Origin of the sequence: Zooshikella ganghwensis DSM 15267 (assembly GCF_000428585.1) — a bacterium.
Lineage (GTDB): Bacteria > Pseudomonadota > Gammaproteobacteria > Pseudomonadales > Zooshikellaceae > Zooshikella > Zooshikella ganghwensis.
Genome location: NZ_AUAF01000023.1, coordinates 1 through 49,492 on the forward strand (window position 1 = coordinate 1; position 49,492 = coordinate 49,492).

The window sequence follows — 49,492 nt, forward strand, 5'->3', positions numbered from 1 at the left end:
TTCTGATTTTACCGTAAAGTATTTTTCTTCTTCCTTTTGGCACAAAAACCAAATGGTACTTACAATCCCATTTAGAATGACTTAAGCTTTGATATGACATGTGCATTGTTTCCTTTTATGTGGGCCGCAAAGCCACTGGAAACTTTACACATGTCTTCTTTCTCCATAAAACTGAATCTAGAGGCCAAGCCTTGAGAGTCACACTAGTCAAACTAGTGGCTTACCTGTCAACGAGTTAATTGTGTCAGGTTGATGTTTAGTAAGGTTACAGTTACAATCTTGTCACATTTTATATATACCCTTCGCTAAGGGTATATACCACTTTAGCAGTGGCCCAATTAAACTCTGGCTTAGTGTTTTGCCTTCATTATGAGTGGCTTATCGCAAGGAAAGGGTTATACCGTAAATATGATTCATCGAGCAATGGATAGCATTCTTTCCTTAACTGTTTATTTACTTCAAGGAGCATAAGCATAACCGTTGCTTACACAGAAGAGAAAAAAATGGGTTTGTTTAGATTTAGCCGACTAGTGCTTGCACAACACGTTTCTCTTGCAGTATGTACTTTCATTATTATTGTGTTATTTATCCAGGTATCATCTCCTGTATTACTTTTAACGTTATCTCTCCTTATAGTTGCACAGACACTCGGTATTATTGATCAATTACGTTCAGGTCAACACCACCCCATTCATACATCATTGAAAAATAAAGCGAAGACAGCACCATTTATATCCCGCTTTTTTTCTTTTAAAAAGCAAGAGCCTGATCAGCCTAAGCTTAAAAATTTTACTACCGCTATTTTCGCTATAAACGACAATAATACATTAACACCACTCAATAGATACGCGAATTTTCTTCTTCATCATACCAGTCTTATTAACCAGCAATCGTCAATAAGCCAAGTGGCCACTGCCATAAAACCGGGTGACAATACCTTAGTATCCTTAACCAATAGCCAAACCACATTACCATTACAGGCTATACTAGAGCCTTCGAATTCTCATATTGCTCAACCTGCGCCTAATAAGCACCAGACTTTATCAATAACCCCTATTCCTCCTCAACTACAAAAAATACAACAGGAAACGTCTCTACAGCTACTTCGCTTTATTAAACATGAGCTTATCAATATCACAACCCCTATCAGTTCTCTCAGTGAAGTACTCGTGATACTCATTCAAAAGCTAACTACACCTGGCACGGTAACTGATCATGAAGTAGCCAAGAATAAACCGGCAATACATGATATCCTTCTTGCCGTAGATACTATTCAAAAAAGTGCAATTCAGCTTAAGACATTTACTAAAAACCTAAACAGCCAGGATTTTTTAGACAAGTTTATGAATACTATACCCAAAAATTGATTCATGAAGAGTATACTAAACATGTTTAAATCTCATCAAAATAAAAAATAGTTATCGTATACAAGGGATACTATTTACAGGATAATAAAAAGGATAAAAGTATGATGAGACGCTTAATGTCATTCATAACCAAGTTAACCACGCAACAACAATCAACGGCAGTCCATAACAAGAATAAGAGCTTAACTAAAAAGCATAGCGTATTATCGTTGCAGGCTTTTACCCTATTACTTGCTAACCTGATAAATACTCCACAATCAATTGCGATTACTGATCCTCTTTCAAACACTGAAGCTTCACGTTCTGCACCCAAAAAACTATGCCTGACAGGTACCTCAGTAAAAACCAGCCCTGCTTATGGTGAAGCATTTATAAATGGCGCTAAACTAGGGCTTATGCAAGAAAAAGACAACCGTACAGCCCTAGAGGTCCATTTTTTTAATCCATCCCCCTTGGGAAGCATTAAAGCTACAAAGAAAATGATTTCTTCTGATTGTGACGGAATTATTGGCTTTGACAGCGCCAACGATATTATCCCAGTAAGAGATTTATTCGAAAAACACAAAATTCCACTTATCTCTCTTTATACCCCCATCACTACAGAAATAAACAAACCTTATATTTTCTCAATGCAGCGCCCCATTGTAGACAACGTCCAGCACATTCTTAATAATCTTAATAGCCAACATGCATTTAACAACATATTACTCATCACCTCTATTGACAAATCGAGGATGAGAGATTATCAAAAAGCCTTTAAAGCCCAGCTCATTGCAAATAAACAGTCATTTACAGACATTAGTATTACTGAAATTAATCCCACGATTGAAAATATTATCCCATTATTTGAAAAAGAGCATAAACCCGATTTAGTCATTCTACTGACAAGATCCAGCTTATCCGCAAAAATTGTAAATTATATTCAGCAGAATTACCCAAAGCACCAAACAACCTACATTGGCACTGTCAGCTGGGGATCCAGCAAGTTTCAGCCATTCTTTGATCGTCTTAAAGATAAAAGCATTACAGCCTACTTTACCCGCCAAAACACTTACTTCGATCCAGACCCTAAATTCCAAGCAGTCATTGATCAGTATCGTTTGACCTATCGCAAAGAGCCAATGGTTATTTCTCTGTTGGCTTACGACGCAGCACGTATTTTTAATCGTTATTTTATCAACAAGACTCCCTCCTCCCAAAGTAACCCATTCACGGGAATCAATTATCAAGGAGTAACAGGTGTTGAATTCAGCACAGAGGGTAATTTAACCTATCACAAGCTATTTACCATGAAAGTGACACCAGGTGGGTACAGACTCAGTGAGTAAGTCGTCACAAAAAAAATCTATCGTTTGGATCAGTGTTGTTTTTTTCTTATCATTAATTATTATTCAAACAGCACTGATTACCTTTGCTATTATTATAGGGTTAAAACTGCAAAAGCAGGAAGTTATCAATCGGGCTGCCAACTTTGTTAATTTTCTTGACAATAACACTAAAGAAGAAATTATTCTCCAAGTCATCTCCAATAATTATCAGGCACTTGAATTTATAAAATTCAATATTCTTGCTCACTCCAACTTAACAGGTTTAGCGATTGGCAATAAAAAAGTCGTCGAAAACTGGCTTATAGACAGAGCGCACTGTCAAATCAATCCTCATCAACCTACGACTTGTCACAACGAAAAAACCAATACGTTTATTGGCATCAACCCTATTGTATACGACCAGAAAACAATTTCTTATGTTGCAAAAGAAATCGCTTTACCTTTAGAAATTGGCTCAAATAGTGTATTTTGGCTTTGCATTACGATCATCATTACTTTCCTGGTTAATATTAACGGCATTCTATTTTTTTATAAAAAATACGTCATTCATGATATAAACAAACTGGTAAATACTTTTGACGGTTTGCATATAAAAAAAACAACAACATTTAATGTACTGGAGTACAACATTGTTTACGACAAACTTCTTGAGTTTCAAGCCAACTTAAATAAAGCCAATAGAAAAATTGCAAAAGCCAGAAGCTACCATACCATGGTACAAACCACTCAAATGCTTGCCCATGATGTTCGTAAACCTTTTACATTACTCAATACAGTGATTGAGCTGATATCCAGTATCGATAATATTTATGAAATCAAGTCTATTTTAAAAAAGAGCATTACTCCCATACATGCAGCGCTTGATAACGTAAATAGTATGATTCAGGATATTATGGAGATTGGCAATCCACAATCACCACTGACCCAGAAGAAAACTGATCTCAAAAAAATATTACATCAAACACTCATTGAACAATTTCGATACAATAATAATTTAAATATTGAGCTTACCTATAATTTACAGCATTCACACAAGCTGAATATAGACCCCAACCGAATTATTCGAGTCCTTAGCAATATTATTTCTAACGCATGTGAGCATATGAAGGGAACAGGACATATATGGTTTTTATCAAAAGAAATCGATAAAGGTTGGGTCGAAATCACCATTGGCAATAGTAATAGCTACGTCCCCAGAGAGTTTTTTTCAAAAATATTTGATCCTTTTTTCTCTCTCAATAAAAACAATGGCACTGGGTTAGGACTAGCCATTACTAAAAAAATCGTTGAAGCCCATGGCGGGCAGATTAATGTACATTCAACAGAAGAAACAGGTACTGAATTTACCTTTACCTTACCTGCAAGTGATGAGCTTGCGATACAAACCATGGAAAAACTACTTTGTTCAAGCAAAGATTACTATTCCCATCATGCGATTAAGCTTTCAGAAAACATTCAAACTCATACGCCTAACCAACATGATGATAAATACATTGAACAAGAATTATGCAAAAAATTAAACCAGAACCATTCTATTCGTATCGTCATTATTGATGATGAGCCAGTCTATCGAGACTATATTAAAGAATATATCAGCTCCTCACGTAATCTTAGTCAACATATCACTATTGATGTATTTGATACTACAGAGCAAGCTCTACGCCATGAGTCCATCCTTCACCAATGCGATATCATTATTCTGGATATTGACTTTGGCAAAAATTACATGAGCGGCCTTAACGCTGCACCTATTTTAAAAACACGTTATCCCGCGACTATACTTTGTATTCACTCAAATCGTTATGCCCTTGAGCTGCAAAAAAAGATATCAGAAACAGGGGCAGATTTATCCATACCCAAACCCATGACACGCACCCACCTTCTCAAGCTACTTGATACCATTTACCAGTCTAAAACTACCAATACAACACCTGTTATTAACTCATCTCTCACAACGATACCGGTACCTGATACCAGGAGTCCAATAGCACAAGGCGCAGAACAGCAGCCACACACTATTCCGCTTTATTTTCACCCTGATTTTGTACAGATTGAGGATGACTCTTTAATTCGGACCTGTTGGGAAATTAATGCCAGCCAATATAACCTGAAAGGTGTTGCTTATGCTTCCTATCAACAACTGCAAAACACAATAGCCAACATCCCTCCAGATACACCTGTTTTTATTGATGTGCACTTATTAAATAGTGATAAGAATGGATTGGAAATTGCCGAAGAGCTCCATGAACGAGGATTTACAGAACTATATTTAGCAACCGGTAACAGTGAACATGAATTATCTGTCCCTCACTGGATCAAACGCGTTATTGGCAAAGAATTTCCCATTGACTTTCTTCGTTATGGACAAAAATCACCAGGCAAACTAGCTAATCAACAAGGATATTAAAAGTGCCGAACAACCACTAATAATAATGCCCCATACCGCAAGTGACTTCTTGTATTGATGCTTTGTTAAACCAATGATACCTAATACCAGTGCGACTAAATTTAGCAGTATACCTGCCAGTATTACGGCTCCCAGATAGTTAGCCTCTCGTATTTCAGAGCCAAGATCTGTACTTGATGCCCCCACCCAACCAAGAAAAACAACACCACTCACAATCACTAAAATTGCAAGCGCAAAAGATAATATTCCAAAAATAGATTGTTTAGTGGCCATTACCATCAATGCCTTAGATTAGTTGTCGATTTCCATGCGCACTAAAAAAATTCCTAAGCTTCTACTACAACTTTTGGAGGGAAAACGTCGCGCGCTCCCCCCCCACTATCCTGAGCTGTTTACACCATATCGGGATATGGGTTTTGCAGGTTTAAGTCAACTGTTTTTTCATAACCTGGAACACTGACAGCAGTAGCTGTATAGCCAAGCTCATTACCCTCAATAACTCCTTCACCAAAACGGTATATTGGTGATCGGTTACCTGAAATACACGCATTATCATAGTCTGAAGTAGCCGCTTGTACCTGCTCATTTCGTTGCCAATATGCCGTCATTGTAGACTGTCCATGTTTCTTTTCGAGCATATTAGTGACCACATGAGGTGCTAATACGGCTGCCGATGCATTATTACCGCCAAACCCTTTTGCATTGATAAAGGCAACATCCAGATCATCAACTGGCACTTGCAAATGATTTAATAAAATCTGTAGATTATCCTGATAAACATCATCTGCAACCTGATTAATCGTAGTAATACCAGGAATAATACCTTCAGCCCAAACCCCAAGTGCTACAGCCAGCTGGTCACCTGCAGCCACACCCAAAGAGTGCCCAACATACGACTTAATCGCGGTAACTGGCCACTGTGTAATACCAAAGGTTTTTGCTGTTTCACTTAATATATGAGACTCAGTGATGCGGTTTTGCGGTGTGCCTGTTCCATGTGCTAACACATAGCTTTTAGGTAGCGCAGATTCACCCAAAATAGACCGCGCACAAGCCACAGCTTTTGCCATAGTTAAATAGTTACCTGCACCGGGACCCGAAATTGATTTTTTATAACCATCGGCATTTACAAAAATATCACCAATTGCACCATAAATAGTCGCGCCTAATTCAACGGCTAACTCATCATCACATAACACAAAAAACTGTGCTGATTCTGCCAATGTAAAACCACAGTTATGACCAAAAGGGCGACACGCACGACGATGATTAACAGGCACATCGGTTGCCTGCCCGTCCAACTGATTTAAACCTTGATCAGTCGCCAGCGCCCCCATCGTAGAGTAACCATCAAATACTTCTGGCAGCAATGGCGCTTCAGCGTTACCCACTATCACTAACCGATGCTTACCACTACGAATGGCATCAATACCCTGGCTGAGGTTGTACAGCAGCGTCGCACAAGCCCCCATGTTGGTTCCAGTCCCCCCCAAACTCCCGACTACATAGGCATTAATAAAGTCAGCTGGCATTTCTGCAAAACCCAGTGGGCACTGTTTTGAAGTCACTCGTTTGCCCAATAACCGAGCCTGTATCATCCCGCCATTACCATTGTAATCTAGCTGGCTCATACTACTGCCCGCATAGACTGCAATTTGGTCTGGCGCTAAAAAACGGCCAATGTTTTCCCAGTCAAAACCCAACGAATGAATAGCATCAGAAGCCCCATAGATAGAAAGCTGCAAGCCTCGGGGATGATTCCTGGAAGGGTAAAGGTTTGCTGGGTCAAAACCCATCGGCAACTGTCCAGCACTATTGACTACAGCTTGCCGGAAAGCAGGTTGTAAAAGTGTTTCCGCAGACACTAACGCGACATGACTGACTCCACCCTCTTCTTTAACTACTCGCCAATGGCTGGGTAAAGGGTTAGGTAACTGACGCGTTTTGACTTGAATAATACTACCTGCCAGCAAGCCTAGCTTTTGATGGTGCAATATCGAGCTAGGATCGAATAAGTTTGACTCCAGCTTACGTATAAGAGTGTGAGACTCTATAAACTGACGATCTAACGCATCTGCTGATAAATTCATCAGCTGAGCAAGACTGGCAAGAGTCGTTTGTTGTGAATCAGCAGACAGCGCATCCAGAACCAAACGACGATAGCCATGATGCATAGACGTGCGGCCAGCGGGGTTTATCCCCCCCATGCCAATAATCACTGGAAGTCTGGACAAAGCACTCTCCTTAAATCAACAGCTCATCACTAAGGGGGTACCTCTTTAAATAGTAATATTTTCGTGATAGCTAGACAGTATTTGGTCTAAAACCAAAATGCATAAAACACACATGATGACCTGAGCTTACGGGGTATCACAGCTATCACGGAAAGAGAACATTTTAGAGGTGCCCAAGGTATAAAACTCAATGTACAACTTAGCATTAGTGTAAAAGCAGTTACCTAAAGCGATCTGGATTTTTTGGCCAAATTATCGGACTATATCGCCAGCCACATACAGTACTTTATCAAAGCCTATTGTCCACCACTGCATTATGCGTCAGGTTCAACCATGTCAACCCACATTACCGTATTAGCGCTGCCTCATATGCTGGGGACAAGTATTACGCTACCGATGGAAATACTTCATGCAGCTAACGCTAATCTTGTTGCCAGCCATCATCGACAAAACCTGTTCAAAGTCACTTTGGCTGGCCAGGCAGTTGCTCCTATTACCATCACTGGCGGCTTAACCATCACCCCTCAAACCAGTATTGAACTTATTGATAAAACAGATTGCATAGTTATTCCCGGTCTTTGGAGAAATCCACAGCGAAGCCTAAGAAAACTACAACCACTGATCCAATGGCTCACCAAGCAGTATCACCAAGGAGCAACGCTGTGTGCAGCGGGTACTGGCGTAAGCCTTATTGCAGAAGCTGGACTACTTGATAACAAACCTGCTACTACTCACTGGTTTTACTTTGACAGTTTTCAAAAGCACTACCCCAAAGTTCAATTACAGCAACATCACCTCATCACCCAGGCGGGACGGATCTACTGTGCTGGCAGTGTGAACTCTATGGCTGACCTCATGATCCACTTTGTCGGGGTCGTTTGTGGACAATCCATTGCAACCCGGGTTGAGCAGCAGTTTTCTCAGGAAATTCGACGCTCTTTTGAGTCGGTTCACTACTCATTTACAGATAACCGAAACTACTCTGATGAAACAGTACTGCAAGCACAGCTATGGCTTCAGCAACACTATCAGCAAGACGTAATATGGTCAGTGCTAGCCAGCCAGTTACAAGTCAGTCTACGCACCTTTAACCGACGTTTTCGGCAAGCCACTAATCAGACACCCACAGGCTATCTACGAAAGCTGCGCTTATCAGCAGCAAAAGAACTCCTTCAGCAATCTAATTTAACCATCGCTGAAATTAGTGATTTGGTAGGGTTTAAAGATGAAAGCTATTTCGCCCGCTGTTTTAAACAGCAATTTTTATTAAGTCCCTCAGATTTTAAACGTTCTGTACGGGGCAAGCTTTTTTCACTGTCAACGATCGCTGATTCTACCTCATCTCCAGGTACCGGATCATAACCTCCGGGATGCCAGGGATGGCAACGGAGCAAACGGCGAAGTGTCAACCAGAGACCATAGCCAAGGCCATGTTGAAGTAATGCCTGCTCAGCATAGTGGGAACAACTTGGGTAAAACCGACAGTTATTACCAAGCAGTGGACTAATCAACCAACGATAAATTTTTAATAAACCGAGTAGAAGATACTTCATTAAGCCAGCTTTTATTTATTTAGCGACATGCCACCAAGTATAACGCAGGCTCAAAAGTAAACCCAGCGCATAGAATATCAATAAGCTATTAACGTTGATGAAGGGGTTGCAGATACTGCCACAGTTGCTCCTTGGTGGATGCATTAAATGTATGAACATACAACTCGCTGCCAGGTCCACTTGCAACGATCTGCTGAGACTCTTTTAGGTCAAATGCTCCCTGCAATTTAGCCTTCAAAACCATTCCCCTATTTTTAGTGGATAGCCAATAAGGTAATGTTTGTTTAGGGTGGTCCGATGCGATTTTCATCGCGTCACTATGTGCTTCAGTTGGTGCCTCGTCCTGGGTATAGCCAATTATTTTTTCATTACTGTCAATGGCTGTATTTAATGTAAGCGCAGTGACATCAGCACTACTAAACATCAACTGCAGATCGACTTGTTGTCGATTAATGGCCTTAAACAGCAAGTTATAGTCATAGTACTGGCCATTTGGACAAAACACTTTACCCATCACCTGTAGTTGTTTTTTCCGCCGAGCAAACCCGTAAATAAACTGCTGCTGACATGTCTGAGCAACAACGGGCAGCTGATTTTCCTGAAGCATTTTTGGAATGGCTTTGAGTGTCACAAACCCCAATCCAGGCTGATTCTGCCATAATACTTTTTTATGCTTAGGATCAAAGACAGACAGTCCCCCACCTTGTGCCGTATTCCACTCAATCACAAAGTCACCTAATGGAAATTGCTGTGCTGCAAAAAGGACAGGTGAATAGTGCAGTTGCCGCTGCTTAAACAATTGTTCTGCAACCCTTGCCTGGTACCAAAGCCCGGCAGCTGCCAACATACCTAATACACCAACAACTAAAATAGCCCCATAGACGATAGGTTGGTGAAACCCGCTACGACTCAACATGTATCACCTGTAAGCCGTTGATAGGTAGCGAGTAAACCTGCAGGAAAGCGGCGCGGCTTACCTTGAAGTGTTACACAGTTATAGGTACTGACAGCACGTAGAATTGTTTCCTTATCTTTGGTGCGCACTAATTGAAATGTTCGCTGCAATGCCCAACGCTCGTCACAACGAGTAATCCACGTCGCAAGTTGTAGATGATCCCCAAGATAAGCGGGCAGTAAATAATCCAAACAGTGCTGCTTAACAACCATTGCACACTGCCACTGTTGATAGTCATGAAGGCTAATCCCTTCTGCAGCAATTTGACGCCATGCAACTTCCTGCAACCAGTTAACATATACAGCATTATTGACATGTCCATAGTGATCAATTGCATCGGCTTGCACTAAAATTGACATGACAAAAGGTTTGGGAAAGTCCCAAATTTCAGTCTCACCCATGATTCACTTCGCTAATACTTCGTGATAATACAGGCCATTTTTCTACAATTTGTCCCCGCCTGACAATCAGCAAGTCCTCAAATTCCAACATTACTGCTTCACTTTGTTGAGGACGAAAAAAAACAAAATCATCCATGGTCAAAGCAGTTCGAGAAGAACTTGTCAGAATTTCCTGATTAGAGCTTCGTCCATAAAGACGATTCAGGCTCAACCCTCCTGGTGCTTCAGGTATCGCTTTCCAAAATCCCCCATAAATAAACAGCGCCTGTCGCCAGTTAGGGTTCCACCAGCCAATGGTTTTAGACAGCTTCTCTAAAAAGGGTAGCTCAAACTGATTCAGTTTTTTTAATACCGGTGTTGCAATAAAGTAGGCAGCCTGATGGCCACGCAACCAGGGCCGCTCAAAGTCCTTAGGCATGAGCAAGGCTGAACCAACACTGATATCATTAAATAACGATATATTTTGGTACAGCATATAAGTTTGACTACCCGCACCATTTAACGTCAGCTGGTCATGCCATAAGTTAGGAAACTGCTGCTGTATAAAGCTAACGAGTTGCGTAAAACGCTTAGCGACTTCATCCCTTGCTCTTAATAGCTGTTGCTGTTTTCGCCAAGGTAATGAGGGCAACTTCGCTATGTGGGCCTCATATCCCATTAAACCACTGAAGTTAAGATAACGTGGGTGATCAGCAATAAGCCCCAGCAATACTGAAAGCTCAGCAGCAGAACTTACGCCACCGCGGTGCAAGCCAATATCCACTTCCACATTTATGTTTAACTTGATGTTTTGCTGCCGTGCAAAACGCAGGTATTGCCTTAGTCGCTCAGGACTATCGATTAACCACTGAATTTGGTGGAGACGATGCTTTTGGTCATCATCACAGGTATGCCAAAACTTCATGATAGCCGCAATGGGTAATGGCTTACCCAATAAAAAATCTACATCATGATAATACCGATGCAAAAAAGACAAAAAAGGCCGATGGAAAACCATCAATCGACGACTACCTGTTCGCTCCATCAGGTAATTAATCAGAGATAAACAAGGAATAGACTTTACGACTAAACGGAGTTTGGTTTTCCCATTTAGCCGCTGTTGAACAGACTCAAGATTACTATCGACGGTATCCAAGTCGACCAGCTGAGAAGGTTGTCCTCCTGCTTTCTTTTGGAGCTGCTGATTTAGTAAAGAAAAATATTGATTATAAGGTTTTCCCCTGTCTTTGGGGCGAAGCAAAAATGACAAAATAATTAACAGTAGAATCCATTCCATTAGGGTGCTCCTCGAATTAATAATGCTGGAAAAGTGCAAACTAAATGAGGGATTACTTAATATACCCAAAACGAAGGTTTTTTAGGGGCGGCTGTCAAGCGATGAATCCCCTGGGCAAGTTTACTGCTGTGAAACTTGCGGTAGCCACTTTAATTGATATAACAGCGCTGCTGGGCGGTTATATTAATAAGTGACTGGGGTGACAGTTAAATGCTCCTCGGCAATTGCTCCTGCATTGCTCTACTACATGACATCCATGTCATTATGCATAAACTGGATTCGCACCATCCTTGGCGGTCAAGAGCGCTGACAACAAACCCTAAAAACAATTCGTGAAGGGTATAATTAACCCTTTGTTGCACTTACTGTAGTAAGCACATAACCTGTTGAGTATCATCCGTAATAATCAACGTTAAAAACTGGTTTCAGAATACGTGAGTTCTTGCTTAATTCAACCTGAAAAAAACTTCCCCCACTGAAAAAGGTTGGCTTAATATACAAAAAGCGCTGGCAAAATGCTCAGCGCTTTTTTTGATATTTATAAAGCAGTTCTATGCTAGATCAACTCTAGTACCACTCAATCATTGAATCATCTAAAGCAAGCCCAAACACAGACCTAAAACACAATGTTACTGATCACCAAAGCTGGTACCCACTAAGCGAGCGGTTTCAACCCAAGCATGGTCAACAGGCACACGGTTTGTCGTATTTGCAACTTCTTCAATTGCCACAGGTACAATTTCTTGCCCTTTCACTGCAACCATGTTGCCGAACTTTTCTTCATGAATCATTCTGGCACAAGCTGTTCCTAAACGAGTTGCCAATAAACGGTCGAAAGAAGAAGGCGTTCCACCACGCTGCAAGTGACCTAAAATCGTTAAGCGAGATTCTTGGCCCGTAATTTCCTCGATTTCTTGAGTCAGTTTCACGCTATGACCAACTCGCGCACCTTCTAAGCGGCGAATCTTTTCTTCCAGTTGATCTCGCTCTTGCTCACCTTCTGTCGCAGCCAGCTGCTTTTTAAGCTCTGCTACAACTTTTGCGTCTTCTTTAGTAATCGCACCTTCAGCAACAGCGACGATACTAAAACGCTTACCAGCGCGAGCACGGCGTTTAATAGCCGCAGAGATCATGTTCACATCATAGGGTATTTCTGGCAGTAGAATAACATCCGCACCACCCGCAATACCTGCACCCAAGGTCAACCAGCCCGCAGAGTTACCCATGATTTCTACAACCATTACCCGGTGGTGACTGGTTGCAGTAGAGTGCAAACGGTCAATAGCTTCAGTGGCAATACCCAGGGCTGTATTAAAACCAAATGTTACGTCTGTGCATGCAATGTCATTGTCGATCGTTTTAGGCATGGTGACCACATTCAAGCCAGCCTCTTTTAAACGCATTGCATTTTTATGAGTACCATCGCCACCCAGGCAAACCAATGCATCAAGGTGGTGACGATTATAGGTAGCAACAATTTCATCGGTCATTTCTCTGGTACGCGCAGGTGTATCACGACTTGTACCCAAGATAGTTCCGCCATCAACGAGAATGCCAGAAAGTGTTTTTCTGTTTAACTCTAAAGTCCGGTCTTGTGCCATACCACGAAAACCGTCCAGAAAACCGACAAATTGCATGTCATATTGATTTTGGCCCGCCCGAACCAAACCACGAATAGCCGCATTTAATCCAGGACAGTCACCGCCACTGGTGAGAACGCCAATAAATTTAGACATACGTAAAGGACCTCCAAACACTTATATAACTAATACTTATGAAACGGTAGTCTGATTGGCACGAAAGAACTTGATAGTCTTTTTTTAATGATAATTGTCTTTTTAGCATCAGACGGAAAAAACTTCTAACGGACTCTAAGGAACAATGGTTCAAGTTTTCGATACGTATGTGGCTGATTTCTGTCGATAGCCGCAATTATATCTATCGCATCGTTAGCGACAACTTTAAAACTCATTAATACTGAGCTAAAGCAACATATTGCATATCAGAAAAATATTTTTATCTATTGCAAACACTCAAAATAAAGGGAAATACAACAGTTGGATAACATTAAATAGATAATATTACATAGTGTATTGTTCATTAACAAAACGTATCAGGCACTAAATACCCAAGCAAATACCCATTTCTTTTGCTGTTTGTACCCAGGAGTGATTTTCAGGTACACGTTTCTTTTCCAAAACAACCTGCTCGAGAGGAACAGGTACTAATGACTCTCCATTAACCGCAACCATTACACCAAACTGGTTTTGTTGAATTAATTGAGCAGCCGTTGCACCTAAATGTGTTGCCAGTAAACGGTCACCGGCAGAAGGTGTTCCGCCCCGTTGCAAATGGCCTAATATGGTCAACCTTGATTCTTGTCCTGTGAGCTTTTCTACCTGCTCTGTCAGCCACAGACTATGATCGGCATGTTGATTGGCAATGGCTTTAATTTGCTGCTTTAGCGCTTTTCTCTCAGCCTTATCCTCGATAGTACTGCGCTGCTGCTCCAAAGCCGTTAAACGCTGAGCTTCTTCAACAGTTAATGCCCCCTCAGCATAGGCAATAATACTAAACCGTTTACTGGAACGAACCCGACGCTTAATGGCTTCCGCCACTACTTCTAGTCGATAAGGTAACTCGGGTAATAAGATGACATCAGCCCCTCCGGCAATGCCCGCACCTAACGCTAACCAGCCAGCATTATGCCCCATAATTTCGACAACAATAACCCGGTGGTGACTGGTAGCGGTGGTATGTAAACGATCTATGGCCTGCGTAGCAATACCTAACGCCGTATCAAAACCAAAGGTCACATCGGTTATTGCGACATCATTATCAATGGTTTTTGGCAGTGTAATCACATTGAGTCCAGCTTGTTTTAAGCGCAGAGCATTTTTTTGGGTTCCTCCACCACCGATACAAACTAGTCCATCTAAGTGATTTCGATGGTAGTTTTCAACAATGGTCTCTGTCATATCGATGACTTTGTTACCAATGGGCATCTTATGTGGTTTATCGCGGCTGGTACCTAAAATAGTCCCTCCATCCGTCAAAATCCCTGAGAGGACTTGATCATTCAGCTCAATGGTTCTATCCAGTGCTATACCTCGAAAACCATCTTTAAACCCGATAAACTCCATGCCATAGCCATACTGGCCCGCCTTAACCACTCCACGAATTGCAGCGTTTAGACCAGGACAATCTCCACCACTTGTTAAAATGCCAATGTGTTTGGTCATTTACAGCCCCTGCGTTTGCGTGTTGTTTATACCCTTGGCGAAGGGTATGCCTCAAACAAAGAAAACAATTACTGATAATTAAAGTACAAAGTTAAGCTTTTGCTGGTGAAAAAACAAAAAACCATGTTCAACGCCTGCTGAACATGGTTTGACATTACCTATCGTATAAAAAGCACTAAGGTGATGACAAGTCAGTCATACCACAAGTTAGCGAATAAATATTCATTCACTTAATAATGAACAAAACCTGATAAAGATATTTAGAAGCGTTAGCAAAGCCTATGGCAGTAATTTCAGTATTTTCGCAACACCACCAAAATCAACTACATTAGAAAAACATAATTTGTAGTATGATGTTCAGTGACTGGAAAAAATACCTTTTGCTAAATAAAAGCATTTAGGCATAAAAATCTACCCCCCCTATTCGGCCACCAATAATTGGCTGAGTAACTCCTTGCAGCTCCATATTTTCTTCAGCTGTCGATAACCTTGACCAGTCGCCGTCCACTTCACCGTCATGCTGCTTCATTGCTTCTCGACGATCTTGATGATTTTGCCCTGATACATCCACATTAACATCCGTAAACCCTTGTTGCATAAGCTGTTCACGAAGGCGTGCCAGTTGCTGTTCAATCGCATCTCTGACTGGTGCATGATGGCTGGTAAAACTGATATTCGCCTGGTCATGCTGAATATTGACTTTGACTTCTACCGGCCCAAGATCGGGAGGATCTAATTGCAGGTGGGCCATTTGAACACCTTGTCCTGTCAACCAACTGACCTGTTCTCGAAATGCTTGCCCCCATTCAGGTGCTCTTAATGAAGGGGCTACCAATGTACTTAGTAACATATCCTGGCTACTGCCCGTTCCAGATAAAACAGCTTGCCCTGTTCCTGTGCCACTCGATAAAGAGCTTACAGGACTTTGATTTAGTATGGACAGACCAGTTGCTCCTGCACTGGACGATGCGCTGAGGGCTTTTGCTTCACCATGATTTGCCATCAAACCATCCGACAATCCTTGAACTAGCTGAGAAAAATCCGCTGTTGAACTGATACCTACTCGATTAAACATTGCCTGCTGAAGCGGGTTAAGGGAATGTTTTGCTAAACCATCATCTTTAGTGTGTTGCTGCTCCAGGCCTGCAAACGGTTTTAAATTAGTCGAGTCCCAGCCTTGTTCTAAACTTAGCGAACCTTGACCCAAGGCTGGCGGTCTTCCATTCATTTTGTCTCTTAGCTGCATAAGCAGCTGCTTTTCCTCTGCCATCAGAGGCATCTGTTGTAACGTAGGCGAAGCAAAACCCTGACCTACCGAAGATAAATTAAAGGAACTTGGTGTTGAAGGTAGAACTGTCGTCTGATGATTAGCACCGGCAGTCACTTGCCGACCGGCAGCTGCTTGCATAGCGAGGGGAATGAATAACAGGCTTGAGTCAATAGCCTCTCCGAGGATATCACTCTCTAGCGTTGGACTATGTTCACCAGTCTGAGACGTATCTTTTTTCTGGTACTCGAGTTGATTATGAAGCGTTTTTTCTTCAGAACTACCCTGCGCAGTACTGCTTTTATCATGATAAACCTGCTTAAATTTATCTTGTTCTGATTCACTCGTATTTTTATTTTCCTGAACTTTCTGGGGTCCTTGCGAGGCTTTACTCTTAGATTCAGAGTCCCCCAGCTTAAAAATACTTATTTGCTCACTCATAGCTATGTCTCAACCCAAATTAATGTAGGGATCCTGACTGCACTTAGCCATAAAGTGAGCAAACTTTATGCCCAGCAGCATTAATCTGTGAGCGTTTCTTTTAAGAGTCTTGAGACGGTTTTAAATTCTTGCTGCAACCCTAAAATGAGTGGCGAAATAGGCTCGAGCTGACGCTCTCTTGCGAGGTTTTCAATCTCCCTGGCCAGATGTGCAAGCGGGGTAATGAACATATTTAAGCAACTACCTTTTAGGCTATGAGCCAATTCCCTCATCTGCTCCGCATCATGTTCAGCTAGTGCTTCATCCATTGCCGCTATTCGTTGCTCACTATCACGAATAAATGTTTCCACCAACTGATTATATTCATCTTCCATGACTTCTTGTAATTCTTGCAGTGCAGCCAAATCAATATGTTCCATAGTGTTTCCTTACGTCATATGCTTTAGTGATGCCCTTTGTGAGCACTATCCAACTCATTATTCCAAGCATATTCAATGGTGACTTGATTACCTACCTCAGAGTATTCCACTCGCCGACAAAAAGAGCGCAATAAATTTACCCCTCGGCCATGGTAGTTAGTGTCTTCAGTGATTCGATTCATCATTTTCTGATAATTAAATCCTGGCCCACTATCAGCCACAGTAATGACTAATACACCACCCTGAGGCTCAATTTTATGTTCCAACCAAAAACGAATAAAACCTTCTTTCAACTGCTGAAGTCGATGCTCACGCTCTGCATAATATTGGGTAAAGCCATGAAGCGACGCTTTTAGCGATGAGTCCATACCCAGCACACCATGCTCAAGGGCATTGGAGTAAAGCTCCGCCAAAATGGTATACAACCGACCACTGTGCAAATTTACCCCTGGCACTTGCATTAGGCAGTGCAGAATTAACGGTATTGGGTTATAGCTTTGCAGTGTTTCAGGACGAAACTCAAAAGAGGCAGACCAGTTCCTTGCCCCACGAATGGTGCTTGCTTCAACGGGAACAGGCTTGTCACTAAAGCTATCCCGAGGGACCATACTGATCTCAATCATGGACAGGTCATCTGTCGGCTCACCAATAAAGCTAAAAACAGACTCTTTAATCTCATTAAAAAGCTGATCAGGCTCTTCATTATTGGTAAAAACGGCTTTCAGACGCTCTTCACCGAAAAAGTGTTGCTGATCATCCTGAGCCTCAATCACCCCATCCGACCACAAATAAAGCCGATCATCATAATCAACCTCAATGATTTCATAACCTGTATCAAATTTATCTGCAGATAAAATTCCTAAAGGCAACCATTTTGAAGTTAATACATCTAGCGTTTTAGTTTTAGTACGATACAAATAGCAGTCAGGAAGCCCCCCAATCCACACCTTCATCACTTTACTGTCAAAGTCTATATCCACCATACCACCACAGCAAAACCCACTGACAGGCAACACCTGTTTCATTTTGCTGTTTACTTCACTGAGTATTTCAGGCATTGAAAAACCTTTGGCAACCATATGGTAAAAAATTTCAGCCAACGGCATAGCACCAATCGCAGCAGGTAAGCCATGACCTGCAAAATCACCCAGAAATACCAGCATCCCACCTGAAGGTTTGCGCGCGGCAATTAACACATCGCCATTGAACATGGCATACGGTGACTGTAAATGCTGCAAGTTGTGTGCATTTAAACACCCAGAATGAGCGACTTTATCAAAAATTTCTTTAGCAAAAGCTTGCTCCTGCAATAAGCGTTTATTGTGGCCAGCAATTTTATCCCGCTGCACCTGAAGCGTATGATGCATCATACGCATCCGATTAAACGCATTGATTTTTGCCTGTAAAATAAGGGGGCTATAAGGCTTAGATAAAAAATCATCACCCCCTGCATCCAAACATTCTGCAAGGGATTGAGCATCTTTTAATGAAGTAAGAAAGATGACAGGAACCAGCTCTTCTCCCGCCAGCTGCTTGATTTGCCGGGCAGCTTCGTAGCCACTCATAACAGGCATTAACACATCAAGCAAAACCAGCTGAGGGCGCTCTAGAATGAATAGCTCAACCGCCTGCTGACCATCTTCTGCAGTAACAACCCGATGACCCTGCTTTAGCACCAGTGATCGTAAAATCATCCGATCAGTTTCTGAGTCATCAGCAACCAGAATTTTGATAGAACCCTCAGCCAACTCCATAATGCATCACATCATTTTTTACTGAATGGTGAATAGCTGTTCGAAGTTCGAGATGAGCAAGATCTTTTTTACATCCGGTTTGCAGTTAACAATACGGATATTAGCAGTGTCACCTCCGGCATGATCACGCAACAAGAGCAGCATACCTAAGGCAGAACTATCCAGGTAAGTGGTTTCATTAAGATCAATGGTGTACTGATTAGGTAACTTATCTGTGCGCTCGTATGCATCCCGAAAAGATTGATGTTCACTAAAGTCAAATCGTCCCTGAATGCGAATGGTGAGCTCAGATCCATCCTCGGACTGTATGGCAGTTACGGCCATGAATTCCCCCTTGCTCCTTTCCCAAACGATGGCTAATAAAATACTTTCAATAAAGCATAGCCTTTAATTATTAAAAGCACAGGTGCAGCTACTGTCCTTGCTTGCCACGAATAAACTGCTGAGTATTTACTTCATCAGCATCCTGCTGCTCTTGCTTTTCTTCCTGTCGTTGTTCTTCTTGACGATAACGATCCAGCAACTGTTGCATCGTTTGAGTATGCTGATGAGCCTCAACCCATACATCACGCAACGACTCACAGTGTTTATTAATGTTATCCACCTGTTGTTGCTGCTGGTGTACGGCCTGAGTCAGCTGTGTCAGAAACTGACTCATTTGCTGTAGCCGGCGAACCGTCACTGGACGGCCTGCAGCAGGCTTCGCATTTTCCTGATACTCAGTTTCATAATTTAACAGCTGCTCAAGCTTTTTTTGCTCATACAACAGTTGTTCTTGCAATCGGCCAAATTGTTTAGCGACTTTAGCCTCTTTGACCTCTGCGACACGAAGCACCGTCGAGAGACGGTCCGAGCGTTTCATTTCCATGACATAACCCTTAACGCAAATGATCTACTTCGGGTGAGCCGCAAGACAACGCACTATAACAAACAACCATTACAATCAGATCATCAGCTATAGACTATGATTGACGCTCTGCTATTAAGGCTTGTAAGCGTTCAACACTCGTAGCCAGAGACTCACTTTCACGCAACCCTTGCTGTAAAAACTGCATCATTGCTGGGTTCAATCGAATAGCCTCATCCGTGGCCGGATCACTACCTTGTTGATAAGCACCAATTGAAATTAAATCACGATTTTTTTGATAAACCGAATAGATTTTTTTAAACTGCTGGGCCATTTCAATGTGATTTTCATCAACAATTTGCGGCATCGCACGGCTGATCGATGCTTCAATATCAATGGCAGGATAGTGGCCTGACTCAGCAAGCTTTCGAGACAGCACCACATGCCCATCCAGAATGGCCCGAGAGGCATCGGCTATTGGTTCCTGCTGATCATCACCTTCAGTTAACACTGTATAAAAGGCCGTTATAGAGCCTTGCCCCGCTTCATCGGTACCCGCACGCTCTACTAACTGCGGGATTTTGGCAAAGACTGAGGGTGGATAGCCTTTGGTCGCCGGTGGCTCACCAATTGCCAACGCAATTTCCCGTTGAGCTTGCGCATAACGGGTTAATGAATCCATAAGTAGCAACACACGCTTTCCCTGATCACGAAAGTATTCCGCAATACGGGTACATACCACAGCTGCTCGCAAGCGAAGCACGGGCGAATCATCAGCAGGTGCGGCAATCACTACGGAACGTTTTAAACCTTCTTCACCTAGCGTGTGCTCAATAAACTCTTTAACCTCACGTCCCCGCTCACCTACTAAACCTACCACGGTAATATCGGCACTGGTTAGACGTGTCATCATGCCCAACAACACACTTTTACCTACACCACTCCCAGCAAAAAGTCCCAAGCGCTGGCCATTGCCCACTGTTAACAGCGCATTGATTGCCCTGATACCGACATCCAGTGGCTCTTTGATAGGAAACCTCTGCAGAGGATTAATAGGGTGTCCCGTTAACCCAACATAATCATCAGGTTTAAGAGGACCTTTACTGTCAAGGGGCTTGCCCAGTCCATTTAATACCCGGCCTAATAAATTAAACCCAACGGGAATAAGGCTTTCCCCTTCTAAAGGCAGAACACGTGCGCCAGGGTGGATACTTTGAGTGGCCATTAAAGGCATCAGGTAGATTTTATCCTCATCAAACCCCATCACCTCCGCTTCAATTTTTTGCTGACTATCGGTAATGACCTGACAGCGTTGCCCCATTGCCATTCGGCAGCCCACAGCCTCCAGAGTCAAGCCAACCACCCGCGTCAAGCGTCCTTCCACTTGTATAACAGGACAACTGTTGAGCGCTGTTTGATAACGATGCAACCGGTCAGTCAGCGCCAGACGTTTGAGAGTCATCGAGACTGCCCTTATTGGCCGAAGCTGAATTAGTCTTATCAGGAGCAGAAGTTTGCACCTGCTCAGAAGTGGTAGGTTTTGCACTTTCTGTCGAGCTTGAAGCCGCTGATGGCACCTTGCCTGAAGGTGCTTGATGATGCATTTGCTCAAGGCTGACAGCATGAACATGCAAATGTTGCTCAGCTAAGGCATCTACATAATGCGCTAAACGCGAAGCTACACTTGCATCAACAATGCTATGACTGGTTTCGACACGACAGCCACCAGGTAACAGTTGCTCATCTGGTAATAACTGCCACGTTGCCTGGAGCTGCTGTTGTAAATCACGGATATACCCTAAATCCTGAGGATGTAGATAAACTCGTATGGATTGACCGCCTGCGGGCAACATGCGCATGGCCTCTTTAACCAGCATGGTTATTTGGCTTGAATCTGCATGAAGTTCACGATGAATAACGTTGCGGGCAATTTGCATAACCATATCTACCAGTGCCTTGGTCAGCTGTTCATCCTGCTCGGCTAAAGGTTGAAATAAACCGTCTAATACTGAAGCAAGCTGCTGCTCTATTTGCTGCAGCTCACCTTGAATCGCTTGTCGCCCTGCTTGTTGTCCTTCCTGAATACCCTTTTGATACCCTTCCTCATAACCTTGCTTTTGTCCTTCAACAATGCCTGCGGTTTTACCTTCTTGCTGGCCCAGTGCAAAGCCATCTTGATAACCCTTCTCTCGCGCTTTATCCAGTGCATCAAGCAGTGCTTCAACAGTTAAGGCTGAATGCCCACCTCCTCCACTCATTGCCACAGGCGCACTGGCTGAAAAGGCCGGCGTTTCGCTGCCAGCCACTTTAACGTCATCATGCTCGGTGTTGGGAGGCTCAGCTCTCCGCTCATGATGAGGTGAGTGTGCAGGGCTAGCAGGCTGTGCCCTCGCAGCAGGTGATAGACTCTCAGTCGTTGGCGCTTGAGAAGGTATTGCTGACGAAGTTGGGGAACGAGGAACATACTTCACGGATTCCTTAGGGATATAATGCTGCCCTTTATTATCATTTTGAGACTGGCTACGAACCAGGTGCTTGGCTCCAGCCAAACTGGGTAATCCCAGCTTTTCAAAGGCTTTAGCTGCCTCACCTCGGATAATGCTAGTTTCTTGCGATTTTGGCATTTTTCAAGGCCTATCCCCTAAACCATTTCCTCACCACCTTTGCCTAAAGCAATCTCTCCAGCTTCAGCCATGCGTCTAGCAATAGTCAGAATTTCTTTTTGTGCGGTTTCTACTTCACTGATTCGAACCGGACCTTTAGCTTCTAAGTCATCTCTGAGTAACTCTGCAGCCCGCTTCGACATATTCTTAAAGATTTTTTCCTTAACAGTCTCATCCGCACCTTTAAGCGCAATGATCAAAACATCTGAAGAGACTTCTCTGAGTAATGCCTGAATGCCCCGGTCATCGACATCACCTAAATTATCAAAGACAAACATCAAGTCTTCAATTTGAGTACCCAGGTCTTCATCCACCTGCTTAATTGACTCCATGAGTGGTGCTTCTATTGAACCTTCTACATAGTTCATGATGTCCGCAACACGCTTCACTCCACCCATTGCCGTGGTCTTGGTGGTGCCACTGCCCGAAAACTGGCGCTCTAAAATATCATTCAGCTCTTGTAATGCCGCAGGCTGAACTGTGGTTAAGCCTGCCACCCTTAACATAATGTCTAACCGTACTTTCGGATCAAAATAACTAAGAATCTCTGCTGACTGATCGGGGTCCAAGTAAGCAACTACAATCGCCTGAATCTGTGGATGCTCATAACGAATCACATCAGCCACCGCTCTTGGTTCCATCCACTTCAAAGTATCCAGCCCTGTTGTGTTGCCACCCAATAAAATACGGTCAATTAAGCCACTGGCTTTATCTTCACCCAAGGCCTGGGTCAGCATCTTACGAATATAGCCATCCGCCCCAACACCTAAGCCCGTTTCATTGCGCACTATCTCAATAAAAAACTTCAGAACAGATGTCACCTGACTGCGATTCACATTATCCATTGCGGCCATTGCTGCCCCAACACGTTGTACTTCTTTAGGGCCCATATGGCGTAATACTTCTGCGGCTTCAGACTCGCCAAGGCTCAAAAGAAAAATAGCTGAGCGTTGGACACCAGTCATTCTGGCAGCCAATGCGGTTTCTTCAGTGGCACCGGGACTAGGTGGTGGCGCAGGTGCTGGTGCTGGTGTTGTTTGTGCCTCAGCCATCTTCAGTTATCCATTGTTTAATCACTTGCGCAACCCGGCCTGGGTCTTCAGCTACCAAACCTTTGACAGCATTGAGCTGCTGCTCATAGCCTTCATGAGGTCCAGGCAGTAGCATACTGCCACCACCGGACAAACTGACCTGATCCTGAGAAATTTCTGCGCCGGTTAACTCACCAAAAGCCTCGCCTTCTGGTCCTCCCAAAGCAGCCAACTCGTCATCTTTGTCTTTTTTCTTGCCAAATAAGCTCATGACCATAGGCCTGATTACGCCAAACAACAGCACGATAATAAATATGCCTGCCAGTACCTGTTTGACCACCTCCCAAAACCAGGGTTCTGTCCAAAAGTTAACCGGTGGAATGACTTCTTCTGGCGTAGGAACAAAAGATGCGTTAACCACGTTAACACTGTCGCCCCGAGTGACATCGAATCCCACAGCATCCTTGACCAGCTGAGAGAAACGATCAAGATCAGCTTGCCTCCAGGGAGAGTGTGTCACTTCTCCGGAGTCAGGATTCACTGTTGCACGATCATTCACCACAACAGCAACCGTCAAGCGCCGAATCTGACCTTGCTGAAAGCGGGTGTAGCTGACGGTTTTGTCCAGCTCGTAGTTTCTTGTTTTTTTCGAGCGGGAGTTGACGGCTTTAGCCGCATTTTCCGCGTCTGTAGCCTGGTTTTCAGCACCCACTTGCTCAGGCACCGTAACTTCACCTGGAGGTTGATTTGATAGCGCTCCTGGCACACCACTGGCAGCCGACTTAGCACCCTGGACCTCATCGAGCAATTGTTCACTACGTACAGCAGGCGCATCAGGATTAAACTGCTCTACCGCTTGCTCAATATTATTAAAGTCAATATCCGTTGATACTTCAGCCTGATAGTTATTTTTACCTAAAATAGGTTCTAAAATATTGTGCACTCGTTGTGTCAGTTTTTCCTCGACACGAACCGTATAGGCAAGTTGCTGATTGGCAATTTTTAGCTCAGTTTCATCTTTGGTTTCTTCAACCGATAACAATGTACCCAGTTGATCCACAACGGTGACATCAATGGCTGCCATATCAGGTACACTGGACGCCACTAGGTTGCGAATGGCGTTGACCTGATCAAGCTTTAGTTCTCTCATGGGATGTAAGTCAAGAAAAACCGAAGCACTTGGCTTACGGCGATCACGCACAAAAACCGTACGCCGAGGGATCGCGAGATGAACACGTGCTGACTTCACTGCCCTCATACTGGCAATGGTTCTTGCCAGCTCACCTTCCAGTCCACGGCGGTAACGCGCATTTTCCAAAAACTGACTGGTACCTAGCTCCTGCTCCCTATCCAGCACTTCCAACCCTACCGTGCTATCGCTTTTAATGCCAGAAGCTGCAAGTTTGAGTCGTGCTTCTGCAACATGTTCAGCAGGCACCAAAATAGCGCCGCTTTTCGGTTCAACTTTATAACGAATGTCACTGGTCTCAAGTACATTCAGTACTTGAGCTGCATCGTAGCCTTCCAAAGAACCATAAATCGGCTGAAAATCAGGCTCTTGAGACCATAAAACAATACCAAAGCCAATAGCAACACTGGCTGCAAGCCCAACTAAAAAGAGGACTTGTCGAGAAATTGACAGGTCATTGAGTACATCAAAGAATGGATTACCCGTTCGAGCCATGGGCATAGCGGCTACGCCCTCAGCCTTAGTCCCAGTGCTACCAGATTCAGTTAATGGATCAGCCATTGCCTGCCTACTCCTGTCTTCCTAAACTCATGCATAACCTAAACGGGCATCTTCATAATTTCTTCGTAGGCCTGCACTAATTTATTACGCACTTCCACCATGGCGTCAAAAGCTACACTGGCTTTTTGGCCTGCAATCATCACATCTGACAAACTCACCTCTGGATCACTAAACTGATAACGTGTCTTTAAGTCACTGGACTCCTGTCTCAACTCATTAACAGAGTCAATGGCTTGCTTAAATAAAGTAGCAAAATGGGGTGTTTCTTTTTGCTCAACATTTAAATCGTGCTGAGCCGGAAGTATTTGCTCTGCAGCAGGCTTGATTTGGCTTTCCAGCTGCATTGCACGCATATCAAGCATCATTCGATTGAGGGTTACATTATCGCTCATCAATCCAGCCTCTTAGTCCGCTAGGCAATCATGGTTTCAATATCAATACCTTGTTCCCGCATCTTGGCAAGCTTATAACGCAGCGTTCTTGGGCTTATGCCCAGCTTAAGTGCAGTCTCTTTGCGGCGTCCCCCCTCAGCCCGGAGTGCGTCAATGATCAACTCATATTCACGCTGCTTAAGGTCTTCTCCCAGTGGTCCTGTATCAATAGCCCGCTCGATATCACTTTCCAGACCACCAGCAACAGAACTCTCCCCATCCTGGAATAAAGGGCTACCAGTAGTGCTTGTGACCTTACTCGCAGCGCTAACCGGTGGCATCTTAGATTCAATAGACATGGTTTCCTGCATTGCTGCCTCTGTTAGTGCAGGTGCCATCGTCTGTAGCACAGGTGACTGTCCTACCGCGTGTGATGGAGCAAGACATAAGTCAGCTGGACGAATTAGATTTCCTTGCTGGAGGATCAAGGCACGTTGAATGGCATTATCAAGTTCCCTGACGTTACCAGGCCAAGCATGCTGTAAGAGTGTTTTTTTCGCTTCATTACTCAGCTTGACGATGGGGTGTTTTAACTTACGACAGTGAACCGCTAATAAGCGCTCTGCAAGCGGTACAATATCATTTGGACGAGCTCGCAACGGCTGCCACATCAGCGGAAAAACACACAACCGATAATATAAGTCTTCCCTAAACTCACCCCGCTGCACATAGCTCAGCATTTCTCGGTTGGTTGTCGCGATAATGCGCACATCCAGTCGAATCGTTTTACGCCCACCAACCCTTTCCACCTCCCGTTCTTGAAGAACTCGCAGTAACTTAGCCTGCAAACTGAGTGGCATTTCAGTGATTTCATCCAGTAACAGTGTCCCATTATTGGCCAGTTCAAATTTTCCTGGAGAACTACTATAAGCCCCTGTAAAAGCACCTTTTTCATGACCAAACAAGGTAGCTTCCAGCATATTTTCAGGAATAGCAGCGCAGTTGATCGCGACAAAGGGTTGTTCATTTCTGGGGGAATGGCGATGGATATACTGCGCCAGCACTTCCTTACCTGTTCCACTTTCACCTGTTATCAGGACAGTAGAGTCTGTGGCAGCAACTTTTCTTGCCAGCAGCAAAAGTTGACGGCTACTTTCCTCCTCAGCAACTGGTTCATCGCAACTCTTTTTCGGTGTACCTTGCAATACCCGCCGAATTTCTGCCAACAGTGCATCAGGTTCAAACGGTTTTACCAAGTAATCGACGGCCCCCTGCTTCATTGCCTCAACCGCCTGACTCACTGATCCATAGGCAGTCATTAACAGCACCGGAAGCTGTGGTGCATGTTGGCGAACCCACTGTAATAGCTGGTAGCCATCTACCTCAGGCATATTGACATCAGAAACCACCATATCGATGGATTTACTCTGCAGTAGCTGGATAGCTTGTTGCCCATCTTCCGCGAGTAAGTAGCTAAAATCGGTCAACGCCAAGGTATCGGCTAACGCCTCACGTAAATCAGGGTCATCTTCTACGATAAGAATAGTTATCTTGGCCATGCTGCCTCCTCCTCAGATTGATCAGCAGATATTGCAGCTACATTTAATGGCAGGAGTAATTGGCAGACAGTGCCTTGGCCTTCACGACTATGCATCGCAAACTCTCCCTGATGGGCTTTGGTAACGGCCTGGACAACCGCTATTCCCAGCCCAGTACCATGGGGCTTAGTCGTAAAAAACGGCTCCTGAGTTTGTGCCAAGGTTTTGGCGCTCATCCCTGGCCCATTATCCACCACCGTCAGCCTTAGATAATGCTGATAAAGGCTGCAGGAAATCACCAGCGTGAGGCCCTTTTTGCCTGATTCCAAAGCATTATTGACTAAGTTCATCAACGCACCTATTAGCGCATCTTTGTTACAGCGTATTAAAAAAGTCTGCTCCAGCTGATACCGCCAACGGAGGTTGACCTGACCAGTGCTAACCTGTCTAACCCCCATAGCACTCCCTACCGCTTGCTGAAGCTCCTGCCAAAACGCTTTAATGGCTATCGTGTCAGCCAGGACTAATTCACCTTTAGCAAATACCAGCATGTCACTCACTTGACGCTCAAGGTGCGTCAGTCTGGACATCAATTTGTTGGCAAATACACAGTGTTTCTCTCGGGGGAGTGCTGGATTTTGTAAGTGACCCGCATAAAGCATGGCGGTAGAGAGCGGTGTACGAATCTGGTGTGCTAAGGACGCTACCATTTTACCTAGTGCTGACAGCCGCTCATGATGACTGAGCTGCTGCTGTAAGCACCGGGTTTCGGTTAAGTCAGTGAGGAGAATAAGCTGGCCTGGCTCTAACTCTAATGAGCGAGTTGCAATACTGACGCGCTTACCATTTTTCAGTGAGATTTCATGGCCATCATCGTCTCTTGGAGCAAAGCATCGGTTGATCACTGTCAACCAACTTTCCCCCAGAAGTGGCTCATCCAAAAGCTCGATAGCAGCTGGATTGCACTGCTGAATGACACCATGTCCATCCAGTACAATGACCCCACCTGGCAGCAGGTTCAGCAAATGTTCCAGCCGGTTGGCTAGACGTTCCTTTTCAGCCAGCTCCTGCAGTCGCTGTTCTCCTACATCAGCCAGTTCGCTTTTGAGCGCTTGAACTCTGCCAGCTAATTGACGGTAAGATTCTGAAAGCTGCTCAGACATTTGGTTAAACAACGAAAATGCCTTCTCCAGACCTGTTTTATCGTCAACGGATGACTGCACATCTTGCAAGGCAGCCGCAAATGCGCTGGACTCAGCTTTAGCAACTTCAGCCATTGACATGGCGCCTGAAGAAACAGCTTTATAATGTGTAGCTTGACGTTGTCTCTCGACTCTGCCCGTCATAGGCTCAACTCCTTGACAGGTACTCTTACGAGCGCCTTGATTCACAAATACTTAGCGGTCTTTTAGATAAACCAACACTACAGCAATGTGATCTAGTTAAACTTTTAACAGGTAAAGCAAGGACCAGGCCAAACCAAAATAGTCTGATAATTCAATAGTTTAGAAAGTTGATTGGCGAGCGCGTCAATTTACAGACTTTGGCAGGTTACTGATTAACTATTCGCAGAAAAGGACTCTTTGCGATTAAGACCATATTTACGCATCTTTTCGACAAGCGTTGTTCGACGGATATGGAGCCTTTCGGCGGCTCTCGCGACCACCCCCTGGCTATCATCCAAAGCTTGCTTGATAAGTGAGCATTCCAAATTACTGAGATAATCTTTCAGATCTAATCCATTAACCGGTAACAATGCAGGTGAGTTCACGCCAACCAGGCCACCATGCGTAATACTTGTCTCTGGAAACATCGCAGCAATATCTGCATTGCTCTCATCTTGTGGTGCAAGGTGGCGAAACTTTTTCGGTAGCTCTTGAACGCCAATAACACCATAAGGATACATAATGGCTAACCGCTCAACTAAATTGGCCAGCTCTCGAATATTGCCGTGCCAGTCGTGACGGCACAGCGACATAGTCGCGGCGGAATTAAAACGAATCGACCCTCGTTTTTCATTTTCCATTCGTGAAATCAATTCATTCAGTAAAAGCGGAATATCTTCAACCCTTTCCCGAAGAGGTGGCATTTCAATGGGGAAAACATTAAGCCGGTAATACAAGTCTTCTCTAAATGTTCCCTCTTGAATCATGTCCTCCAAGTGTTTATGGGTTGCGGCAATGATCCTAACATCAGCCTGTATTGGCTTAGTCCCGCCTACACGCTCAAACACTTTTTCTTGCAAAACCCGTAATAACTTCACCTGCATTTGTAGCGGCATATCGCCAATTTCATCCAAAAAGAGTGTGCCACCCTGCGCGAGTTCAAAGCGACCAATACGCGTCGAGATCGCCCCCGTAAATGCTCCCTTTTCATGCCCAAACAACTCACTTTCCAGCAGTTCACTGGGAATAGCACCACAATTGACTGGCACAAAAGGCCCAGCCCGACGATGGGAGTTATAATGCAGGTTACGCGCAACTACCTCCTTACCAGTGCCAGATTCACCTGTAATCAATACACTCACATCCTTATCTGCTACCTGGGCCATCATCTCCCGTACTTTTTGTACTTGGCGACTGGTACCAACCAAACTACGAAAAAGCTGTAACTCACGCTGTTGTCCACGAGCGCGACTCTTATTAAAGTGTTCACGAAACACCTGGGCGCGATGCAGCGAATCAAGCAGCTTATTATAAGTAGGTGGAAAATCAACTTTGGCAATCACTTGCAGGCGATGATCGATATCCATATCGTCAGGCAATACTTGGTCTCCCATTAACAGAATAGGGACTGAAGGCTCCCAGTCATGAATCTGCTGAATGATTGTGGTGATTTGCTGAGTGATTTCCCCCAGAAAAATGGCTGCAACTTCCTTCATTGCATCAATATCAGCCACCGCTTTTTGCCACTGACGATCCTCAAGTAACAGGACTTCCTCTCCCAAAAACTCAAGTATGACTTTCAGCTCATCACGACGGTGCTGTTCATTATCGACTAACAGTATCTTCGCATCTTGCCACATGCGCGTTGCTCTCTACACATACTCTCAAAAAATGAGTAGTCAATTCGATGCCAACTGGGGCAATGGTGACAACACTTAAGTAACTCACATTAGCAACAAGACAATTTCTGGGCAGGTTACTAACTTAATCGTTGTTGTCTTAAAAAAGTGCTGGTTTTTTGACTCAGTATGAGTGAGTAAAGACAATAAAAAAGCGCCGGTCAAATGACCCCTTGTATTATCCAGTGGAGAAGAAATTCAATTTCAGGCAGGAAGCAATTACTCAATAATCAGAAAGCAACTGCACAAAATGTACTGATACGGTGTGTTAAAAAGACATCACAAGGTGCCTGTTTGGGTAATTTGTTAAGCAAGACTAAGCCCCTGTGTATGAAGCTATTGTTATGCTAAGAAACTATTACAATACGAGTACAGTACTAGGGAATTATTGCATTTGCTGATAAATTGCAACGCCTTGCTGGTGACGTTGTAAACGATGAAGTTCTGCGCCTAATGACTCCTTCTGCGCAGCACAAGCATTGATAACATGTTGATAGGTACTCAGCAGCTTACCCAAAGCAACTAATAAATCTGCTGGCGCTCCTTGCTGCATTGCAGTGCCCACAATATGTCTGCAGCGTTCATCTAAGTCCGTTACACTCGACCAGTCTTGGTTTAATAACGCATTCTGCAAATCACTTTGTAGTTGCTCTAATTGTGCAACCCCCAAGCTACCTCGACCAGAGCTTGTCATAACCATTCACCTTAACCGCGTGTATTATTCAATATGAAGCCTTTAGAACCAACCAAGCAAAGGTTTGGATCAACCCCTTATAATTAAGGCTTAGTCACTTCAGTACGTATCTCATCCCAGCCATCTTTAATGACTTTAATAAGTTTGATCACTTCATCCACTCTGCTGGCATCATTATTGGCATTGGCCTCAAATAACTGCAATTCCATATACTGATATAAATTATCCAGATTAGCCGCTAGCTCACCTCCCTGATCATGATTTAAAAATGAGCGCAAACCTTCCAGGATTTCAATTGACTTATTAATAAATACATTTTTAGCTTCAAACTCCTGACGCAAGATAAAGCCACGGGCTGTTGCTAGCCGCTCAAGTAATCCGTCATATAACATTTGAATTAGCTTGTGCGGGTCAGCATCAATAACCCCTGTCTCTCGATTAACTGACTGGTATTGCTGAAGTTGATTCATTGCATTCATTGCTACATCCTATGCCTGTTGCTGAAATAATCGTTTTTTTCATCGCTATGTTTTAAAAACATATCTTTTTATTATTGCTTACGCTTAATTATTTTTGTTAACACCATTTAAAGCATCCAATTGCTGCTTAATATAATCCTGGGTGGACTGTAATTTTGTCACCAAAATATCTGCAGCTATAAATTGCTTGGTGATTCTTTCCCGAAAGCTTTCCAATCGCTCATCCAGTTTTACTCGTTCGTTACTAATTTGCTGTAAGGTGGTATTAAGACCATCGGTTTTTGTGGTTAACGCACCATCTACTGACACAAAATTGGTAACTAAGCTGACTAACTGCTCTGCAACCCCTTCGATAAAAGTCACCGTGCCTCGATCACCGGTAGCCCCACCCGTAATTTGTACCTGAATGCCTGTACTATCATCGCCTGTTGCAGCTTTCAAGGTTTGACCAACCCCCGTTGCTGTCTTGCCATTGATAGTTCCAGCAACATCCACCCCTGCAGTACCTGCAACGACTGAAAGGCCTAGGGTAGCCGTAGTGTTAGTGTCAATCTGTGTTATTTCAACAGAAGAGCTACTGCCATATTTTGTTGAAGTGATTTGTAATTGGTTACTGCCATCAACACTGACATTAACGGTGGCATTTGCGCCTTTTAAATTACTATCAGCATTAATTTGTGTGGCAATTTCGGTTGTCAACTGATCCAGTGTATAGCTGCCATTGGTAAGGGTGATATCCGCAGACTCAACACCATTGACCTTAATCTTGAATGTATTGTTATTATCATCAATGGTCACGGGTGCTACTAAACCTAGACTGCCCGTAAGTGCGCCACGAGTCGCAAGCTGAGTCACATTAATACTGTAGCTGCCTGCCTTTGTTAGATCAGTGGAAGAAAGAAACTTAACTTGACTATCACTGGTACGACCCTGCTCAGCAAAAATAGCCATTATGTCATCACGGGATGCCGCTAACTTTTGCTTAAACGTGGTTGAATTAAAAATCAACGTTCCACTATCTGTGGACGCTTCTCCAGTACTGGCTTTCGTGGTCATACCCACTTCAGAAAGCGTCCGCACGCCTGCACTTTCGAGTCCACTAACCACACTTCCCAGTAAGTTCCGGGTTTGCGACATTATATTACGAAGAGAAGCATCGCCTAACAGGCTTCCTGCTTGATTTGTTGAGGTATCAAAGGCTGTGACTTCGTTAACCAGGGTTTGCAGTTCATTGTACTTATCGACAAAGTCCTGAACTCGATCAGTAATACCATCACTATCAAGTTCAAGCTTTAACGTTGCAGGTGAGCCCGCATTTTTGCCTGAAAGGTTGAGTGTCACCCCCGTAATAGCGTCATCAATCACATTGCTACTACGCGTTAAGGTAATACCGTTAATTTTGACGCTACTATCTAATGCTGCGACTGTTTCCGTTAAGTTTTGGGCGCTACCATTGAATGCTAATTGAGATAAACCAGAGGTATCGGTGTTATTACCATCATCATCGGTGACTGTCACTTCAATGGCATTATCCAGCCCAGTCTCTGTCGCAGCCAGTACCAGCTGATAACCACTCCCTGTGTCAATCACGCTGGCAGACACGTTAAGACTTGATTCAGCATTTATCGCATCACGCACACCTTCTAAGGTGTTATTACCATTATCAATGGTTATCGCTGCAGAAGTACCGCCAGCAGTAATATTAAGTGTGCCAGTTCCTAGCGTGGTCTCTTTGTCAACAAAGACACCTGTGGCAATGGAGTGTGCTTGAGCTAACGCTGTGACTTCAACACTATAGGTCCCTGTTATCGCAGAAGAATCATCAACTGTTGCTGAAAAGTTACTGGCTGTTGATGTTGCTTTTAGGGTACCTAGCGCATCAGGATTACTTAATACACGCGCAGAAAGACGCAGGTTTATCAGGGCACTTTGAATACGGCCAAAGTCTGATAACTGGGTATTAATTTCTGCTTCTCGTAAATCCAAGCGCTTTACAGTAGGCTCACGTTCAACCTCAACCAACTGGTCTATAAGGTCTGAGCTAAATAAGCCGGAACCAAAACCTACCGAGCTAATGCTGGCCATAAGATCATTCCTTTCTGGAATTGCTGCATCACGCGACTACACATAGTGTTGTTACTTAAATCTAAACGACTCAACACGAAATTGATTATCCTTTCATCAATTATAGTAACGGCAAGGAGCGGCAAATCTTTACCTGTTTTATCAGTTTAATGTAAAACGTTTCTAATATGCCTAACATCAGTACCTTAGCCTCATACCTTCGTGTTAAGTAGTTCAAATGATGCAGAATCTTTCAAATCTCGTGCCAGACGTAATGCAACCTCATCAGGAATTTGTCGAACTACCTCATCGGTATTTCGATCAATAACCGAGATAACAGTTTCACCACTATCAGTGTCGAGTTTAAACAATAAGTCCCGCTGTACAGTTTGCACATAGTCATTGAGCTGAGCCACGGCTTGCTCGACCTGCTCACGCAATGTTTCCTGCTTATCCAGCTGTTGATCTTCGATGGCTGATGATACTTCTTGCACAGCCTTTGCTTGTGAAGTTTGACCTTTAGCCTTAAGGGGTTGGCTAACAGCCACTTCTCCTTGCTGATCAGCAGGCGTTAACGGTTTGCTTTTATTCGCATCAAGCTCTCGTGCACTCACAATGGGCGTTGACACTTTGAGGTCATTCATAGTGCACCTCATTTATCCTTTTGAACCAGCACCTAAACCCAGGCCATTGCTGACCTGGGTGTGGTCCATCCCTCTTCACTGGCGTCCTGTTACTGCAGGAGCGCCAGAACCTGCTGCGGCCTTGCATTGGCTTGTGCCAAGACTGAAATACCTGCCTGTTGGAGCACCTGTGCTCGACTTAGCTCTGCAGTTTCTGCCGCAAAGTCTGCATCACGAATTCGTGAGTTAGCTGCTGACAGGTTCTCACTACTGATTGACAGGTTATTAATGGTTGAAAGGAAACGGTTTTGGATCGCACCCAATTCCGCCTGTTGTTTGGATATCTGCTGTAAAGCATTATCTACAGAGACAATAGCCTCGTTTGCGCCCTCTACAGTGGTGATATCAATATCTTTCACCAGCTGGCCAACTTCCTGTCCACCAAAAGTACCAACCTGGAAACCTGCATTGGCAATATTACCTGTATTTGTTGATAGCTCAAACTGCCCTCCAGAGAGGAGAGCTACAGAACTCAGTGTAGTCGCCACTGAAAAGCCCGCGTTAGTAACCGTGTTAATAGCACTAACATCAATATTACGTCCATCATCTGCCAACAAGCGGAAGGTACTACCAAAGGCTTCAGCTCTAACGCCTGTTTGTCCTGATTTTGTATTAACAGCGGAGATAATGGTGTTTTGAATATCACTGGTCGTATCAGCAGCTCCGTAAGATATCGCAATACTGATACCATTAATAACGACGTTACCACTTTGTGCTGTACCCGTTGTAATCGTCCCACCAGTTACCACCGTGGTATTGGCTACCGCAGTAACACCTGTTTGATCACTCACTTTATTAATGGCTGCTGCTTTAGAAATCGCAGAGCCGTCATTTCCAGTCGTCGATGCTGTATCAAACGATGACTGAGAAGGGCCTACTGCAACCCCATTGATAACAAGGTCACCTGTTACTAATGCTGTAGCCGTAACATTATTACCAACTGCTCCTCCATTAACCCCACTGAAGGTGCCAACTTCAAAGCCTGCGTTATCAATGTTTCCTGTGGTGGTATCAAGACTAATATCACTGCCATCTTGAGAGATTAGGGTAAAAGTACCAATGTAGGTTGTATTACCGGTTGCCAGTCCAAAGTCTGCAGAAGCATTACCGGAGACCTGAAAGATATCAACATTTCTCCCATCTTCTGCAACCAGTGAAATACCCGTAGTGGCATTTCCATCAAATGAGGCAATAACACCAGTTTGACCCGACTTTTCGTTAATTGCAGTGACAACAGCCTGCAAGTTAGCCTCTGTACTCAATGCATTATCAGTTACTAAGTCAATGGTCACACCATTAACGGTTATTTGCCCCGTTTTATCATCAGTATTTGAGTATGTATTACCAGCCACTGAATTAGAGTCAACGCGAGCAATAACACCTGTTTGCTCAGAAACCTTGTTCACTGCCGCGGCTTTAGCAATAGAGCTACGCTCTTGAAGTGCTGTGGAAGATGTATCATCTACCCCTGAAGAAGCACCTACAGCAATGCCATTAACTACTAAGTCACCTGCACTGAGCTGTGCATTACCTGTAACATTGGAAGAGATTCCTGCTTCAAGTGCTGAACCCAAGCTATCAGTAGATACTTTAGCGATACTGACACCAATAGTATCTCCAAGGTTGGCCCCTGTCTGAAAGATCGTATTATCAAACGAACCATCTAACAGCTTTTTACCGTTAAAGTTGGTTTTTTCAGCCACATTTTCAATTTCTGAAATAAGCTGCTGAACTTCCTCGTTCAATGCTTCCCGGTCTATTTCAGTGTTACTACCGTTAGAGGATTGCAGTGCCAAGTCACGAATACGTTGTAAGTTTGTGGTAACAGAACTTAGTGCACCCTCTGCTGTTTGAGCCAGCGAGATTCCATCATTTGAGTTACGAATTGCGACATTGGTACCGCGGATTTGTGATTCAAAACGAGTCGAAATCGCCAGGCCCGCAGCATCATCTCGTGCGCTATTAATACGCAAACCAGATGAGAGCCGCTGTAATGCGGTATCCTGCGCAGACTGTGATCTATCCAGGTTACGCTGGGCATTCAGCGAGGCGATATTGGTATTAATTATTTGTGGCATGTCTCAAACTCCTGCTCACTACTTCATCCAACAAGCCATCTCATCAGGCCATCCCTTCATCCGAACTTGCGCACCGAACTCATGGCGATAACCTGTCTACTCCTGTTAGCGACATACCACAAAAAAACTTTAACTAATTCACAATATTTTTTTCATCAACCAGCATGTACCTGCGAAAACTGTATTTAATTGGTGAGTTCCTTCTTTTCACTCTTAAAGCAGCAACTGTTAGCTTTTTTTACACTTTAAGTTTTATTGTCTATTTGGAATAAACACCCTTATTTGAAAAACAACAAAATATAAATGAGACGTACTTTTAATTTTTTGATTTTCATTAAATTAATCGTGAACAAAAGCACGGCCTTTTCTCAAAAAATATAAGTAAGTCACTATTTTTTCAGAACTTTATCACATTAACTTTTTTTTACATCGCTTTTTCACACCCCTAACAAACAAACATAAGCCATTGTTTTTATTATATTTTCATAACATGGCACAACAAATGCTTATACCCATCGCTCGCAAGCATATTGTCTTTTGAAGTAACTTACAGACTTTTTATTACGCGCCATAGGCGTTATAGGGAGATTCTTAATGAATAAATTAGCTGCATTGTTTGCTACAACAGTTGTTGCAGTGTCTTCACAAGTTATGGCTTCACCTTTAGGTGCAGACCTGACTATTTATGATGGTAATTCTCAAGCTGGTTCATACAACAACTGGTACGGCAAGCAAGAAGACCAGGAAGTTGAAGTTGGCCAATCTGGTACTCAACTATTTGATACTGAAGCTTTTGTCAAAAGCAACAACTACCACGTTGGCCTTGTAAGTGGTTTTAACTTACAAAATGGACACGGTGGTTATGCATCTGGAGATATCTTTATTGATCTTGATGGTGATTTTTCATCAAACACAGGTGCTTACGGTCCTGGTCAACAAGTAAAAGATACTTTCGGTTATGACTATGTGCTTGATATCGATTGGAATCAGTTAACTTACACTGTATTCAAATTAGATGCTAACTCAGAGACGTTGACAACTACTTTGAACAACCACCAATTCTCTAACCCATGGGCTTATGCAGGTGGCGGTCAGCAAGTAACTACAGGCTCTTTCACTCTTGATCTGTTGACTGATGCTCAAACAGGTTTTGAAGGTGATGCAGAAGTTGGTCAAGCTTCTCACTATTATGCTAACGGTTTTGACTTAAGCTTCTTAGGTGAAGGAACTGATTTCTGGCTACATTACACAATGGAATGTGGTAACGACTTACTTCACGCTAAAGGCACAGTACCTACTCCTTCAGCTTTAGCATTGATGGGTCTAGGTCTTTTAGGCTTAACTCGTATCCGTCGTAAAAAAGCATAAAATAAGCTTAAGGCAAATAAATCAATTTTGTCTTCTCTTAGTTAAGCTTTTTAAATAGTCGCCTTTGAGCGGCTATTTTTTTTCTTTTTCGATGTATAAGCAAATACAGATAGTTAATATAAAAATATAATATTTTAATCATACAAAACTTATCCAAACCCTTAGGCTTGCTGTTTAATTAATATTAAGTCGCCATGCTCTTTAAGATTTTTTGCTAAGCGTAATGCAATCTCCTCAGGAATCTGTCGAATTATTTCCTCAGACGCTCGATCAACCACCGAAATAACCACTCTCCCCGCTTCATCATCAATTTTGAAAAAAATATCCCTTTGCATCGCTGACACAAAATCATTTAATTGTTCAACAGCTTCAGCAACTCGCTGCTCATTAATTGCTGTAGGTTGGTTAAGGCGCTGTGGCTCAATATTTTCTGAATGTGGTTGCTCCCCCTGTTGAGTCTTATTTGTCGTGTTTAACGACGGCTGCCTTTTAGTATCATCAACAGTCGGTGTAACCACAGGAGAACCTATTGGCGTTATACCTCCCATGATAGTTTCCTCTTTGTATTATCAAGCCCAAACCACCAAGAGGTCTGGGCTGATTATTAATACACTAAAAACCGTTTTCCACTTCCCTCTTGGAGGGTATCGCAAGCCTACTGCGCTTCGCTCCTGACTTTTTGCGACACCCTCTTTGCTATGAGGATTAATCTACTATTGCAGTAAAGACAACACCTGTTGGGGTTGAGCATTAGCTTGCGCCAACACCGAAATACCTGCTTGCTGTAGTACTGTAGCACGACTCATTTCAGCTGTTTCAGCGGCAAAGTCAGCATCTAAAATACGTGAGTTTGCAGCAGATAAGTTTTCACTATTAACCGATAAATTACTGACTGTTGATAAAAAGCGGTTTTGTAAGGCACCCAGTGCAGAAATTTGCTCAGAGACTTTACTGATTGCATTGTCAATGGATATTAACGCATCATTTGCCCCACTCAAGGTGGATATATCTAAATCATCCAACAACTGTCCTGCTTCTTGACCTCCAAATGTACCTATTTGGAAACCTGCCCGGCTGATCGAACCTGTATTTGAGGTGAGCGTAAACTGCCCTGCTGAAGTCAGTGACACTGAACTATAAGTGGTTGCCACGGAAAAGCCAGCATTTGCAACAGTGTTTATCGCGCTTACATCAATATTTCTGCCATCATCAGCGGTCAACCGGAAAGTACTTCCAAAGGCTTCTGCTTTAACACCAGTCTGCCCTGACTTTGAGTTAACTGCATTAATAATCGTGTTTTGAATATCACTCGCAGAGTCATTTGCACCGTAAGCGATTTGGATATCGACACCATTAATCACCACATTACCACTTTGGGCAGTACCTGTAGTAATCGTACCTCCCGTAACAATGGTGGCATTTGCTTTTGCAGTTACACCTGATTTTTCACTCACCGCATTAATAGCCGCTGCTTTAGCGATAGCGCTTGCAGCATTACCTGTCGTTGATGATGAATCAAATGATGTTAATGAAGCACCCACTGCTACACCATTAATGACTAAATCACCAATCGAAAGTGCTGTACTTGTAACATTATCACCAACAGAACCACCATTAACTCCGCTAAAAGAACCTACCTCTAACCCGGCATTATCAATATTACCTGTGGTTGAATCGATATTAATATCTTCACCATCTTGTGAAATTAATGTAAAGGTACCAAAGTAAGTCGTATTTCCTGTTGCTAAACCAAAGTCAGCAGAGGCATTTCCTGACACATTTTGAATATCGACATTTCTCCCATCTTCAGCAACCATTGTAATTCCAGTCGTTGCGTTTCCATCAAATGATGCAACAACACCTGTTTGACCAGATTTTTCATTAATTGCTGTAACTACCGCTTCTAAATTTGCCTCAGTGCTTAAAGCATTATCAGTGACTAAATCAATTGTCACACCATTAATGGTGATTTGCCCGGTTTTGTCATCCGTATTGGCGTACGTACCACCTGCAATAGTCGCAGCATTGACTTTGGCAATGACACCTGTTTGTTCAGATATTTTATTAATTGCAGCCGCTTTAGCAATTGCACCACGTTCTTGGTAGTTTGTGGATGATGTATCATCAGAACCTGAAGAGGCACCAACAGCAATACCGTTAATAACTAAATCACCCGCATTGAGCTGACTATTACCCGTTAAGGTCGAAGAAATGCCTGCTTCAAGGGCTGTACCTAGTGAATCTGTGCTAGTTCTTTCAATGCTTACCGAAATGGTATCACCTAAGTTGGCCCCTGTTTGAAATAAGGCATTTGAAAAAGAGCCATCCAAGAGGTTTTTACCATTAAAGTTGGTTTTATCTGCCACACTTTGTATTTCAGCAACCAACTGCTGTACCTCTTGATTTAATGCATCACGGTCAATATCTGTATTACTGCCATTGGCTGATTGCAAAGCAAGCTCTCTCACACGCTGTAAGTTACTGGCGATGGAATTTAATGCTCCTTCTGCTGTTTGAGCTAAGGAAATACCATTATTTGCGTTTTGTATCGCAACTGTCGTACCACGTATTTGCGAGGTAAAACGAGTAGAAATTGCTAACCCTGCAGCATCGTCCTTGGCACTATTAATTCTCAAACCAGACGACAAGCGCTGCATAGCTTGTTCTTTAGCCGACTGAGAAATATCTAAATAACGTTGTGCACTGAGTGAGGCAAGGTTGGTATTAATGACCTGAGGCATGTGATCGCTCCTTACTTAGTCAGTTACTCCCTTTACCAACACACCTCAAATACTACCTTTGGGGAGAGCTAATGTTCCGTTGTATTTCTAATAACGACCACACACTGATTTTCTTTAGTTTTTTTCCTTACTTTTTTTTATTAATATTCACTGTCGTATAACCATCATTCAGCTGACAATAATTTTTAATGTAATTATTTCTTCGTCTGTTTCTCGGCATTTTTTTGCCGCCACTAATGATAAAAAACACATCAAGCTTCGTATTATTTTGAAAACAGTAGCTTTTTATCCAATGGCATAAGAGTTGCTATTTGGCTATTAGCCCAAAAGCAGTCTCAATTTTTAATTAAGGGATGTCGTCAATGTTGTAGAGCCTACCACTCGGCACCATTAAGGCAGGAGACAAGGAACATGCCACAGGTTATAAATAGTAATATTCCCTCGTTGAATGCTCAACGCAATTTAAACCGCTCTCAAAGCCAATATGCCGTTGCCTTACAACGTTTATCTTCTGGCTTGAGAATTAATAGTGCCAAGGATGACGCCGCAGGGCTAGCAATAGCAACTCGTTTTGATGCCCAAATTACTGGACTAGGCGTAGCCATTCGTAATGCAGGTGACGGGGTTTCATTAGCACAAACTGCCGAAGGTGCTCTTGGGGCAATGCAAGACAATTTACTGCGCATCCGTGACCTTGCTCTACAAGCTGCCAATGCCTCTAACAGTGCACTAGATCGTGAAGCATTAAATGCAGAAGTACAACAGTTGAAAGCCGAAGTACAACGCTTATCAGACCAAACTAATTTTAACGGTACCAAGCTACTTGATGGCACATTTAAAGATGTTACATTTCAAATTGGTGCCAATGAAGGAGAAACAGTTAGCTTTGGGATTGACGGCGCCCGCGTCGATGAGTTGGGTGCAGCGCAAACCGTCGGGGTGAGTGCAAGAGGCACCACCAATGCCATTACTCAGGGTGATTTAATTATTAATGGAGTCACCATCACCAGCTCTAAAGCCAGCGATGATACTGCATCTGTCGCCAATAAAAGTGCTAGTGCCATTGCAAAAGTTTCCGCGATAAACAGTCATTCTGATGAAACAGGTATAACAGCAGAAGTACTGACAAATACAGTAGCAGGCACAAACCAAGTGGTAGCTGATCAGTCAGGTAATATTTTTCTTAATGGCGTAAGAATCCCCCTTGCAGTCAATGATGACTTAGCCTCAGATGCTAATCGCGATGCGGTTGTGGCCGCGATCAATGCCTATTCTGGACAAACCGGTGTTACCGCCATTAATACTGGTATTGATGCATCGGGTATTACCTTAGAAGCAGAAGATGGCAGAAATATCACCCTCGTCTTTGGCAGGGGCGGTACTGACAATTTAACCGCTGCAGCAACAGGGCTACCAACAGGAAACGTCGCGGCAGGCGCACCCCCCACTGCAGCAGAAGAGTTAAATGGCACCACCTCTGGTGGATTTACCCTGATTAGCCGTGATAACAGTAATATTAAAATTGAACAAGGAACAGATGGTCAACTTAATGCCAATGTAGGGTTAGCTGTCGGCACCTACAGTGGCAGCCAAGCCTTTGTATCATCGCTAGCTGATGCTGGAAATGCTTTAAATACCGGCGATATTGTGATTAATGGTGTACCAATTCCCGCGGGTAATGTGTTAGACGATACTTCCTCCTCGACCAGTAAATCCACCAGTGCAATCACCAAAGCAGCGGCTATTAATAAAGTCAGCGAGCAGACCGGAGTGACCGCCAAAGCCAATCCCAATTTAGTGAACGGAGCGGCAATGACGCCTGCAGCCCTTACCGGGAATATTACAATCAATGGCGTGACCACATCTACTTTTAGTACCACAGCAGACGCAGAGGAAAGCCGTCTAGCCGTTATTGCAGCTATTAATGCAATTTCTGGTCAGACTGGTGTTATTGCCATTGATACTGGTAGTACTACAGGTGGAGTACAACTTTTAGCAGAAGATGGACGAAATATTGACATTAGCTTTTCAACACTGACCAGTGCGGCAACAGGAATAGCTGCTGCTGATACTTATGAATCCTCAATCCAAATATCATCCGCAGGTTCCTTTACTTTAACCTCAAATACAACCAATGGCTTAACAAACCAGGGACTCACTGCTGGTACCTTTGGTGGTGCTGAAACAGGACAGTTCATAGAGGATATTAATATTTCAACAGTAGAAGGTGCACTCACAGCGTTAGACGCTATTGATAATGCACTACAAGCCATTAATTTACAGCGTGCTAAATTAGGGGCTATTCAAAATCGGTTTGAATCAACCATCGCTAACCAAGCCATTGCGCAGGAAAATTTGAGTGCCGCCAACTCTCGGATAAAAGATGCTGATTTCGCAGAAGAAACTGCAGAGTTAAGTCGAACTACGGTTTTACAACAGGCTGGTATATCGATTTTAGCCCAAGCCAATGCCCAACCACAACAAGTGTTAAGTTTATTACAAAGTTAGTGCTGTACTTTTTATTGAAACCTCCACGCTTGGTCACTAACCAATTTATTTTCTCCAACCCATGAGTTAATTTATACCTCCAGCAGTAGAAGATCATCCTTGGTCTCTACTGCTCATATCTTTGCTTTTAACAAACTCCAGCATTACCCTCCCCCTTTTTGCAATCCCCCCCCCTTTTCTATCCCACGAAACGATCAGCAAGAGGCGCTGCACCACCGGCAATAGTTTGCCTTGTTACGTTAGGGGTTGCCGGTTTGCTGTCAAGCAACACTTAAATGGTATTTTTGTTAAATATTTATGCTTTTGTTTTTACAGTTTTTTTTCATACTGGCATAAGCATTGCCCCTCCAGAGGCAACGCAAATTTCAACTTGTTGCCAAGTTGCCGGCGTAACCCGCACTTTTGATACAAGGGAAGCAGACCGGCTGGTATTAAGGTGGAGAAAAGCCATGCCTCAAATAATTAATACCAATATTCCTTCGCTGAATGCACAGCGAAATTTGAATAGGTCGCAAACTGATAATGCCGTTGCGCTGCAACGTTTATCTTCAGGACTTCGTATCAACAGTGCTAAAGATGATGCCGCCGGACTTGCCATTTCAACTCGATTTGATGCACAAGTTCAAGGCTTATCCGTAGCTATTCGAAATGCGGGTGACGGTGTGTCACTCTCACAGACAGCCGAGGGTGCTCTGGGTGCGATGAAAGACAACTTGTTACGTATTCGTGACCTTGCCTTACAATCAGCCAATGCCACCAACAATGAATTCGACCGAGAAGCGCTAAATGCAGAGGTCGATCAACTTAAAAAAGAAATAGCGCGAATTTCTGACCAGACCAGTTTTAACGGTACCAAATTATTGGATGGTACATTTACACAAGTTACTTTCCAGATTGGGGCTAATGAAGGAGAAAGCGTCACCTTTGGCATCGAGGGTGCCCGCGTTGATGAGCTGGGAGCAGCTCAAAATGTTGGAGTAAGTGCTCGAGGGACCGCCAATGCGCTGGTACAGGGGGATCTTATTATCAATGGTGTCAGTATCCCAAGCTCTAAAGCTACGGATGATACGGCATCATTGACCAATAAGAGTGCCAGCGCCATTTCTAAAGTCAGCGCAATAAATAGCGAGTCTGACGAAACAGGCGTTACCGCAGAAGTTCTTACAAATACAGTTGCAGGTACCGCACAAACTGTGGCTGATCAAACCGGAAACATATTCCTCAATGGCGTTCGAATCCCTCTAGCCGTAAATACCAGTATTTCTTCTGAAGGAAACCGTGACGCTGTCGTTGCAGCTATCAATGCGAATTCAGCCCAAACAGGCGTTACCGCCATTAATACGGGTGATGACCAGTCAGGTATCACGCTAGAAGCTGAAGATGGCCGAAACATCACCCTTGTTTACGCAGCTGGAGGACTAACGGCAGCAGCTACAGGACTACCTACGGGTAACGTTGCTGCGGGTGCTACACCTACTGCCGCAGAAGAACAAGCAGGTACGGTTGCAGGTGGCTTTACCTTAATTTCCCGTGATGGTACCGCAATAAAAATTGATCAAGGACCCGATGGACAGCTTAACCAAAATGTCGGCCTTGCGGTTGGTGAGTACAGTGGTTCAGGTGCATTTCTGTCATCCTTGGCTGACTCAGGCAATGCCTTAAGTGATGGTAATATTGTTATTAATGGCGTCCCTGTTCCCGCAGGCAATATCTTAGACGATACTGCCTCTTCAACCAGCAAAGATACCAGCGCCATTACCAAAGCTGCCGCTATAAACAAAGTGAGTGAGCAAACAGGTGTTACCGCCACTGCTAATCAAAACTTAGTGAATGGTGCAGCTATGACCCCGGCAGCCTTAACGGGCAACGTCGTTATCAATGGTGTTGCCACAGCTGACTTCTCCACATCTACAGATGCAGAAGAAAGCCGGATTGCCGTGGTTAATGCCATCAATGCCATTGCCGGCCAAACTGGGGTCACAGCAGTTGATACAGGTAGCACTACGGCAGGTGTCCAACTGCTGGCAGAAGATGGCCGTAATATTGATGTTGCCTTCAATACCTTAACCAGTCCATCCACAGGCATTGCTGTAGCGGGCGTATATGAATCATCCATCAGGTTAGCATCTGCTAATCCCATTACTTTAACCTCGAATACCAATAACGGACTGTCTAATCACGGTTTATCGGCAGGTACTTACGGAGGGGCTGAAACCGGTCAGTTTGTGCAAGATATTGATATTTCAACAGTCGAGGGAGCACTACGTGCACTGGATGCTGTCGATAACGCTCTCCAATCCATCAATATTCAGCGTGCAAACCTAGGGGCTATTCAAAATCGTTTTGAGTCAACCATTGCTAACCAGGAAATTGCTAGAGAAAACCTGGCTGCCGCCAACTCTCGCATAAAGGATGCTGACTTTGCTGCAGAAACAGCCGAATTGTCGCGCACCCAGGTGCTGCAACAGGCCGGTATTTCTGTTCTCGCTCAAGCTAACGCTCAACCCCAACAGGTACTACAGTTATTACAGTAACGATTTATTAAAGGGACTTCTAATTATTTTGCTTTCAATGAGGTGTTTCAACACCTCATTTTTGTGTGAAATAAAATTGACTTGTATAAAAAATACATGGATCAGTTAACAAGTAACGGGGGATTATCATGGCAGAAAATAACAAGCCAACCATTGACTTTGGACTCGCGGATTTTGAGCTTGCGGTTTATCAACGTAACCATCAGCTGGCCGAAAACCTGCTAATACAGCTACTAAGGTTTATGGACAACTCCAATCAGTTTGGTACCATTTTTGTCGACCCCGATGATATTACTAACAATCAAGCTTACTTTATTGGTTTTATCCCCTTTGATAATCGAAAAACTTTGAACCAACGTCTCGCCTTATACAACAGGCTTGCGGCAGCTATTACTGCATTAACCTGCGATCCATCCTACGCCATGGGTAATGACCTGCGGCTGTCGTTTTTATTTTATAAATGCCATGTTAGTAATATTTTTAGCGCCTCTACGTATAGAAATATGGATCATATCCTTATCACTCGAGGAGTCTGTAATAATCAGTATGTACTTAATATACAAAGCGATGATGATTTTCAACAGTTGTTGCTATTTTTTTCCCTAGAAAGCAATATCAAAATCGACCACAATCTTCTCTTTGAATACAACGCAAAAACAGCAGGGTTTTTCTTTTTAGGATTGCTCTATAATTTAAATTGTAGCTTTGGCTCTCGTGTTGAGCAGACTCGTGCTGAACTCATTAGCGCTTACCACTTGCTCGAAAAAGTACCCTTAGAACCCGTTGTTTATGGTTTACTGCCAAATCCTTGGATGGGTTGCACATATTTACAGCACCCAGATAAAAATCATCTCAAAAAAGCGCTAAATAAACTCTGTGAACGTTGGGTAATGAGCCAATTAAATAAAAAAATTCGAAAAAAAATAAATCAGATACCCACTACATTAGCTCATCCTGTCAAACGAATTATTATGGGAATGGAAACATACAAGTCAAAGCACTCAATGTATCGTTGCTACCATTCAATATTACAAAAACTTAAAACACATTATGAAATCATTTTAGTATGCAATAAAACCATGATTGATAACAAGGCAGAGGAGGATGGTCATCAGGTTATTTACCTTGATGATGATGTTCCTACCATTAACAGTGACCTTGAAAAAATTATCAATCTACAGGCAGATATGATTATTTATCCATCACTTGGAATGAGCAGGTGGGCTGTATTTTTCGCAAATTTGAGACTAGCCCCCGTGCAAGTCATGTTTTTGGGGCACCCTCATGCCTCATTCAGCGACAACATCGATTATATTTTACCCCTTGGTATTGATCAGCAAGAAAATGGATTTGCACCTTATTGTCAGGAAACCGTTATACCTGTTAACTTCCCACAACAAGGTTTTACCCGACGCCCTGATCTACCTGATAAAATCCCCAAAAAAGAGCGATATGATGGTATTTTTCGCATTGCTATTAACAGTAGTCTACCTAAGCTGTCTCCCTCATTTTTAGCCGCATGTCAGTCAATTAAGCAGCGTTCTAATATTGCAATTGAGTTTCACTATTTTATTCTTCAAACCCGTTCAGCCTTTGGCGATAACCTTGGCCATTTTTCACTTGACCAAATAGGCCCTACTGTCATTCATACTCATAAGCCTTATGCCCAATATTTACAAGACTTAGCGAATTGCGACCTCGCCCTTGGTACCTTTCCATTTGGCGGTGTTAACACCAACATAGACTTATCAATGGTCGGTGTACCTAAACTCATCATGGATTGTCCTACAGGAGACTTTTTTGAAAAGACAGATAGTGATTTTTTTAATCACGTTAATGCACCTTCTTGCTTAAGAGCTTCGTCTATTACGGATTATATCAATAAAGCCTTAGCACTCATTAAAGATAAATCTTTGCATGATCAAAGCGCTAAGTTCATGCAATCCATTGACTTATCGCCGTTCTTTCAGGTTCGTGAAGATTGTGTCAACTCTGTTATTGAAGCACTTAATACCATCAGTCTCTCAGCTCAGGCAAAGGTGCAACCACTACAACATGCCAAAGACGCATAGCATCAATCACTCAATGTGATTAACCATCTAGTGCATAGCAGTAGATAACCCTCTAAACTTGCACTAGTAGTTTGACGACTCGTCACCTTAAAATGAAGTAAAATTAGCAGTTATCAATATTTAAGAGATGGTTCTAAAGAGAGAGTACCATGGCGTTACACATAATTTATAAACAAATTATATATTGCCTATGCTTGCTCTTATTTGTTTTTTCAAGAACATACGCTCAAGAAAAAAACCAGTGTATAAAAGATGAAATTAGTATTGGTTGGATGCCATTTGAACCTTTTATGGAAGGTGATATCTCTGAGGTACCTACAGGACTCGATATTCAACTCATAGATAAAATATTTTCTGAAGCTCACTGTCAATATAAATTTGTCTATTTGCCATGGAAGCGATCAATTCATGAAATACGTTATGGTAGGCTAGATATGATTTCATTAGCATCCATTACAGAAGAACGCAGGAGTTTTGCTAATTTCTCAGTCCCCTACCGATTTGAACAGATGCGTCTGATGATAAAGGTAGAAGATAAAAACAAATGGCGCATTAAAAGTCTTAAAGATATTGCTAAACAACAAATGCGAGTAGCTGTTCACTTAGGCGCTTTTTATGGCAAAGAGTTTGAACAGTTGAAAGAAAACGATGCCACATTTGCAGAGACTCTGTTTACGACAACGGACGACTCTACACGACTAAGAATGCTGCAGTATGGTCGTATTGATGCTGTATTACATGATAAAACATTTCTTGAGTCTAGAGTTAAAAAAATGGGGCTCGATGGAAAGTTTATTTTTCTAGATTACCCCGTAAATGATGATCCTATCCATTTCATGTTCAGCAAAGCAAGTGTTCCCATTGATGATATTGAACGTATTAATAAAGCAGTCATAAAAATAGGCAAAACCAGATTCTATCAAAAACTGTATCATTATTCTTTAAGCAGCATTTTAGAAAAGCGGCCTTAAAAACCAGCTATTAGTTTATTATCGACATGCCTATAGAACAGTATCATTAAAAAATATCTTTAATTCTAAGTAACACTTACTCTGATTTACTAGGCTCGACTTCACGAATTTGATATCTTCCCAAACGAGAATCTTGAAAAAACCGATCATAGCGACCATCCATCTTAAGTTTACTAAGCCCCTTATTAAACTTATCAATTAACGCCTGAGCATTTTTTACCTTTTTACTAATAATTAAGTGATATGAAGTCACATTATAAGGTTTTAAATGATGATCAATAACACTAACAACATCTTCAGTCAGGCTTTTATGAAGAGTTGCATAACCTACATCTAAATCCGACGGAAAAATATCAATATGTTGTTTAGCCAACATTTTAAATGCTTCTATTTCACTAGGAATACGAATTATCCTTATATTTGGATTATCTTCTAATTGGTATGAATAACCCAATATACCACCTATTCTATAATCTGTTAAATCCTCATAGGTTTGCCATTTGAACTGATGACTTTTCCTCTTAAACAAAACAGAGGTTCCATCAACAACCGAGTCACTAAATAAAAACAGTTGTTTTCGCTCATCAGAAGGGCTCCAGATTAATGTGCCATGATATTTTCCCTTTTTACTACTTTCATAAGCACGCTTCCAAGGCAAAAAAACATATTTTACAGCTATTCCCACCTCAGCAAATGATTCAGTGACAATATGCGACCCAACCCCATAATGCTTAAGGCTTTTAGATAAATAGGGCAACCATTCACCATTTGCCAATACAACCTGCTCTTGATCACTTGCTTGGAGTGCTGATAGAGAAAACAGCAAGTGAAAAAACATGTATCTTGGCATAACCATAAAAGTGTCAACCACCAGAGCAAACTCAAAAGTTAACTATTCCTTTCTTATACCCATTTCGAACCAGATATTTGTAGTATAGATGGCAAAGTACGCTTTGAGTGCATCGTAGCCATATGTCCTGATCGTTTTTTGCACACCTCATCAATAACAGCTAGCCTTAATAATAAGGCAAAAAGTGTGCTCCCCTTATATATAACCTATGGTGAATAGGCATGAACTCCACCTATAAAGCTTTACTCATTGACTTACTACCTAGTCACTAGCAAAGGATACCGTTGTTTCTCTAAAAAATGATTTTATTAATGCTTTATTTTGTGCAATCAATTCTAAATCGATAAATGTTCTTTCTAGCAGTGATTCCCCCTTTTTAAGTGGCATCCGAGCAGTGCCTGTCTGTCGAATGTAATTCCATACCAGTTCATCAGGATTAAGATCAGGGGCATAGGGTGGCAAGAGAAAAATGCTTATTTTTCCTTGCTGTCTTGCTACAAATTGGCGTACTTTTTTGCTTTTATGCACTGGATGACCATCCA

At 43.0% G+C, this 49,492-nt stretch carries 38 protein-coding genes and 2 pseudogenes; 9 read left to right on the forward strand and 31 right to left on the reverse strand.

Going from position 1 to position 49,492, the window contains the following annotated elements; all coding sequences use genetic code 11:
• A pseudogene (locus tag F607_RS33465) lies at window positions 1-100 on the reverse strand (IS200/IS605 family transposase); the annotation flags it as partial.
• 403 nt (window positions 101-503) lie between these two features.
• Between F607_RS33465 and F607_RS0107510 the strand changes: the two are divergent.
• The 3 genes from F607_RS0107510 (at window position 504) to F607_RS0107520 (ending at window position 5,102) form a co-directional block, all read left to right on the forward strand.
• Window positions 504-1,367 carry a hypothetical protein gene (locus F607_RS0107510; RefSeq protein ID WP_027707598.1) on the forward strand — a complete coding sequence of 288 codons (864 nt, stop codon included), beginning with the start codon at window positions 504-506 and terminating at the stop codon, window positions 1,365-1,367.
• Between the two features lie 101 nt (window positions 1,368-1,468).
• A complete protein-coding gene (locus F607_RS0107515; RefSeq protein ID WP_027707599.1) occupies window positions 1,469-2,695 on the forward strand; it encodes a type 1 periplasmic-binding domain-containing protein in 1,227 nt (408 codons plus the stop codon).
• Window positions 2,688-5,102, forward strand: a complete 2,415-nt coding sequence (locus F607_RS0107520) for an ATP-binding protein (RefSeq protein ID WP_027707600.1) — start codon at window positions 2,688-2,690, stop codon at window positions 5,100-5,102. Before F607_RS0107515 ends, F607_RS0107520 begins: the two co-directional genes overlap by 8 nt.
• Here F607_RS0107520 and F607_RS0107525 read toward each other — a convergent pair.
• Both F607_RS0107525 and F607_RS0107530 read right to left on the reverse strand, forming a co-directional pair.
• Window positions 5,079-5,375 (reverse strand): hypothetical protein, encoded by a 297-nt coding sequence (locus tag F607_RS0107525; protein WP_027707601.1) that lies wholly within the window; start codon window positions 5,373-5,375, stop codon window positions 5,079-5,081. The genes F607_RS0107520 and F607_RS0107525 overlap by 24 nt on opposite strands.
• Window positions 5,376-5,494: 119 nt before the next feature.
• Window positions 5,495-7,336 (reverse strand): beta-ketoacyl synthase, encoded by a 1,842-nt coding sequence (locus F607_RS0107530; RefSeq protein WP_027707602.1) that lies wholly within the window; start codon window positions 7,334-7,336, stop codon window positions 5,495-5,497.
• Window positions 7,337-7,669: 333 nt separating this feature from the next.
• On the opposite strand from F607_RS0107530, the gene F607_RS28615 reads away from it, so the two are divergent.
• The gene (locus F607_RS28615) at window positions 7,670-8,698 is read left to right on the forward strand and encodes a GlxA family transcriptional regulator (RefSeq protein WP_051311090.1); all 1,029 of its coding nucleotides are present in this window, start codon (window positions 7,670-7,672) and stop codon (window positions 8,696-8,698) included.
• A 47-nt stretch (window positions 8,699-8,745) separates the two neighbouring features.
• Here F607_RS28615 and yidD read toward each other — a convergent pair.
• From yidD to F607_RS0107655, 24 genes and pseudogenes are all read right to left on the reverse strand, one after another.
• Window positions 8,746-8,889 (reverse strand): annotated as a pseudogene (gene yidD / locus F607_RS35425) (membrane protein insertion efficiency factor YidD); the annotation flags it as partial.
• Window positions 8,890-8,977: 88 nt separating this feature from the next.
• Entirely contained in the window at window positions 8,978-9,805 is an 828-nt protein-coding gene (locus tag F607_RS0107540; RefSeq protein WP_027707603.1) for a hypothetical protein, read from the reverse strand.
• Window positions 9,799-10,245 (reverse strand): acyl-CoA thioesterase, encoded by a 447-nt coding sequence (locus tag F607_RS0107545; RefSeq protein ID WP_038290538.1) that lies wholly within the window; start codon window positions 10,243-10,245, stop codon window positions 9,799-9,801. The genes F607_RS0107540 and F607_RS0107545 overlap by 7 nt, the downstream gene beginning before the upstream one ends.
• On the reverse strand, window positions 10,238-11,521 hold the full coding sequence (locus F607_RS0107550; protein ID WP_038290540.1) for an alanine racemase: 1,284 nt from the start codon (window positions 11,519-11,521) through the stop codon (window positions 10,238-10,240). Before F607_RS0107550 ends, F607_RS0107545 begins: the two co-directional genes overlap by 8 nt.
• A gap of 629 nt (window positions 11,522-12,150) precedes the next feature.
• Complete coding sequence (locus F607_RS0107560) at window positions 12,151-13,257, reverse strand: 6-phosphofructokinase (protein ID WP_027707606.1); 1,107 nt, start codon at window positions 13,255-13,257, stop codon at window positions 12,151-12,153.
• Between the two features lie 384 nt (window positions 13,258-13,641).
• The gene (locus F607_RS0107565) at window positions 13,642-14,763 is read right to left on the reverse strand and encodes a 6-phosphofructokinase (RefSeq protein WP_027707607.1); all 1,122 of its coding nucleotides are present in this window, start codon (window positions 14,761-14,763) and stop codon (window positions 13,642-13,644) included.
• Between the two features lie 397 nt (window positions 14,764-15,160).
• Complete coding sequence (locus tag F607_RS32625) at window positions 15,161-16,471, reverse strand: flagellar hook-length control protein FliK (RefSeq protein ID WP_027707608.1); 1,311 nt, start codon at window positions 16,469-16,471, stop codon at window positions 15,161-15,163.
• An 80-nt stretch (window positions 16,472-16,551) separates the two neighbouring features.
• Window positions 16,552-16,890, reverse strand: a complete 339-nt coding sequence (locus F607_RS0107575; protein WP_027707609.1) for an Hpt domain-containing protein — start codon at window positions 16,888-16,890, stop codon at window positions 16,552-16,554.
• A 23-nt stretch (window positions 16,891-16,913) separates the two neighbouring features.
• Entirely contained in the window at window positions 16,914-18,644 is a 1,731-nt protein-coding gene (locus F607_RS0107580) for a fused response regulator/phosphatase (RefSeq protein WP_038290542.1), read from the reverse strand.
• An 18-nt stretch (window positions 18,645-18,662) separates the two neighbouring features.
• Window positions 18,663-18,968, reverse strand: coding sequence for an STAS domain-containing protein (locus tag F607_RS0107585; RefSeq protein WP_027707611.1), 306 nt, complete (start codon window positions 18,966-18,968; stop codon window positions 18,663-18,665).
• An 88-nt stretch (window positions 18,969-19,056) separates the two neighbouring features.
• Entirely contained in the window at window positions 19,057-19,512 is a 456-nt protein-coding gene (gene fliJ, locus F607_RS0107590) for a flagellar export protein FliJ (RefSeq protein WP_027707612.1), read from the reverse strand.
• Between the two features lie 94 nt (window positions 19,513-19,606).
• Complete coding sequence (gene fliI / locus F607_RS0107595; RefSeq protein WP_027707613.1) at window positions 19,607-20,953, reverse strand: flagellar protein export ATPase FliI; 1,347 nt, start codon at window positions 20,951-20,953, stop codon at window positions 19,607-19,609.
• Window positions 20,925-22,115, reverse strand: coding sequence for a flagellar assembly protein FliH (locus F607_RS32630; RefSeq protein WP_051311092.1), 1,191 nt, complete (start codon window positions 22,113-22,115; stop codon window positions 20,925-20,927). The genes fliI and F607_RS32630 overlap by 29 nt, the downstream gene beginning before the upstream one ends.
• A 17-nt stretch (window positions 22,116-22,132) precedes the next feature.
• On the reverse strand, window positions 22,133-23,119 hold the full coding sequence (gene fliG / locus F607_RS0107605) for a flagellar motor switch protein FliG (protein WP_038290550.1): 987 nt from the start codon (window positions 23,117-23,119) through the stop codon (window positions 22,133-22,135).
• Between the two features lie 79 nt (window positions 23,120-23,198).
• Complete coding sequence (fliF, locus tag F607_RS0107610) at window positions 23,199-24,935, reverse strand: flagellar basal-body MS-ring/collar protein FliF (protein ID WP_027707615.1); 1,737 nt, start codon at window positions 24,933-24,935, stop codon at window positions 23,199-23,201.
• A 38-nt stretch (window positions 24,936-24,973) separates the two neighbouring features.
• Window positions 24,974-25,327: a flagellar hook-basal body complex protein FliE gene (fliE, locus tag F607_RS0107615; RefSeq protein ID WP_027707616.1), complete on the reverse strand. Its 354-nt coding sequence runs from the start codon at window positions 25,325-25,327 to the stop codon at window positions 24,974-24,976.
• A 20-nt stretch (window positions 25,328-25,347) separates the two neighbouring features.
• Window positions 25,348-26,865 carry a sigma-54-dependent transcriptional regulator gene (locus tag F607_RS0107620; RefSeq protein WP_027707617.1) on the reverse strand — a complete coding sequence of 506 codons (1,518 nt, stop codon included), beginning with the start codon at window positions 26,863-26,865 and terminating at the stop codon, window positions 25,348-25,350.
• Window positions 26,853-28,190: a sensor histidine kinase gene (locus F607_RS0107625; protein WP_276523942.1), complete on the reverse strand. Its 1,338-nt coding sequence runs from the start codon at window positions 28,188-28,190 to the stop codon at window positions 26,853-26,855. The genes F607_RS0107620 and F607_RS0107625 overlap by 13 nt, the downstream gene beginning before the upstream one ends.
• A gap of 212 nt (window positions 28,191-28,402) precedes the next feature.
• Window positions 28,403-29,869 (reverse strand): sigma-54 dependent transcriptional regulator, encoded by a 1,467-nt coding sequence (locus F607_RS0107630; RefSeq protein WP_027707619.1) that lies wholly within the window; start codon window positions 29,867-29,869, stop codon window positions 28,403-28,405.
• 424 nt (window positions 29,870-30,293) lie between these two features.
• The gene (fliT, locus tag F607_RS0107635; protein ID WP_027707620.1) at window positions 30,294-30,602 is read right to left on the reverse strand and encodes a flagellar protein FliT; all 309 of its coding nucleotides are present in this window, start codon (window positions 30,600-30,602) and stop codon (window positions 30,294-30,296) included.
• A gap of 83 nt (window positions 30,603-30,685) precedes the next feature.
• Window positions 30,686-31,081 carry a flagellar export chaperone FliS gene (fliS, locus tag F607_RS0107640; protein ID WP_230400376.1) on the reverse strand — a complete coding sequence of 132 codons (396 nt, stop codon included), beginning with the start codon at window positions 31,079-31,081 and terminating at the stop codon, window positions 30,686-30,688.
• Between the two features lie 84 nt (window positions 31,082-31,165).
• Entirely contained in the window at window positions 31,166-33,166 is a 2,001-nt protein-coding gene (fliD, locus tag F607_RS0107645) for a flagellar filament capping protein FliD (protein ID WP_027707622.1), read from the reverse strand.
• Window positions 33,167-33,357: 191 nt separating this feature from the next.
• On the reverse strand, window positions 33,358-33,789 hold the full coding sequence (locus F607_RS28630) for a flagellar protein FlaG (protein ID WP_051311094.1): 432 nt from the start codon (window positions 33,787-33,789) through the stop codon (window positions 33,358-33,360).
• 89 nt (window positions 33,790-33,878) lie between these two features.
• On the reverse strand, window positions 33,879-35,906 hold the full coding sequence (locus F607_RS0107655) for a flagellin N-terminal helical domain-containing protein (RefSeq protein WP_027707623.1): 2,028 nt from the start codon (window positions 35,904-35,906) through the stop codon (window positions 33,879-33,881).
• A 594-nt stretch (window positions 35,907-36,500) separates the two neighbouring features.
• On the opposite strand from F607_RS0107655, the gene F607_RS0107660 reads away from it, so the two are divergent.
• Complete coding sequence (locus F607_RS0107660) at window positions 36,501-37,274, forward strand: PEP-CTERM sorting domain-containing protein (RefSeq protein ID WP_027707624.1); 774 nt, start codon at window positions 36,501-36,503, stop codon at window positions 37,272-37,274.
• Between the two features lie 161 nt (window positions 37,275-37,435).
• Here the strand turns inward: F607_RS0107660 and F607_RS32635 are convergent, their stop codons facing one another.
• Together F607_RS32635 and F607_RS0107670 are read right to left on the reverse strand one after the other, a co-directional pair.
• Window positions 37,436-37,822: a flagellar protein FlaG gene (locus F607_RS32635; protein ID WP_051311096.1), complete on the reverse strand. Its 387-nt coding sequence runs from the start codon at window positions 37,820-37,822 to the stop codon at window positions 37,436-37,438.
• 165 nt (window positions 37,823-37,987) lie between these two features.
• Complete coding sequence (locus tag F607_RS0107670; protein ID WP_027707625.1) at window positions 37,988-40,015, reverse strand: flagellin N-terminal helical domain-containing protein; 2,028 nt, start codon at window positions 40,013-40,015, stop codon at window positions 37,988-37,990.
• A 411-nt stretch (window positions 40,016-40,426) separates the two neighbouring features.
• On the opposite strand from F607_RS0107670, the gene F607_RS0107675 reads away from it, so the two are divergent.
• The 4 genes from F607_RS0107675 (at window position 40,427) to F607_RS0107690 (ending at window position 48,100) form a co-directional block, all read left to right on the forward strand.
• Complete coding sequence (locus F607_RS0107675; protein WP_027707626.1) at window positions 40,427-42,523, forward strand: flagellin N-terminal helical domain-containing protein; 2,097 nt, start codon at window positions 40,427-40,429, stop codon at window positions 42,521-42,523.
• A gap of 449 nt (window positions 42,524-42,972) precedes the next feature.
• Window positions 42,973-45,057: a flagellin N-terminal helical domain-containing protein gene (locus tag F607_RS0107680; RefSeq protein ID WP_027707627.1), complete on the forward strand. Its 2,085-nt coding sequence runs from the start codon at window positions 42,973-42,975 to the stop codon at window positions 45,055-45,057.
• A 128-nt stretch (window positions 45,058-45,185) separates the two neighbouring features.
• Window positions 45,186-47,129 (forward strand): hypothetical protein, encoded by a 1,944-nt coding sequence (locus tag F607_RS0107685; protein ID WP_027707628.1) that lies wholly within the window; start codon window positions 45,186-45,188, stop codon window positions 47,127-47,129.
• 149 nt (window positions 47,130-47,278) lie between these two features.
• Window positions 47,279-48,100 (forward strand): substrate-binding periplasmic protein, encoded by an 822-nt coding sequence (locus F607_RS0107690; RefSeq protein ID WP_027707629.1) that lies wholly within the window; start codon window positions 47,279-47,281, stop codon window positions 48,098-48,100.
• Between the two features lie 76 nt (window positions 48,101-48,176).
• On the opposite strand, the gene F607_RS0107695 is transcribed toward F607_RS0107690, so the two are convergent.
• Entirely contained in the window at window positions 48,177-48,956 is a 780-nt protein-coding gene (locus tag F607_RS0107695; RefSeq protein ID WP_027707630.1) for a substrate-binding periplasmic protein, read from the reverse strand.
• A 255-nt stretch (window positions 48,957-49,211) separates the two neighbouring features.
• A partial coding sequence (locus F607_RS35985) for a transposase (protein ID WP_027707631.1) occupies window positions 49,212-49,492 on the reverse strand: 281 nt, incomplete at its 5' end.

What these genes read in the sequence shown, in the direction of transcription:
- fliJ (WP_027707612.1), bottom strand. Translation starts at nt 19,512, where the DNA reads ATGGAAATGAAACGCTCGGACCGTCTCTCGACGGTGCTTCGTGTCGCA.
- fliF (WP_027707615.1), bottom strand. Translation starts at nt 24,935, where the DNA reads ATGGCTGATCCATTAACTGAATCTGGTAGCACTGGGACTAAGGCTGAG.
- fliD (WP_027707622.1), bottom strand. Translation starts at nt 33,166, where the DNA reads ATGGCCAGCATTAGCTCGGTAGGTTTTGGTTCCGGCTTATTTAGCTCA.
- F607_RS0107510 (WP_027707598.1), top strand. Translation starts at nt 504, where the DNA reads ATGGGTTTGTTTAGATTTAGCCGACTAGTGCTTGCACAACACGTTTCT.
- F607_RS0107690 (WP_027707629.1), top strand. Translation starts at nt 47,279, where the DNA reads ATGGCGTTACACATAATTTATAAACAAATTATATATTGCCTATGCTTG.
- F607_RS0107620 (WP_027707617.1), bottom strand. Translation starts at nt 26,865, where the DNA reads ATGGCCAAGATAACTATTCTTATCGTAGAAGATGACCCTGATTTACGT.
- fliT (WP_027707620.1), bottom strand. Translation starts at nt 30,602, where the DNA reads ATGACAAGCTCTGGTCGAGGTAGCTTGGGGGTTGCACAATTAGAGCAA.
- F607_RS0107545 (WP_038290538.1), bottom strand. Translation starts at nt 10,245, where the DNA reads ATGGGTGAGACTGAAATTTGGGACTTTCCCAAACCTTTTGTCATGTCA.
- F607_RS0107675 (WP_027707626.1), top strand. Translation starts at nt 40,427, where the DNA reads ATGCCACAGGTTATAAATAGTAATATTCCCTCGTTGAATGCTCAACGC.
- F607_RS28630 (WP_051311094.1), bottom strand. Translation starts at nt 33,789, where the DNA reads ATGAATGACCTCAAAGTGTCAACGCCCATTGTGAGTGCACGAGAGCTT.
- F607_RS0107565 (WP_027707607.1), bottom strand. Translation starts at nt 14,763, where the DNA reads ATGACCAAACACATTGGCATTTTAACAAGTGGTGGAGATTGTCCTGGT.
- F607_RS0107660 (WP_027707624.1), top strand. Translation starts at nt 36,501, where the DNA reads ATGAATAAATTAGCTGCATTGTTTGCTACAACAGTTGTTGCAGTGTCT.
- F607_RS0107680 (WP_027707627.1), top strand. Translation starts at nt 42,973, where the DNA reads ATGCCTCAAATAATTAATACCAATATTCCTTCGCTGAATGCACAGCGA.
- F607_RS0107515 (WP_027707599.1), top strand. Translation starts at nt 1,469, where the DNA reads ATGATGAGACGCTTAATGTCATTCATAACCAAGTTAACCACGCAACAA.
- F607_RS32625 (WP_027707608.1), bottom strand. Translation starts at nt 16,471, where the DNA reads ATGAGTGAGCAAATAAGTATTTTTAAGCTGGGGGACTCTGAATCTAAG.
- F607_RS0107585 (WP_027707611.1), bottom strand. Translation starts at nt 18,968, where the DNA reads ATGGCCGTAACTGCCATACAGTCCGAGGATGGATCTGAGCTCACCATT.
- F607_RS32635 (WP_051311096.1), bottom strand. Translation starts at nt 37,822, where the DNA reads ATGGGAGGTATAACGCCAATAGGTTCTCCTGTGGTTACACCGACTGTT.
- F607_RS0107540 (WP_027707603.1), bottom strand. Translation starts at nt 9,805, where the DNA reads ATGTTGAGTCGTAGCGGGTTTCACCAACCTATCGTCTATGGGGCTATT.
- F607_RS0107560 (WP_027707606.1), bottom strand. Translation starts at nt 13,257, where the DNA reads ATGTCTAAATTTATTGGCGTTCTCACCAGTGGCGGTGACTGTCCTGGA.
- F607_RS0107625 (WP_276523942.1), bottom strand. Translation starts at nt 28,190, where the DNA reads ATGACGGGCAGAGTCGAGAGACAACGTCAAGCTACACATTATAAAGCT.
- F607_RS0107550 (WP_038290540.1), bottom strand. Translation starts at nt 11,521, where the DNA reads ATGGAATGGATTCTACTGTTAATTATTTTGTCATTTTTGCTTCGCCCC.
- F607_RS0107670 (WP_027707625.1), bottom strand. Translation starts at nt 40,015, where the DNA reads ATGCCTCAGGTCATTAATACCAACCTTGCCTCACTCAGTGCACAACGT.
- F607_RS32630 (WP_051311092.1), bottom strand. Translation starts at nt 22,115, where the DNA reads ATGCCAAAATCGCAAGAAACTAGCATTATCCGAGGTGAGGCAGCTAAA.
- fliG (WP_038290550.1), bottom strand. Translation starts at nt 23,119, where the DNA reads ATGACTGGTGTCCAACGCTCAGCTATTTTTCTTTTGAGCCTTGGCGAG.
- F607_RS0107575 (WP_027707609.1), bottom strand. Translation starts at nt 16,890, where the DNA reads ATGGAACATATTGATTTGGCTGCACTGCAAGAATTACAAGAAGTCATG.
- fliE (WP_027707616.1), bottom strand. Translation starts at nt 25,327, where the DNA reads ATGAGCGATAATGTAACCCTCAATCGAATGATGCTTGATATGCGTGCA.
- fliS (WP_230400376.1), bottom strand. Translation starts at nt 31,081, where the DNA reads ATGAATGCAATGAATCAACTTCAGCAATACCAGTCAGTTAATCGAGAG.
- F607_RS0107630 (WP_027707619.1), bottom strand. Translation starts at nt 29,869, where the DNA reads ATGTGGCAAGATGCGAAGATACTGTTAGTCGATAATGAACAGCACCGT.
- F607_RS0107525 (WP_027707601.1), bottom strand. Translation starts at nt 5,375, where the DNA reads ATGGCCACTAAACAATCTATTTTTGGAATATTATCTTTTGCGCTTGCA.
- F607_RS0107580 (WP_038290542.1), bottom strand. Translation starts at nt 18,644, where the DNA reads ATGGAGTTGGCTGAGGGTTCTATCAAAATTCTGGTTGCTGATGACTCA.
- F607_RS0107695 (WP_027707630.1), bottom strand. Translation starts at nt 48,956, where the DNA reads ATGGTTATGCCAAGATACATGTTTTTTCACTTGCTGTTTTCTCTATCA.
- F607_RS28615 (WP_051311090.1), top strand. Translation starts at nt 7,670, where the DNA reads ATGTCAACCCACATTACCGTATTAGCGCTGCCTCATATGCTGGGGACA.
- fliI (WP_027707613.1), bottom strand. Translation starts at nt 20,953, where the DNA reads ATGACTCTCAAACGTCTGGCGCTGACTGACCGGTTGCATCGTTATCAA.
- F607_RS0107685 (WP_027707628.1), top strand. Translation starts at nt 45,186, where the DNA reads ATGGCAGAAAATAACAAGCCAACCATTGACTTTGGACTCGCGGATTTT.
- F607_RS0107655 (WP_027707623.1), bottom strand. Translation starts at nt 35,906, where the DNA reads ATGCCACAAATAATTAATACCAATATCGCCTCGCTGAATGCCCAGCGT.